We start from the raw sequence: 57,671 nt of genomic DNA, 5'->3' as shown, positions 1-57,671 counted from the left end.
GTCCGCGGCCTTGCGCAGCCGGGCCGCCATCCGGTCCAGGCCGCCGACGGTCAGCTCCGGGTCGATGGTGTCCTGGCCGTACCGGTACTCCGGATCGTCGTTGACGCCCACCCGCTCCGCCATCACCGCGAGCACGTCCTGCTCGTCGGTCCAGCGGTCGCCCAGCTCCAGACCGAGCCAGTAGTGGCGGTTGCCGTTCGCCAGCTGGCGGTAGTGGGAGAGGTTGTTCTCACGCGGGGTGGCCACCTCGCCCGCGATACGGGTCCTCACGAGGTGGTCGACGAGCTCGGCGCGGCTGGGTGTCCCGGGTATCGGCATGCCCCCCATTCTGATGCACGCCTTCACGAGATCACCGCGCATCCCGCACGCTGGGACGCGGGTCACGTGATCATGGTCGCCGCAGCGCGAACCACAGCTCCATGCGCACGTCGGGGTCGTCCAGGTCCGCCTCCAGCAGCGCCGCGCACTTCGCGATCCGCTGCCGCACGGTGTTGCGGTGCACGTCGAGCGCGACCGCCGTACGGTCCCAGCTGCCGTGCAGGGACAGCCAGGTGCGGAGGGTCTCGGGGAGCGGGGCGGCCAGCGGTGCCAGCAGGGACCTGGCATGCGCCTCGGCGTCCTCCTCCGCCACCAGGTCGGCGAGTGCCGGCCGGGCCCCGTACCGGACCAGCGCGGCGCGGGTGGCCCGAGCGCGGGCCAGGGCACGCCCCGCCTGGGCGTCGGCGACGGCCCATTGAGCCGGTCCGGCGCCGGCGCTGACCCCGAGCGTCCACCCCGGCTGCGGGCCCGGCTCCCGCTCGGCGGGCAGCAGCACCCGTACGACGTCCCGTGCCACGTCGACCAGCGGCGACCCGAGCGCGGCACCGAGCGCGGAGGCTGCGACGGGGTCGGGAGCGGTGGGCGGGTCGGGCCGGGCATGGACGACGATCCACTCCCCGGCGCCCAGGAGGGGGGCCACGTCCTCGGTGGACGCCCCCAGCAGCAGCCGTACGAGAGCGGACGCCCGTGCCGCCCCCGACCCGCTCTGATGCTCACCGGTGAGCAACGACAGCAGCACGGCGGCGACGGAGGCGATGGTGTGGTCCCCGGCCTCCCGCCCCGGTACGGCGACCCCGAGCACGAACCCGTGCCCGGCACCGAGGGAGTAGGCGGCGAGGTGGGTGCCGGCGGTGACATGGGTGGCTGCGGTCGGCGTACCGGGACCCGAGGGGCGTACGACCTGCGCCAGCTCGACCAGCGCCTCCCGGGCGACCGGTTGTGCCGGGCGCCCCGCGGACGCCAGCTCCGCCCCGTCCGGGCCGAACAGCACCGCCCGTCCCCCCAGCCGCTGCGCCAGCTGACGCAGCACGGACGGCACCGGGTTCGGGCGGGACGCGGCGGCGGCCAGGCTCTGCTGGGCCTCGGTGACACGGCGGAGCTCCGCGTGGCGGGCCTGGGCCATCAGCTGCCAGACCGCGCGGGCCACCCCGGAGAAGGTGGTCCGGGGCGGGACCTCCAGGAGGGGCAGCTCGTACGTGTCGCAGGCGGCGACCAGGGCGCGGGGGACCGTGTCGTGGACCGGGGCCAGGCCGAAGCCGAGGGCCGCGCCGCCCGCCGCCACGATCCGGGAGACGTAGTCGTCGAAGTAGGTGCCCGAGCCCGCCGCCTCCGGGATGTGCACCCCCGCCGTCAGCAGCAGCTCGCCGCCCAGCAGATACGGGTACGGGTCCGCCATCTCCGAGGTGTGCGCCCAGTGGATCACCGCGGAGGGGTCCGAGGGCCCCGCGATCTGCCGCAGCCCGAGATCCTCGCGGGCCAGCAGTGCGGCCAGCGGGACCGGTGGGGTGGGTGGGACAGCCGGGTCCGGCATGGTGGATGTTCCCTCCATCCAGTACCGCGTGAATGGATGAAACGTACACTTCGCAGTCGCTTTCCGGCCACCTAGTGTCGACGCAGACCGGCAGGGCCCGGACCCGCAGGGCGCGAACCGGCAAGGTGCAGACCGGCAGAAGGAGGGCTCCGGCATGGCCGTCGACTACACGGTGATCGTCGTCTATCTGGTCGGCATGCTCGCCATGGGCTGGTGGGGCATGCGCCGCGCCAGGTCCAAGAGCGAGTTCCTGGTCGCCGGGCGGCGACTCGGCCCCGCGATGTACTCCGGCACCATGGCCGCGATCGTCCTCGGCGGCGCCTCCACCATCGGCGGTGTCGGCCTCGGCTACCGGTACGGCCTCTCCGGTGCCTGGATGGTCTTCACCATCGGCCTCGGCCTGCTCGCCCTGTCCGTCTTCTTCTCCGCCCGCATCGCCCGCCTCAAGGTCTACACCGTCTCCGAGATGCTGGACCTGCGCTACGGCGGCCGGGCCGGGGTCATCTCCGGTGTGGTCATGTGGGCGTACACCCTGATGCTCGCGGTCACCTCGACGATCGCCTACGCCACGATCTTCGACGTCCTCTTCGACATGAACCGGACCCTCGCGATCGTCCTCGGCGGCTCGATCGTCGTCGCCTACTCGACCCTCGGCGGCATGTGGTCCATCACCCTGACCGACATGGTCCAGTTCGTGGTGAAGACCATCGGCGTGCTGCTCCTGCTCCTGCCCATCGCCGTCGTCAAGGCGGGCGGCTTCGGCGAGATGCGGGCCCAGCTGCCGACCACGTACTTCGACCCGCTGGGCATCGGCGGCGAGACGATCTTCACCTACGTCCTGATCTACACGTTCGGCATGCTCATCGGTCAGGACATCTGGCAGCGCGTCTTCACCGCCCGCAGCGACAGGACGGCCAGGTGGGGCGGGACCGTCGCCGGCACCTACTGCCTCGCCTACGCCCTCGCCGGCGCCGTCATCGGCACCGCCGCCAAGGTCCTCTACCCCAACCTCGCCAACGCGGACGACGCCTTCGCGACCATCGTGAAGGACGAACTCCCCATCGGCGTACGGGGCCTGGTGCTGGCCGCCGCGCTCGCCGCCGTGATGTCCACCTCCTCCGGCGCGCTGATCGCCTGCGCGACCGTCGCCAACAACGACATCTGGTCGCGGCTGCGGGGGAGGGCGCCCGCCGGGGACCACGACGAAGTACGGGGCAACCGGGCCTTCATCCTCGTCATGGGCCTCGGCGTCATCGGCACGGCCATCGCCCTCAACAACGTCGTCGAGGCCCTCACCGTCGCCTACAACCTCCTCGTCGGCGGTCTCCTTGTCCCCATCCTCGGCGGACTGCTGTGGAAGCGCGGCACCGCCCAGGGCGCCCTGGCCTCCGTGATCGTCGGCGGTCTCGCCGTCATCGGCCTGATGGCCGGCTACGGCATCCTCGCCAACGAGCCCGTGTACTACGGCCTGTCGGCATCCCTGGTCGTCTACGTCGCCGTATCCCTGGCGACCCCGGCGACCGACACCGCCGTACTCCAAGCGTGGCGCGAGCGCCTCGCCGGGCGCGGCGAGGTTCTCGAACCGGTCCCGGCACCCCGGTAGACCGGACGGCAGCGAACAGAAGACAGAAGAAAGGCACACGACCATGAGCTCCCCCGAGACGCCCCGCGGCCCCGTCGACTCCTCCCGCATCCCGCGCTACGCCGGACCCGCGACCTTCGCCCGGCTGCCGCGCCTGGACGAGGTCGGCCGGGCCGACGTCGCCGTGGTCGGGGTGCCCTTCGACTCGGGTGTCTCCTACCGGCCGGGCGCCCGCTTCGGCGGCAACGCCATCCGCGAGGCGTCCCGGCTGCTGCGCCCGTACAACCCGGCGCAGGACGCGTCCCCCTTCGCCCTCGCCCAGGTCGCGGACGGCGGGGACATCGCGGTCAACCCCTTCAACATCAACGAGGCCGTCGAGACGATCGAGGCGGCCGCGGACGACCTCCTCGGCACCGGCGCCCGCCTGATGACCCTGGGCGGCGACCACACCATCGCGCTTCCCCTGCTGCGCTCGGTCGCCAAGAAGCACGGCCCGGTCGCCCTGCTGCACTTCGACGCCCACCTCGACACCTGGGACACCTACTTCGGCGCCGAGTACACGCACGGCACACCGTTCCGGCGGGCGGTGGAGGAGGGCATCCTCGACACCTCCGCCCTCTCCCACGTCGGCACCCGCGGGCCGCTGTACGGCAAGCAGGACCTGGACGACGACGAGAAGCTGGGCTTCGGCATCGTCACCTCGGCGGACGTCATGCGGCGCGGGGTCGACGAGGTCGCCGACCAGCTCCGGCAGCGCATCGGGGACCGTCCGCTCTACATCTCCATCGACATCGACTGCCTGGACCCGGCCCACGCGCCCGGCACCGGCACCCCCGAGGCGGGCGGCATGACCTCCCGCGAGCTGCTGGAGATCCTGCGGGGTCTGGCATCGTGCAACCTGGTGTCGGCGGACGTCGTCGAGGTGGCCCCCGCGTACGACCACGCGGAGATCACGTCGGTGGCGGCCTCCCACACCGCCTACGAACTGACCACGATCATGTCCCGCCAGATTGCAGAGGCCCGCGCGCAGTGACTCACGACCACGACCTGGTGCTCCGTCCGACGGAGGCGCAGATTTCCGCTGCTCTCAACCCTCCTCCCGGCCGCAACGGCGGAGACCTGGTCGTGGAGACGCTGGCCGCGCTCGGCGCGACCACCGTGTTCGGCCTGCCCGGTCAGCACGCGCTCGGCATGTTCGACGCGCTGCGCCGCTCCGACCTGCGCTACATCGGCCTGCGGGTGGAGAACAACGCGGGCTTCGCGGCGGACGCGTACGGCAGGATCACGGGGGAGGCGGCGCCGCTGCTGCTGTCGACGGGGCCGGGGGCGCTGACCTCGCTGGCCGCGCTCCAGGAGGCCGCCGCGGCCTCCGCTCCCGTCCTCGCGATCAGCAGCCAGATCCCCACCGCCGGCCTGGGCGGCGGCCGCCACGGCTATCTGCACGAACTCCCGGACCAGTCGGCCTCGTTCCGGGGCGTGGTGAAGTCGGTCCACACCGTGCGTACCCAGTCCCAGATCCCCTCCGCGATCGAGGCGGCCTGGAAGTCGGCCCTGACCGCCCCGCACGGCCCGGTGTGGGTGGAGATCCCGCAGGACGTGCTGCTCTCGCCGACCCTGATCCCGGTGGTGACGGGCGGCGACGCGTTCCCGGAGGAGCTGCCGCCGCGTCCCGAACTCACGGCGGTGGCGGCGGACCTGCTGTCGCGGGCGGCTCGCCCGGCGATCATCGCGGGTGGGGGAGTCGTACGGGCCGACGCCTCGGGCAAGCTGCGACAGCTGGCCGAGACGCTTCGGGCCCCCGTCGTCACGACCCCCGGCGGCAAGGGAGCCTTCCCCTGGACGCACCCGCTCTCGCTCCAGTCCTGGATCGAGGACCGGCACACCACAGACTTCCTGGAGGACGCGGACGTACTGCTGGTGGTGGGCTCGGGGTTGGGTGAACTCTCCTCGAACTACCACACGTTCAAGCCGCGCGGCCGGGTGATCCAGATCGAGGCGGACCTCGGCAAGCTGGAGTCCAACCACCCGGCGCTGGGCATCCACGCGGACGCCCGACTGGCGTTGCAGGCGCTGCTGGAGACGGTGACGCCGAGGGAGGACGAGAAGGCGCCGCAGCGGGTGCGCGAGGTGCTGACCCGTGTCGCGGACCGCATCGCCTCCCAGGAACTCACCCTGGAACAGGAGCTGTTGGCGTCGATCCGCCGCGCCCTGCCCGCTGCTTCACCGTCCTTCTGGGACATGACGATCCTGGCGTACTGGGCCTGGTCGGCGTTCGACGCCAAGGGCCCCAACCTCCTGCACTCGGCGCAGGGCGCGGGTGGCCTCGGCTACGGCTTCCCCGCGGCCCTCGGCGCGGCGGTCGCGGACCCCACCCGCCCGGTCCTGGCGGTCTCGGGCGACGGCGGGGCCCTGTACTCCATCGCCGAGTTGGCGACGGCCCGCCAGTACGACCTGAACGTCACCTGGCTGATCGTCGACGACGGCGGCTACGGCATCCTCCGCGAGTACATGACGGACGCCTTCGGCCAGGCCACGGCGACGGAACTGTCCCGCCCCGACTACGTGGCCCTGGCCGAGTCCTTCGGCGTCCCCGGGATCCGAACGACCCCGGGGACCCTGTCGGACGACCTCGCGAAGGCCCTCGGCACTCCGGGGCCCTCGGTGGTGGTGCTTCCGGCGGTGCTGCGGATGTTCGCACCCACGCACCTGTAGCCGGGCTCTACCAGATCGCTTCGACCCACTCCGGGTGGTCGACGAACGGGTTGCGGTTGTGCTGGTAGGTGTCGTAGATGACCTGGTTGCGGCGCTCCTCGAAGGCGTTGGGCGGGTCCGCCTCGTTCCAGGCCTTCAGGACGGAGAGCTTGCCCATGTAGGGGTTGGAGCCGTTGCCGACCTTCTCGTTGGGCTCCAGGTCGGCGAAGCCGTCGCCGCCGTCGTAGCGCACGGCCATGTAGAGGATCATGCGGGCCACGTCGCCCCGGTCCGCGGCGCGCGGCGCGAAGGAGTCGGAGTCGACGGTGGAGCCGCCGCCGTTGGTGACCGCGCTGCCGCCGTTGTCGAAGTCCAGGTTGCCGCGGGTGCTGTTGACCTGGACGTCGCAGGCGCGCAGGTGGTGCAGGTCGGTGCCGGGGCCGGTGACCTCGCCGAAGTCGCCGTGCGACTTGGCCCAGGTGTGCTCGCGGTTCCAGTCGCCGACGTCACCGCCGTTGAGGGACTTGCTGCGGGAGACGCCGCTGTACAGCAGGAGCACGTTGCTGGTGTTGTTCGGGTCCTGGTCGGTGACCTTGAGCGCGTCCCAGACCGCGGAGTACGAGATCTTCGAGACGTTGGCGCTGATGATCGTGTGCAGGGACGACTTGAGGCTCGTGCCCGTCTTGCCGATCGCGTTCTTGTAGTACGTCGAGTCGTACGCGGTCGTCGTGGCGGCGGCCGGGGTCGTGGTCACGACCGGCGCGGCGAGCCCGACCAGCACGGCGGCGGTGGTGAGCGCCACCGACTTCCAGCTGCGGATACGTGTCGCCAGCATAAAGGGGGTCCCATCTACGCGGGTTGAATGGAGGCGGCAGATGGGAGCGTGACATGGACATGCGGCCGTGTAAATGGATGGCACGTGTCCATTGAGTGACCTGAAACGGCAAATCGGGGCTTGTCTACGCGAGTTGACACACCGAACGGCCCCCGACGGGTGATCGGGGGCCGTTCGGTGGGACTTGGTCAGTCGATGTACTTGGTCAGCCGACGTCCGACGGGTCCAGGCGGTACACGGTCGACGTGCTGCCCGTCTGTGAGCCGGTGCCCGAGGTCGAGCTGTTGCTCTTGCTCGTGCTGTAGTCGCTCTCCTTCACCGCCGTGCCGTTCTTCTGGACCCAGCTGGTGATCTCCTGGTTCAGGCCGCTGTTGCCGCCCATGCCACCGCCGCCGAGCTGGATGTAGTGCAACTCGCCCTTCTTCACCAGTTCCTTGAGCCTGGCGAGGGTCATCGCCCGGTCGGTGCCGGTGAAGCCCCACATGGAGATGACAGGCTTGTGGGTGCTGAGGATCAGCTGGCCGGCGCTCTGTGAATTGGACACCGCGAGCAGCCACTTGGCGCCGTCCTGGTGCTTCTCCAGGTAGGAGACCAGGGCGCTGTCGACGTTGCCGCCCATGCCGCCACCGCCCATGCCGCCACCGCCGGGGCCGCCACCCGCACTGCCGGTGCCCGTGCCGCCGCGAGCCGTGCCGCCGCCCGGGAGCTCCCCGGTCGTGCCGCCCGGCGCCCCGCCCTGCGCCCCGCCCTGCGGAAGCTCACCGTTGCCGCCACCGGGCTGCATCTGGCCGCTGCCGCCACCGCCGTTGCCGCCGGGGAGTTCCCCGCCCGCCTGACCGCCGCCCTGCTGGGTGCCGCCCGGCAGCTGACCACCGGGGCCGCCGCTGCCACCGCTGCCGCCGAAGCCGCCTCGGCCGCCACCGCCGCCGGGACCGCCCATGCCGCCCCCGGTCGACGGACCCGCCGTCGGGTTGGTGCCGCCCATGCCGCCGGTGGTGGCGGAGAAGGCCGGTGAGGCCGCGTACGCCGTCGGACCCGCGAGGGCCGCCACGATCGCCGCGGCGACCGACACCCCGAGCAGCCGGAGCCGCGTCCCCGAGCCCGCCGTACGGAAGACGAACAGGCCCGCGATCGCGAGGACCATGACCACGCCGACCACCGGCCACAGCCAGGTGTTCCAGCCGGTCGCCCGGCGCAGCAGCACGATCGCCCAGAGGCCGGTGACGGCCAGACCGGCGGGCAGTGCCCACGACCATCGCCCGTCACCGCCGCGGAAGGCGCGCCACAGCAGGACGCCGCCCCCGCCGGTCAGCGCCGCGATGCCCGGGGCGAGCGCGGTCGTGTAGTACGGGTGCATGGTGCCCTCGGCCATGGCGAAGGTCAGGTAGTGCAGCACCAGCCACCCGCCCCACATCACGAGCGCGGCGCGGGTGGCGTCGGTGCGCGGGGCGCGGCCGCACAGCACCAGTCCTGCGACGAACGCGAGGAAGGCGAACGGGATCAGCCAGGAGATCTGGCCGCCGAGGACGTCGTTGAACATGCGGCCGATGCCCGCGGTGCCGGCGAAGGTGCCGCCTCCGCCGCCCCCGCCGCCCCCGCCGCCTCCGCCGCCTCCGCCGTTGCCCTCACCGCCGAGGACCCGGCCCAGGCCGTTGTAGCCCATGATCAGGTTCCAGGCGGAGCCGTCGGTCGAACCCCCGATGTAGGGCCGGTCGTCGGCCGGGACGAGGGACACCGCCGTCGCCCACCAGAGGCTGGACACCGCCAACGCCACCGCCGCGAGGGCCAGGTTGACGGCCTTCTTCTTCCAGCCGAGCCTCGACGCGTAGACGTACACGGCGAAGACGGCCGGCAGGGCGATGTAGCCCTGGAGCATCTTGGTGTTGAAGGCGAGCCCGAACAGGACCGCGGAGCCGATCAGCGGCAGCAGCCTGTCCGTGCGCACCGCGCGCAGCCCCAGGGCCGCGCCGCCGACCATCAGCAGCACCAGGATCGTGTCGGGGTTGTTGTCGCGGTTGATCGCGACGGTGATCGGGGTCAGTGCGAGGACGAGCGCGGCGATCGCGGCCGCCGCGTGCCCGAACACCCGCTTCACGGAGGTGTGCAGGATCCAGATCGTGCCGAGGGCGGCACCGATCTCGGGCAGCATCATCTGCCATGTGCCGAAGCCGAGGATCCGGCAGGACAGCCCCATGACCATCAGCGCGAACGGTGGCTTGTCGACGGTGAGGAAGTTCCCCGCGTCGAGCGAACCGAAGAACCAGGCCTTCCAGCTCTGCGTACCGCTGTAGACCGCGGCGCTGTAGAAGCTGTTGAGGCTGTTTCCGCTCAGGTTCCAGCCGTACAGGACGCCGGCCAGGACCAGGATCGCGAGCAGCGCGGGCAGCGACCAGCGCGGGGCCTTGTCCGGCGGCGCCGCGGGTGGGGCCGCGGGTGGGGCCGTCGGTGGCCGGTCGGCGGACAGGGTCTCGGAGCGGGGGTGGGGATCGGTGGCAGATGTCACCCGGGCATCGTGCAGAGGCGATGTGGGTGGGGACTGTGACGCACCTGGCGTCCTGCTGTGAAAACACCAAGCGCCGGGTAACAAGTCGTACAACCATTCCCCATGCGTACAACCATCCGCCCCCGCGCGAGAGTCAACAGGGCATGACACGGGGGATATTCAGACACACGAAATGGATCGCGGCCGGTGCGCTGGCCGCCTGCGTCGCCGCCGCCACTCCGGCCGCCGCGGCAACCACACCGACCGTCAGCTGCACGTCCGCCAAGGCGGGCCTGGCCGACAAGCTCAAGCGGGACATCACGTCGGCCGTCTCCAACCGCTCGGGCACGATCGCGGTGGGCCTCTACGACCGTACGACCAAGACCACCTGCACCCTGCGCTCCTCCACCGCCTACGACTCCGCGAGCGTGGTCAAGGTGACCGTCCTCGCCACGCTGTTGTGGGACGCGAAGAAGCACAACCGGTATCTGACCACCACCGAGAGCAACCTCGCCAAGGCCATGATCACCAAGTCGGACAACGACGCCACCAGCAAGCTGTGGCGCCAGCTGGGCCTGACGAAGATCAAGGGTTTCCTGAGCGCGGCCGGCATGACCCAGACCAAGCCGGGCGCGAACGGCTACTGGGGCCTGACCCAGATCACCGTCACCGACGAGCAGAAACTGCTCAAGCTGGTCACCGCGAAGAACACCGTCCTGAGCGACAACTCCCGGGCCTACATCCTGAAGTTGATGGGCCAGGTCGTCTCGTCGCAGCGCTGGGGCACACCGTACGGCGCCGGATCGGGCATCTCCTGGCACGTCAAGAACGGCTGGCTCCAGCGCTCCACCCACGGCTGGCGGGTGCACAGCGTCGGCACCTTCACCGGCGGCGGCCACGACTACATGATCACGGTGCTCACGCACGGCAACAGCACCATGAACTACGGCATCACCACGATCCAGGGCGTCGCCAAGGTCATCCACAAGGACCTCGCGGCGAGCTGACACCTGCCGGACTCCCGCCCGTCACCGGCCAGGACGGCCCTTCACGACACGGCCTCCCGTGCGTCACGAACCCGCCCTACGGTGACGGGCATGCAGCTGAGAACCGTATTCGCGACCATCACCGCGGCCCTGGCGGCGGCGGCCTGCCTGACCGGGGCAGGACCCGCCGCCGCCTCGGCCCCGGTGCGCCACGCCTGTTCCCCGTCCGTCTCCCTCGACCGCTTCTCCGACGCGCTCGACAAGACGACGTACGACGGCACCTTCGTCGGCAACCTCTCCGCGCTCGCCGTGGACCGGGACGGCTCGCTCGCCGCCCTCTCCGACCGCTCCGCCCTCTTCGGCCTGGACGCGAGGACCCTCGCGCCGAGGAAGGTCGTCCCGCTCGCCGACGAGAACGGTGCCGCGCTGGACTCCGAGGGCCTGGTGATCGACCGGGACGGCACCCGGCTGGTCACCTCCGAGACCGAGCCGTCGATCCGCCGCTACAGCGCCGACGGCAGGATCCTCGACCGGCTCCCCGTACCGGCCTCCCTCCAGGTGGCCCCGGCGGGCCGCGCCACCTCCAACCAGACCTTCGAGGGTCTGACCCTCATGAACGGCGGCCGCACCCTGCTCGCCTCCATGGAGTACGCCCTCTCCGGCGACACGACCGGAACCGTCCGCTTCCAGACCTGGCAGCGGCACGGGAAGAGCTGGCAGCCCGCGGCCCAGTACGCCTACCGCACCGACGCCGCCTTCCTCGGCGTCCCCGAGGTCCAGGCCCTGCCCGACGGCCGCCTCCTGGTCCTGGAGCGCGGCTTCACCTCCGGCGTCGGCAACACGGTCCGCCTCTACCTGGCCGATCCCCGCCGCGCCACGGACACGAGCGGCATCGAGAACCTCACGGGCCAGTCCGGCGTGCGCCTGATCAGGAAGACCCTGCTCACGGACATCGCGAGCTGCCCGAGCCTGGGTGCCACGGCGAAGCAGCCCCAGCCGAACCCCCTCCTGGACAACATCGAGGGCATGGTGGTCACGGGCCACGAGAAGGGCCGCCTCAAGGTCCTCCTGGTCAGCGACGACAACCAGAACGCGGTGCAGACGACCCGTTTCTACTTCCTGAGGGTCCGGGTCTGACCCCCGGATCTGTTGCGGAGGGATGAAATCCGCTGTGATCCGCGTTGGTGTCTTCCGGCAGATCAGGACTTCTGAACGACGGAGGACACCCGCGTGGATCCGCAACGGGGATGGGCACGACGGCTGGCCGGGTACGCCTGGCGCTATCCCAAGGACGTCGTACTCGCCCTGGTCTCCTCCCTCGGCGGCATGGCCGTCATGGCGGTCGTCCCCCTGATCACCAAGGTGATCATCGACGACGTCATCGGCGGCCACACCCGGGACATGGCCCCCTGGGCCGGCGCCCTGATCGTCGCCGCGGTCCTCGTCTACGTCCTCACCTACATCCGCCGCTACTACGGCGGCCGCCTCGCGCTCGACGTCCAGCACGACCTGCGCACGGAGATGTTCGGCACGATCACCCGCCTCGACGGCCGCCGCCAGGACGAGCTGTCCACGGGCCAGGTCGTCGGCCGGGCCACCAGCGACCTCCAGCTGATTCAGGGCCTGCTCTTCATGCTGCCGATGACGATCGGCAACTTCGCCCTCTTCCTGATCTCCCTGGTCGTGATGGCCTGGCTGTCGATCCCGCTCACCCTGGTCGCCCTGGCGGTCGCCCCGGCCCTGTGGTGGATCGCCAGGCGCTCCCGCTCCAAGCTGCACCCCGCCACCTGGTACGCCCAGGCCCAGGCCGCCGCCGTCGCCGGCGTGGTCGACGGAGCCGTCAGCGGCGTACGCGTGGTGAAGGGCTTCGGGCAGGAGGACCAGGAGACCGGGAAGCTCAGGGAGGTCGGCCGCCGCCTCTACGCGGGCCGCCTGCGCACGATCCGCTTCAACTCCAAGTACACCCCGGCCCTCCAGGCCGTCCCCGCCCTCGGCCAGGTCGCGATGCTGGCCGTCGGCGGCTGGCTCGCGGTCCGCGGCCACATCACGCTGGGCACCTTCGTCGCCTTCTCCACCTACCTCGCCCAGCTCGTCGGCCCGGTCCGCATGCTCGCCATGGTCCTCACGGTCGGCCAGCAGGCCCGCGCGGGCACCGAGCGCGTCCTGGAGCTGATCGACACCGAGCCGTACCTGAAGGACGGCACCAAGGAGCTCCCCGCCGACGCTCCGGCCACCGTCGAGTTCGACGACGTCTCCTTCGGCTACGACCACGAGCGCCCCGTCCTCGACGGGCTCAGCTTCGAGATCCGCCCCGGCGAGACCCTCGCGGTCGTCGGCTCCTCCGGCTCGGGCAAGTCCACGGTCTCCCTGCTCCTGCCGCGCTTCTACGACGTCACCCACGGCGCCGTCCTCATCGGCGGCCACGACGTCCGCGAGCTCACCCTGGACTCCCTGCGGGCCGCGATCGGCCTGGTCCCCGAGGACTCCTTCCTGTTCTCGGACACGGTCCGGAACAACATCGCCTACGGCCGTCCCGAGGCGACCCGGGAGGAGGTCGAGAAGGCCGCCCGCGCCGCCCAGGCGGACCGTTTCATCACCGAGCTCCCCGAGGGCTACGACACCAAGGTCGGCGAGCACGGCCTGACCCTCTCCGGCGGCCAGCGCCAGCGCGTCGCGCTCGCCCGGGCGATCCTCACCGACCCGCGCCTGCTCGTCCTCGACGACGCCACCTCCGCCGTGGACGCCCAGGTCGAGCACGAGATCCACGAGGCGCTCAAGCAGGTCATGGAGGGCCGCACCACCCTCCTCATCGCCCACCGCCGCTCCACCCTGAACCTCGCCGACCGCATCGCCGTCCTGGACGGCGGCCGCCTCGCCGACGTCGGCACCCACGAGGAGCTGCAGAAGCGCTCCGCCCTCTACCGGCGCCTCCTCACCGACCCCGACGGCCTCGGCGGCGTCTCCCCGGGCCACGCCCGGCCGGTCGCCGTCCAGGAGGACACCTCCGTACGCGAGGAACTGGACGCCGAGTTCGACGCCGAGCGCGGAGTCACCCCCCGTCTGTGGACCGGTGACCGCGAGCCCAAGGACACGGCTCTCGCCGGCACCCCGGCCACCCCCGAACTCCTCGCCGAGGTCGAGGCGCTGCCCCCGGCGACGGATGTCCCGGACATCGACGAGGCCCGCGCGGTCACGCCCGAGGAGTCGTACGGGCTGCGGCGGCTGCTGCGCGGCTTCGGAGCCCCGCTGCTGATCAGCCTGGGTCTGGTCGCGGTGGACGCCGGAATGGGCCTCCTCCTCCCGGTGATGATCCGGCACGGCATCGACGACGGCGTGACCCGGATGGCGATGGCCGCGATCTGGACGGCGACCCTGCTCGCCCTGCTCTCGGTGCTCGTCCAGTGGGCGGCGCAGATCGGCGAGACACGCATGACCGGACGCACCGGGGAACGGGTCCTGTACTCCCTGCGCCTGAAGATCTTCGCCCAGCTCCAGCGGCTCGGACTCGACTACTACGAGCGGGAGCTGACGGGCCGGATCATGACGAGGATGACGACGGACGTCGACGCCCTCTCGACCTTCCTGCAGACCGGCCTGGTCACCGCGTTCGTCTCGGTCGTCACCTTCTTCGGCATCATGGTCGCCCTTCTGGTGATCGACGTACAGCTGGCGCTGGTCGTCTTCGCCACGCTGCCGCCGCTGATCGTCGCCACGTACTTCTTCCGCAAGGCGAGCGTGAAGGCGTACGAACTCGCCCGGGAACGCGTCTCGGTGGTCAACGCCGACCTCCAGGAGTCGGTGTCCGGGCTGCGGATCGTGCAGGCGTTCCGGCGCGAGGGCGACGGTGGGCGCCGGTTCGCCGAGCGCAGCGACAGCTACCGCGCGGCCCGCATCCGGGGGCAGTGGCTGATCTCGATCTACTTCCCCTTCGTGCAGCTGCTGTCCTCCGTCGCCGCGGCGGCCGTGCTGATCGCGGGCGCGGGCCGGGTGGACGCGGCGACCCTGACGACCGGCGCGCTGGTCGCCTACCTCCTCTACATCGACCTGTTCTTCGCCCCGGTCCAGCAGCTCTCCCAGGTCTTCGACGGCTACCAGCAGGCGACCGTCTCCCTGGGCCGCATCCAGGAGCTGCTCCAGGAGCCGACGTCCACGAAGGCGGCCGAGGAACCGCTGGAGGTGCTCTCCCTGCGGGGCGAAGTCGCCTTCGAGGACGTCCACTTCGCGTACGGGGACGACGAGGAGGCCCTCGGCGGGGTCGACCTGAGGATCCCGGCCGGCCAGACGGTGGCGTTCGTCGGGGAGACGGGCGCCGGCAAGTCCACCCTGGTCAAGCTGGTCGCCCGGTTCTACGACCCGACGGGCGGCCGGGTCACCGTCGACGGCACGGACCTGCGCACGCTGGACCTGACGTCCTACCGTCACCGCCTCGGCGTGGTCCCCCAGGAGGCCTACCTCTTCCAGGGCACGATCCGCGACGCCATCGCCTACGGCCGCCCGGAGGCCACCGACGCCGAGGTCGAGGCGGCGGCCCGCGCGGTCGGCGCCCACGAGATGATCGCCACACTGGAGGGCGGCTACCTCCACGAGGTCGCCGAACGCGGCCGCAACCTCTCGGCGGGCCAGCGCCAGCTGATCGCCCTGGCCCGCGCCGAGCTGGTCGACCCCGACATCCTCCTTCTGGACGAGGCCACGGCAGCCCTGGACCTCGCCACCGAGGCCCAGGTCAACCAGGCCACCGACCGGCTCGCGGGCCGCCGCACGACCCTCGTCGTGGCCCACCGCCTCACCACCGCGGCCCGCGCGGACCGGGTGGTCGTCATGGACCACGGCCGCGTCGTCGAGGACGGCACCCACGACGAACTGCTGGCGCTGGACGGGCGGTACGCCGGATTGTGGCGGACGTTCGTGGGGGAGCCGGTGGAGGTGGGGCGCTGACGGTTGTGCAACCGTCGGACATACGTTGTGCGTCCGTACACCTGTACGCCCGGACAGCTGCGGGAGGGACGGCAGTGAAGAGTGGAGCGATACGGCGGTTGGCGCAGGGGCTGGCGGTGACGGCTGCGGCCGGGATGCTGGCGGTCGCCGTACCGGGGCACGCGCATGCCGCGGCGACGTCGTGCGAGGGGCGCAAGGTCAGGTCGTTCCCGTTCGCCACCGGCACCGTGGAGGTGTACAAGCGGCGCGGTTACGTGTGCGCGATCACGCTTCCCAAGCGTCCCGGGGTCCGCCAGTACATGATGGTGAGCCTGCGGGCGTACGGGCTGCGGCCGGTCGAGGACGCCGACAAGTACAAGTACCGCGCCGGACCCGTCACCGTGCACGCCGGGCAGCGGAAGGTGTGGGTGAAGGGCCAGGTCGGCCGGGGCAAGTACGACTCCGAGGGCTGGATCCGGCTCTGACGCACAGATTTCTCACAGGGTTTTCCCCATCGAGGCGCCATCTCCCCTGGTGCGGACCGCACTTGCGCCGCTAGCGTCCGGCGCACATCTGTACTCACAGGGGAGGGTGCATGCGCAAGGCGCTCAGATGGCTTCTCACGCTGGTCGTGCTCATAGGCACGGTCGGCACGGCAGGGGCGGCCACCGCCGCCGAGCCGGAGGCCCATGGCACCGGTGCCACCGCCGACATCAAGGATCAGCTCCTCGCCATCCCGGGGATGAGCCTGATCGAGGAGAAGCCGTACACCGGTTACCGCTTCTTCGTCCTGAACTACACCCAGCCGGTCGACCACCGGCACCCGTCCAAGGGCACGTTCCAGCAGCGCATCACCGTGCTGCACAAGGACGTGAGCCGGCCGACGGTCTTCTTCACCGGCGGCTACAACGTCTCCACCACGCCTCGCCGCAGTGAGCCGACCCAGATCGTGGACGGCAACCAGGTCTCCATGGAGTACCGCTTCTTCACGCCCTCCAGGCCCAACCCGGCCGACTGGAGCAAGCTGGACATCTGGCAGGCCGCCAGCGACCAGCACCGCATCTTCAAGGCGCTGAAGAAGATCTACTCGAAGAACTGGATCTCCACGGGCGGCTCCAAGGGCGGCATGACCGCCACCTACTACGAGCGCTTCTACCCGCGGGACATGGACGGCGTCGTCGCCTACGTGGCCCCCAACGACGTGGTGAACAACGAGGACTCGGCCTACGACCGCTTCTTCGCGAAGGTCGGCACCAAGGAGTGCCGCGACCGGCTGAACGCGGTGCAGCGCGAGGCCCTGGTCCGACGCGAGCCGCTGGAGAAGAAGTACGCCGACTACGCGGCGGCGGAGGGCCTCACCTTCACCACCGTCGGCAGCCTCGACAAGGCGTACGAGGCCGTCGTGCTCGACTACGTCTGGGGCTTCTGGCAGTACAACCTGCTGGCCAACTGCGGTGACGACGAACTGATCCCGGCGGACGCCAAGACCGCGACCGACGACCAGATCTGGAACTCCATCGACACGATCTCCGGCTTCTCCGCCTACGCCGACCAGGGCCTGGAGACGTACACGCCGTACTACTACCAGGCGGCCACGCAGCTCGGCGCTCCGACGATCAAGTTCCCGCACATCGAGAAGAAGTACATCCGCTACGGCTACCAGCCGCCGCGCAACTTCGTCCCGCGCAGCATCCCGACGAAGTTCCAGCCGTACGCGATGCGGGACGTCGACACCTGGGTGCGCGGCAACGCCCGTCACATGCTCTACGTGTACGGCCAGAACGACCCGTGGGGCGCGGAGCGGTTCCGCGTCGACAAGGGGGCGAAGGACTCGTACGTGTTCACCGCGCCCGGCATGAACCACGGGGCCAACGTCGCCGGTCTGGTCGCCGACCAGAAGGCGTTCGCCACATCCAGGATCCTCACCTGGGCGGGCGTGTCCGCCACGGCCGTGACCGAGGCCAAGCCGCTCGCGAAGTTCGACAGGAAGCTGGACGTACGGGACGTGGAGCGGGAGCCCACCCTGCGTCCGTAGTCCGCTCGCCGCGCCCGGCCGGGTCTCACAACGGCCGGGCGCAGCCCACCGGCTGGGGGCCGCCGAGCTGCACGTACAGGGCCGTCGACAGGGGGCACCGGGCGCGCTCGGCGACCGCCTTCACCACCTTGTACTGCGGTTTCCGAGGGCCCTTGCCGTCGCACGCGGTCTCCCGGACCTGTCCGCTGCCCGAGCTGTACACGCAGTCGCCGACGATGGTCCGCGGCCCGCCCCCGCCGCCCGGGTCGCCGGGGTGCGGTGGCTGCAGGTTGCGCATGCAGGCGTAGCCCTGGGGCACCGCCCCGTCGCCGTCCTCGTCGGAGATCCGGCTCTGCTCACTGATGTGCAGCACGAAGTCGGTGGTCGCCGGGCACGGCGGACCGGCGGCCGGGGTGCCGTCGTGCCGGGCCACGACCCGTGCCGCCGCCCGCTCACTGGTGCACGGCACCTCGGTGAAGCTGGCCTTGCCGAAGGAACTGCACTCGTCCACCGCGAGGAAGACCGCGCCGAACCCGGAGGCCCGGGTCGCGGACGGCGGGACCGACGCCGGGGCACGGGACCCCTCGTCCGTCTGCCCACCTGCCGCCGACTGTGTGCACCCCGTCAGCAGGGCGGCGAGCAGCGTCAGCAGAACGCACACCACCCCCGTGGAAAACCTGTCGCGCATCGCAATCCCCCCGGATACCCCCGCGTCCAGCGTGACCGTCGCGGCGGGGCCACGCCAGACGTGTGGGGTCCTTTGCGCCTTTCGGGGGGGATGTGCGAGTTGCGAGTCGTACGGGAACTACGTCCCCCGCGCTATCGGCCGTACGACAGCCCGTACCCGACCGGGTACAGCGTCCGCGCCGGGTCCTCCGCCCGCTGCACCGGCACCGGCAGCCTCCCGCGCGGTGCCGCCTTCCCGGCGACGACCCGTGCCGCCGCCCGCAGTTCGACGTCGGTCCAGGAGTAGGACGCCAGGAAGGCCGGGACGGTGGGCAGCTGGGCCACGTCGTAGGGGTTGCGGATCGCGATCGCCACCACCGGCCTCCCGGTCGCCACGAGCTGCTCGACGAGCGTCTTCTGGGCGGCCGTGAGGTTGTACGTCCCCACGATCACCGCGTCCGCCTGCTGGGCCGCGGCGACCGCCTGGGCGACGGTGGCCGCCGAAGGGGCCGTACCGGTCGACAGGGCGGTGGCCGTGAAGCCCAGTTCGGTGAGGGCGGCGGCGAGGACCCCGGTGGGCGGGCCCGTCGTGCCGGACGGCGAGGCGGGGTCGGCGCCCACCACGAGCAGCTTGCGGTGGGTGCGCCGGGACAGGGGCAGCAGCCGCTTCTCGTTGACCAGCAGGGTCGTCGTGCGCTCGGCTACGCGGTCGGCGGCGGCGAGGTGGGCCGGGGTGCCGACGGTCCGCGTGACACCGCCCTGGCTGACGTACGGCTTCTCGAAGAGACCCAGTTTCGCCTTGAGCCGCAGGATGCGCAGGATCGACTCGTCGAGCCGTGCCTCGGTGAGCTCTCCGTCCCGCACGGCCCTCAGCACCGCGTTCCACGCCACGTCCAGGGAGGGCGGGTTGAGGAGCTGATCGACACCGGCCTTGAGGGCGAGGACGGGGACGCGGTCGTCGCCGTACTTGGTGCGGACGCCCTCCATGCCGAGGGAGTCGGTGACCACGACCCCGTCGTAGCCGAGTTCGCCGCGCAGGATGCCGGTGAGGATCGGGTGGGAGAGGGTCGCCGGGTCGCCGGAGTCGTCGAGGGCGGGGAACTGGATGTGCGCGGTCATGATCGAGTCGATGCCGGCGCGGATCGCGGCCCGGAAGGGCACGGCGTCCAGCTTCTCCCACAGTTCCCGGCTGTGGGTGATGACCGGGAAGCCGTAGTGGCTGTCGACGGCGGTGTCCCCGTGCCCCGGGAAGTGCTTGGCGGTCGCCGCGACTCCGGCGCCCTGGTACCCGGCGACCTCGGCGGCCACGAGCCCGGCGACGGCCGCGGGGTCGGCGCCGAACGAGCGGACGCCGATGACCGGGTTGGCCGGGTTGACGTTGACGTCGGCGACGGGCGAGTAGTTCTGCCGGATGCCGATGGCCCTGAGCTCCTGCCCGGCGACACGACCGAGGGTACGGGCGTCCGTGCGTGACCCGCCGGCGCCGATCGCCATGGCGCCCGGGAAGAGGGTGGCGGGCTCGCCGACCCGGCAGACGATCCCGTGCTCCTGGTCGGTGGAGATGACGACGGGCAGCCCGCGCGGCTGCTGGAGCGACGCCTTCTGGATGCCGTTGGAGAGGTCGGCGATCTGGTGCGGATCACGGGTGTTGTGCGCCCAGGTGAAGTAGATGATCCCGCCCACCCGGTACCTGGCGATCAGCTCGGCGGCCGTACGGACACCGATCTCCTTGAGGTTGGCGTCGATGTCGGCCTGATCGGGGGCGGTGGCGGAGTGGCCGTAGACCCGCATCACGAAGAGCTGGCCGACCTTCTCCTCGAGGGTCATGCGGGAGATGAGGGAGCGGAGCTTGTTGTCGTTCGCGTGGACGGGCCCGCTGACGGCGAGTGAGGCGGCGACGCCTGCCGTCGCGGCGAGGACGGTACGTCTGGAGGGCACGTGCGCTCCTTCCGGAGGTGATCCGCTGAAGGAAACTTCCGAGAAGTCACCAATAACCGGGAAGTTTCTGCCAGTCAAGGGAGTGCACAGTAACCGGAAGGGGCCGCCATCGGCGCTGTTGGAGGGGGGCGCGCCGATGACGGCGTGCTGCCGGCCGCAGTACGGAGGAGAGGGTTGGTCAGCGTTCGCAGCCAGCAGCGAGGCCGACGCCGCACCGCGGTGACTCTCCGGCAGCGTGCGGATTGGACGAGCGGGGCCGGGGCGGGGTTCCCGGCTCCGGCCCGATTTCTCCAAGTTGGGGAGGCCGGGGCCAACGGGACGGATGATGCCGCGACTTGTGCGGCGTAGGGTCGCCGCATGGGCTCGCTGCTGCCGCTCGTGATCGTCGTCGGTGCACTCGTCGTGGTGCTCGGTCTGTTCGCCGCCCTGGCCGGCCACGTCCGGCGACGGGGCACGGCCGATGGCGCCCTGCGCGGGGCGCTGGCCGCGCACGACGCGGCGTTCCACGGGACCGCGGCCGACTCGTACCACGAGATCCAGGTGCAGACCGACCGCAGGACGCCGCTGCCCGACGACCGGTGGAAGCGGGGGCCGCGCTCCGGGCGACGCGCCTGACCGGGGTCCATCCCGTGGACGGTCCGGCGTCGGGGGTGGCCTGCGGGCGATCATGCGGGGTATGCCCGTCGACACGCCTGCCCCGCAGACCCTCCTCCTGCCCGGCTCGAAGTCCGTCACCGCCCGCGCGCTCTTCCTGGCCGCCGCGGCCGACGGAGTGACCACCCTCGTACGCCCCCTGCGCTCGGACGACACGGAGGGCTTCGCCGAGGGCCTGGTACGGCTCGGCTACCGGGTCGGACGTACGCCGGACACCTGGCAGGTGGACGGCCGCCCGCAGGGACCGGCGGTGGCCGAGGCGGACGTGTACTGCCGTGACGGCGCGACGACCGCGCGCTTCCTGCCCACCCTGGCCGCGGCCGGCCACGGCACGTACCGCTTCGACGCCTCGCCCCAGATGCGCAGGCGCCCGCTGCTGCCGCTGTCGCGAGCACTGCGGGACCTCGGCGTGGACCTGCGCCACGAGGAGGCGGAGGGGCATCATCCGCTGACCGTGCGGGCGGCGGGCGTCGAGGGCGGGGAGGTCGTGCTGGACGCGGGCCAGTCCTCCCAGTACCTCACCGCGCTCCTGCTCCTCGGCCCCCTGACCCGCCGGGGCCTGCGCATCCGCGTCACGGACCTGGTGTCGGCGCCGTACGTCGAGATCACCCTCGCGATGATGCGGGCCTTCGGGGTGGAGGTGGCGAAGGAGGGCGACGTCTTCGTGGTCCCGCCGGGCGGTTACCGCGCCACGACCTACGCGATCGAGCCGGACGCGTCCACGGCGAGCTACTTCTTCGCCGCGGCGGCCGTGACCCCCGGCGCCGAGGTGACGGTGCCGGGTCTGGGCGCGGGCGCGCTCCAGGGCGACCTCGGTTTCGTGGACGTGCTGCGGCGGATGGGCGCGGACGTGTCCGTCGGCGCCGACTCCACCACGGTCCGCGGCACCGGCGAACTGCGCGGTCTGACGGTCAACATGCGGGACATCTCCGACACGATGCCGACGCTGGCGGCGATCGCCCCCTTCGCCTCCTCCCCGGTCCGCATCGAGGACGTGGCGAACACCCGGGTCAAGGAGTGCGACCGGCTGGAGGCCTGCGCGGAGAACCTGCGGCGGCTGGGCGTGCGGGTGTCGACGGGCCCGGACCGGATCGAGATCCACCCGGGGACCGCCGCTCCGGCCGGCACGGAGATCAGGACGTACGGCGACCACCGCATCGTCATGTCCTTCGCGGTCACCGGCCTGCGGGTCCCCGGAATCTCGTTCGACGACCCCGGATGCGTACGGAAGACTTTCCCCGGTTTCCATGAGGCCTTCGCCGAGCTGCGAAGGGGCATCGGGGGTTGAACGGGCGTTGAGTTTCCAGCTGGAAGGACCGGTCCTGGCAGGCGAGTTGGTGCGCCTGGAACCGCTGGACCACGCGCACACGGCGGACCTGGCCGTGGCGGCGGAGGAGAACCGCGGCACCTACGCGTTCACCTGGGTGCCGAGAGCCGACGAGGTCGGCGACTACGTCGACGCCCAGCTCGCGCGGGCGGCGGCGGGACGGCTGGCGCCGTACGCGCAGGTCTCGGTGGCCACCGGGCGGGCGGTGGGGGCCACGTCGTTCTGGGAGCCGCGCTGCTGGCGCTCGGACGACCGGCTCGACGCGATCGAGGTCGGGTTCACCTGGCTGGGAGCCTCGGCCCAGGGCACGGGCATCAACGCCGAGGCCAAGCTGCTGCTCTTCCGGCATGCCTTCGAGGTGTGGGGCGTCTCGCGGGTCGACCTGAAGACGGACGCCCGCAACGACCGCTCGCGGGCGGCGATCCAGAGCGTCGGCGCCCGCTTCGAGGGCGTCCTGCGCAACTGGTCCCGCTCCTGGGCCCCCGGCGAGGACGGACGGCTGCGGGACTCGGCGATCTTCTCCGTCACGGTGGAGGAATGGCCGGAGTGCCGGACCCGGCTGGAGCGGCGCGTGGCCGGATTTACGGCGTACGGCTCCGCCGACCGTTGAATATGGCGATTATTGCACCCTTGACCGGATCATGACCGCTGTATAGCCTCGCCGTGCCATAGATCTACTACGCCAGTTGTATGTCAGGGGGTGCATCGCTATGCGTAAGCTGATTCTTACGGGCGCACTGTTCGCTCGACTCACTCGCAAGGACCGACTCACGGCTCCGTACATGTACTACTGAGGGCCTGAGCGGTACCTGAAACAAGCCGGGGTGCGGAGATGTCCGCACCCCGGTGTTTCCTTGAGGGCGGCGACTGCGAATTCCGGACAGATGGGGGCGCAATGGCACTGCGTACGCTGGCCGAAATGCCGGGACCCGACGGCGGACGGGTTCTCGGAAACCTGACGGATTTCTCGGCGGACCCGCTGGGCTTCCTCACCCGGTGCGCCAGGGAGTACGGCGACGCGGTCAGGCTCAGTCCCGAGAACGTCCTGCTGGCGTCCCCCGAGGACGCCGTCCGCATGCTCGTCGACAGAGGGTCCGACTTCGTCAAGCAGGGCCCGGGGACCCGGCGCGCGGGCCGCCGGCAGTCGCTGCCGCTGTCCACCATGAGCAGCGACGGCGAGGACTGGAAGGCCCGCAGGGGCCGCATCCACGGCGCCTTCGGCCGTGAACTGTCGGCCGGCGCCGCCGCGGCCATGCCGGAACAGGCGGAGCGGATGCTCGCGTCCTGGCGTCCCGGTCAGGTGCGTGACCTGCAGCAGGACGTCTCCGTCGTCACCTTGCGCCTGGTCACCCGGCTGATGTTCGGCACGGAGTACACGGACGAGGAGATCGCGGACGTCGCCGGACTCGTCGCCCCCATCATGGAGCTGTCCACCTCGCCGGTGGTGCTGCCGGAGTGGGTGCCGACGCGGCCCAAGCTGAGGATCCGCCGTCACCTCAAGCGGGTCGTCCGGACTCTGGAGCAGGTCGCCTCCGCCCCGGCGGCCGGCGACCCCCGGGCGGCGCCCGTCCTGCACGCGTTGCTGCACGGCACCCCGGCACCGAGTCGGGACGAGATCCGTGACGAACTGGCCACCCTGCTGATGGCCGGATTCGAAACCACGAATGACGCCGTGGTGTGGGCGAGCGTATTGCTGGCCCGGCACCCCGAGGCCGCGGAACGCGTGCACCAGGAGGCCGGAAAGGCACTCGCGGAGGACCTGGGCGGAATGGCGCTGCTGAACGCGATGCCGTTCACCGACGCGGTGCTGAGGGAATCCCTCCGGTTGTATTCGCCCGTCTGGATAACCAGCCGTGACGCCCGGGTCGACGTGGAACTCGGTGACCATCTCATTCCGGCCGGTACCACGGTCACGGTGAGCCAGTGGGTGAATCACCGCGACCCGCGGTATTGGCGGGAGCCGGACGTATTCCTTCCGGAACGCTGGCTCGGGAAAGAGACGTCCGCCATTCCGCGCGGCTCCTATTTCCCCTTCGGCCTGGGCCCGCGCACCTGTGTGGGTGCCGCCCTGTCGACCGTCGAGAGCGTGCTCCTGCTGGGCGCCGTCTGGTCCGCCCACCGGCTACGCCTGAAGGATCCCGACGCCGTCCACCCGCGACCGGCACTCGCGCTGCAGCCCATGAACGCGGAGTTCGTCGTCGAGCGCTGGTGACGTTCACACCTCGTCCGCGGCCGGAACCCCCCGCAACTCCGGTGTGCTCGCCCCGACACAGCCCACCGCCGCCACACACATGAGGCCGCCCGCGATCAGTGCGGTCACCCCCGAGCTCCAGCCCGCGACCAGGCCGCCGCGCAGATTGCCGAGGTGCGGGCCCGCCTGGCCGACGATCGTCTCGGCGGCCGTGACCCGGCCGAGCAGGGCGTCGGGGGTGAGGGTCTGGACGATGGTCGTACGGGAGAGGACCGCGAGGGCGTCCGCCGCGCCGGCCAGCGCCAGGATGCCGAGGCCCGCCCACGCGCTGGTGGTCAGACCGAACACCGCGAGAGCCCCGCCCCAGGCCGCCGACGCGCACAGCATCACCGGGCCGGGACGGGCCAGGCGGGTGACCGGACCGGAGAAGACCGTCGCGGCGACACCGCCCACGGCCAGCGCGGACAGGAACAGCCCGAGCGTGCGCGGGTCGCCGCCGAAGCGCTCCTCGTTGACCAGCGGGAAGAGGCTCACCGGCATCGACAGCACGGTGGCGGCCAGATCGGTCAGCAGCGCGCCGCGCACCACCCGGTGGCCGGTCAGGAAACGCAGCCCGTCCAGGACGCCGTGCACCCCGGGGCGGGACTTCTCGCCCTCGGGCGGCAGCGCCGGCAGACCGTAGGCGCCGTAGAAGGACATCGTGAAGCTGAGGGTGTCCAGGAGGTAGCAGACGCCGATGCCCCACCAGCCGAGCACGACACCGGCGACGGCCGGGCCGACCAGCATCATCGCCTGGCCGGTGACCTGCTGGAGCGCGAGACCGGCGGCCACCTGCTCCCTGGGCAGCAGCCGCGGTACGAACACACCGGCGGCGGGCGCGCCGAGCGCGGCGAAGGAGGTCTGCGCCGCGACCAGCAGCAGGACGACGGCCACCGGCGCGTGCCCGGCGAAACCCTGCACGGCCAGCAGCAGGGAGCAGACCGCCGAGCCGACCGTGCCCGTGAGGTACACCCGGCGCCGGTCGGCCCGGTCGACCCACGCGCCCGCGAACAGGCTGACCCCCACCATCGGCACCGCCTGCGCGATGCCGACCGCGCCGCTCCAGACCGTGCTGTGGGTCATGTCCCAGACCTGGTACATGACGGTGACCATGGTCATGAAGGTGCCGAGCGTGGACACCGTGCGCCCGAACAGCAGCCGCCGGAAGACGGGTGAGGTGCGCAGCGGCCGTACATCGAGGAACGTACGGCTGAGGCTCATGACACGGGGAGCGGGAACGGGGCGGGCTGATGCACCCCGGGACGGTATCCGCCCGTCCCCGCCGGGGCCACCGGATTGATTACGGGTGGACGGATGATCGCGGTCGGACGGAACCGTCTCGCGCTCAGGCGGAGTCGTTCAGGAGCCGGGCCAGATGCTCGCGGCCCGCTCCCAGCAGCTCCTCCAGCGGCGCGGCAGCCTCGTACCAGCGCTTCTCGTACTCCCAGCACAGCCAGCCGTCCCAGCCGTGCCGGGAGAGGACCTCCACGCACTCGGCGAGTGGCAGGACACCGGTGCCGAGGCCGACCGGGGTGGTGTCCTCGGCCGAGGCGATGTCCTTGACCTGGACGTATCCGAGGTGCGGGGAGAGGGCCGCGTAGGTCTCGGAGGGCTGTTCGCCGCCGAGCCAGGTGTGCATGACGTCCCAGAGCGCGCCGACCTGGCGGTGCCCGACCGGACCGAGGATCTGGATCGCGTCGGCGCCGGTCCGGTGCGAGTCATGGGTCTCGAGGAGGATGCGCACGTCGAGGTCGCCGGCGTACTCCGCGGCCGTGCCGAGCCGCCGGGCGGCTGTGGCGTCGGCGTCCTCGCGGGACTGGTCGGAGGCGGCGCCGGGGAAGACGCGGACGTAGCCGGCGCCGAGATCGCGGGCGAGGTCGAGGAGGCGGTGGATCTCCTCCACGACGGGTTCGTCGTCGCCGGGCGCGGCCACCCGCGCGTACCCGGCGAGACCGAGGACCTCCACGCCCGCCGCCTTGAACTCGGCGACCGCGTCGGCCCGTTCGGCGAGCCCGATGCCGGGATGCACCGGCTCCTCCGGATGCGCGCGCAGTTCTACGCCGTGATAGCCGTACGTGGTCGCGAGCCGCAGCACGTCGGTGAGGGGCAGGCCGGGGACACCGAGGGTGGAGAACGCCAGTTTCATGCGCCCTACTCTCACCCGGGCGAGAGGGTGAGGTCCAGTCCGGCCGCCCCGCTCACCTGCCCGTGCCGGTCAGGTCGAGACGCCAGTCCTGGCCGTTCAGGTCCTTGCCGAAGGAGCGGTGGGGCTTCTCGGCGGCCAGCACGAAACCGTGGCGCTGGTAGACGCGGCGGGCGGCGGCGAGGACGTCGTTGGTCCACAGGACCAGGTCGCGGTAGCCGACACCGCGCGCGAAGTCGACGACGGCCGCCACCAGGCGGTCCCCGATGCCGAGCCCGCGCGCCTCCGGCTCGACGAGGAGCAGCCGCAGCCGGGCGGTCGCGGGGGCGTCGTCCCTGACGCACATCACGCACCCCACCGGACGCCCGTCCAGCTCGGCGATCCACACCCGCTCCAGATGCGGATCGTGATCCTCCGCGAAGTCGGCGACGATCCTCGCGACCAGGCCCTCGTAGTCGGCGTTGAAGCCGTACTCGGCGGCGTAGAGGGCCGCGTTGCGGGCCACGATCCAGCCGAGGTCACCCGGTCCCGGCTCGCGCAGCAGGACGTCCTCGCGGCGCGGCGGGCGTCCGTCGGACAGGAGGGTCCGAACGGTCCGCATCGCCTCGGAGAGCCGGGGCCGGTCGGCGGAGGGGACGGTAGCCAGGAGCGCCCCCACCGATTCGTCGGCCCGCTCGGCGAGCAGCGCGGCGATCTCCCGGCCGCGCGCGGTGAGCGTGACCCGGCGCCGGCGAGGATCACGGGCCGAGGCGGTGCGCTCGATCAGCCCGTCCTGCTCGAACTTGTTCAGGATCCGGCTCAAGTACCCCGCGTCCAGGGAGAGTTCCGTGCGCAGGTCGGCGGCGTCGGTGCGCGGGGAGTGCGCGAGCTCGTACAGGACACGGGACTCGGTGAGGGTGTACGGGGCGTACAGCCGGCGGCTGTAGTCGAGGGCGCCGATGACGTTCGTGTAGAAGCGGTTGAAGGCGCGGATGTCCTGGACGGTCATGGCGGTCGACCCCCGGATGCTTGACTCAGTCAGAGATATCGATGGACTGAGCGTAGGACGCCCGCGCCCCGCGCGGCTACCCCTGCGACTGATCGGCCTCGGGCGCGGGCCGGTAGACGCACACCTGCACGCCGGTCTTCCCGGTGACCGTGGACACCAGCTCGAACGGCCGCTTCGCCCCGTCCTCCGGGAAGATCGACTTGCCGCCGCCGAGCAGCACCGGCATCACGATGAGCTGGAGCTCGTCGACGAGTCCCTCGGCGATCAGCGTGCGGACGAGAGTGGGGCTGCCCATCATCGCCAGCTCGCCGCCCTCGGTCCCGCGCAGCGCACGGATCCGCTCCACGGCCTCGGAACCCGGGATCCGCTCGGTGTTGTTCCAGGTCAGCTCGGAGTCGTCGAGGGTGTCCGTCACGACGTACTTCTTCAGGGAGTTGAGCCGGTCCGCGAACGGATCCCCGGCCCGCTCGGGCCAGGCCCCCGCCATCGTCAGATAGGTCCGCCGCCCGTACAGCAGCGCCTCGGCCCGCTCCATGCCCTCGCTGAACGCCGGGCCGAGCACCTCCGGGTCGAAGTAGGGGTGCGACCAGCCACCGTGCGCGAAGCCTCCGTCGGTGTCCTCCTGGGGGCCGCCGGGTGCCTGTACGACGCCGTCCAGACTGATGAACTCACTGACCACGATGCGCATGGGACTCACTCCAGTTCCTTGGTCGGTTACGGCATTGCAGACCGGGGCGGGGGGCGAAACTCATCGGCGCGGGGGTGACCGGTCCCGGGTTCATCGGACCGGGTCCACGGGGCCTGGGCCAACCGCCACACGAACCCACCGGCACATGGCCCACCGGCACATGGCCCACCGGACCGGGACGCACCGGTGGGCCGAGCCTACGGTGACGACGCGGCCCCGGGAACTGCCGTGAAGGTCAGTCCCACCAGAACCGCCACTCCGTGCGCCCCACGAGGTCGCGCGCGTACTCCGGGAACGGCGTCGGCGGGTCGTCCACGATGTTGTCGGCGGTGGACAGCACATGCTCCAGCGCGAGCCGCTCCGCGTCCGCCGGGACAAGGGGCGGCCGGGCGACGGAGACATGCAGTTCGCCGCCGTACGCGGCCACGACCCGGGCCCCGAACCGGTCCTCCCAGCTCCGCAGCAGGGCGCCCAGCAGCGGCAGGGGACCGCCGTGGGACCAGCCCAGCACCGCCGGCACGTCGGCGGAGCGGCGGGCCGGGACCAGGGCGAGCGCCAAGGACGCCGCGAACGGCTCGCCGCGCAGCAGTTCGGCGACCGTACGGGCCGCGGCCGCCTCGGGGCCCGAGTCGCCTCCGCCCGAACCGCCGCCGTCCCCCGGACCACCGCTTCCCGGACCTGCGGGCGCGAGCCCCGGCCAGCTCTCGAACGGCGGCCCGGGGTCGTGCGGCCAGGCCTCCACGTCCTCCGGGGTGTCGTCGTCCACCGGTTCCGCGGAGCCGGGGTCCGACCAGTACGGCAGTCGCCGACGCCGGTACTCCGCGAAGTCGGCCGCGAGGACCTCCTCGAGCCGTACGGCGTCCGCGGCGGCCGGATCCGCGGGCCGTGCGGGGTCTGCTGGCCGGCACAGGTGCGGATGCAGCCCGGTGACGGCGGCCCGCCTCAGCAGATCCGGCCACAACTCCTCGATGTCGTCCGGCAGTTCGTCGGAGAACCAGACCTCCGTCGGACCCCGTTGCTCGAACCGCCCCGCGGGCAGCCCGTCGGGCAGCGAAAAGACCATGCCCGGACGATAGGGGCGGCCACTGACAACGGACGGTCCGAGGATCCGGCCGCCCCCGAGCCGGGGCAGGCGTCGGTGGGCCCCGGGCGGTCTCGGTCGGTGACCGTCGCTCCCCTCGAAGGGGTGAAACAGCCGTCGCGCGGCATGGGGACGGAGCCGGAACCGTCCCAGGTCATGGGCGGTAGGGCGCGTCAACCGCGCGGCCGGTCTGCCCATTCGGACCAATGCCCTGTATTCACCTGTTCTTCGCAACTTGCTTGAATCCTCCTTGATCGTCGAAGAGGTGGGGAGCAAGGTGGAAAAACGGTCCTCCGAGGGTGGGGCGACAGTACTGATCGTCGGTGCGGGACCCGCCGGGCTGGTGCTCGGCAACCTGTTGCTGGCGGCCGGCGTCGACTGCCTGATCGTGGAGCGGAGCAGCCGCGCACACGTCGAACGGCGGGCGCGCGCGGGCTTCCTGGCGGCCGACACGGTCCGCGTGCTCGTCGACAACGGCCTCGGCGCCGGTCTGCTGGCGCGCGGCCGGGCCCACGACACCTGCGTCTTCCGCACCGAACGCGGGGAGTTCGCCCTCCGGTACGGCGGTCTCGGCCGCCGCGAGGCCCACACCGTCTACCCGCAGCAGGACCTGGTGACCGACCTGGTGGCCGAGTTCCTGCGCCGCGGCGGTGACCTGCGGTTCGGGACGCCGGTGAGCGAGGTGGGCGGGCTGGACGGCGAGCGACCGTGGCTCGTGGCCCACGGCTCGCAGGGGCCGTACCGTCTGACGGGCCGGTACCTCGCGGGCTGCGACGGACGACACGGGGCGTGCCGACGGCAGGTCCCGGCGGCCGAGGTGCGCTCGCACCGGCGGCGGCACGGCGTGTCCTGGCTCGCGCTGCTCGTCGAGACACCCCCGTCGCTGCCCGCGGTCACCTACGCGGTGCACGAGCGCGGTTTCGCCGGGCACATGGCCCGCACCCCCTCCGTCACCCGCTACTACCTCCAGTGCGAGCCGGGCACGGACCCCGGTTCCTGGAGCGAGGCGGCCATCTGGGAGGAACTCGACCTGCGGATGCGGGCGGAACGATTCGGCCCGTTGCGCAGGGGACCCGTCCTGGAGCGTGCCGTCGTCGACCTGGAGTCCGACGTGCTGGACCCGATGCAGTACGGGCGGCTGTTCCTCGCGGGTGACGCGGCCGGCCTCATCAGCCCGTCGGCCGCCAAGGGCGCCAACCTCGCCGTCATGGCGGCCGAGACCCTGGCACGGGCGTTCACCGCAGCCGTCCGGGAGGGGGACGAAGGGCCGCTGGCCCGGTACTCGGCCACCTGTCTGCCGAGGATCTGGCGGGCCCAGGAGTTCTCGCACTGGATGATCGGCCTGCTGCACGCGCCCGGCGGGGACGACGAGGAGTCGCGCTTCCTCCGCGCCCTGCGCGACTCCCGCCTGGAGAGCCTGCGGACCTCACCCGTCCAGCAGCACTCCTTCGCCGACAACTACGTGGGCGTGTAGGGCACTTCAGGGCCCGCCCGCACCCGGACCCACCCCTCGCTCCTACCCTCTCGCTCCCACCCTCTCGCCCCCACCTCTCATTTCCGTCCCTCACCACTACCAGAGGACACCCATGCCCCTCGCGTCGGCACCGGAGCGCTCCCTCCCCCCGGCGGACCTCGACCGCATCGAGCAGGCGGCGGAGTTCGTCCGCAGGAACGACACGGCAAGCGCCCTCGACGCCCTGCTGCCGGCCCTGACCGCGCAGGAGCGGCAGGCGCTCGGCGGTCTGCTGCGGCTGGCCCACACCGCCCTGCTCGTCTTCCCCCGCACTCTCGCGGGCCTGCGCGAGGAACTCGCCGAACGGGGCCTGCGCGCGGGCGAGGCGACCCCGAGCGTGGTCGTCCGCGGCCGGCTCGCCCGGCGTCACGGCCGACCGGCCGGCACCCTGCCGGTCGGCATCCTCAGGACGGCGGTCCCGGACACCCCCGACGGACGCGGCGAGATCGAGATCTTCGCCCTGGAGGTGCCGGACGGTTCGGACCTCCAGGCCCTGGCGGCGGCCGAACGCGCGACCGGTCACGAGGCCCACATCGCGTTCGAGGTCGTGGCGCCCACGCCGGTGGTCCTGCACGGCCTGACGGCCCTGCTGCTCGACCGGGCCGGCGCCCTCGCCGACAGCGGTGGCCACAACCCGCACGAGAACTCCACCGTGCTCTACTTCCGCGCGGGCGAGCACCGCATCGAGCTCTACGTCCCCGGCCGGCACCCCGAACTCCTCGCCACCCACCTGCGCCGCTCGGCGGACCGGGGGACACCGGACCGTGCCGGGTCCGCCCCTGCCCCCGACGGCCCCCCGCGGGACCGTCTGCTGCATCTGATGACGGGGGCCTGGACCACGCAGGCGATCGCCGTGGCCGCCCGGCTCCGGCTCGCCGACCATCTGGACACCCGTCCCGGCGCCGACCTCGCCCTCCTCGCCGAACTGACCGGCAGCCACGCCGACAGCCTCGGCCGACTGCTGCGCTACCTCGCCGGGCTCGGCCTGGTGGCGGCCGACCCCGACGGCTCGTACCACCTGACGGAGCTGGGCGGACCGCTGCGCACCGGCGCCGAGGACTCCTTCCAGCCGCTCGCGCTCCTCTACGGCGGCCCGTTCTACCGCTCCTTCGGACGGCTCGCGCACTCCGTGCGGACCGGGGAGGAGGCGTTCGCGCGGGTCTTCGGCGAGCATCACTTCCCCTATTTCGCCCGTCACCCCGAACTCGCCGACCTCTTCGACCGGGCGATGGCGGCGAGCGCGCCGATGTTCGCCCCCGTGGCCGGGCTGGTGGACCTGTCCGCCCACCGGGTCGTGGTGGACGTCGCCGGCGGCAACGGCGAACTCCTCGGCCGGCTGCTGCGCGCGGCCCCGCACCTCAGCGGTGTCCTGCTGGAGCGGCCGCACGCCGTCGAGGCCGCGGAGAAGGCGTTCGCGGAGGCCGGCCTGGCCGACCGCTGCCGGTTCGTGGCCGGGGACTTCACGTCCGCGGTCCCCGGCGGCGGCGACCTGTACGTGCTGTCCCGGGTCCTCCACGACTGGGACGACAGCCGGTGCCTGGCGATCCTGCGCCGCTGCGCCGAGGCCATGACGTCCGGCGCCGAACTCCTGCTGGTGGAGCGGCTCCTGCCGGCGGACGCCCGCCTCTCCCTCGCCGTCGCCTGGGACCTGCACATGCTGTGCAACGTGGGCGGCCGCGAACGCACCGAGGAGCACTACCGCCAACTGCTGGACGAGGCAGGCTTCGACTTCGCCGCCTGCCACGAACTCCCTCTGCAGGCGGCGCTGATGAGATTCCGTCGGCGGTGACACCCGGGTGGTGAGCGCCTGTCGACACGAGCGGATGTGTGTGGGGGGCCGGGGGCAGCCCCCCGGCCTGCTCGGCCCACGCCCGCGCTCGGCCCACGCCCGCGCTCGGCCCACGCCTACGCTCTGCCAGCGCCTACGCCCGTACTCGGTCCTCGCCCACGCTGACGCCCGAGCTCAGCCCACAGCCGCGCTGACTGCCCCGTATTCGGCGCGCGCTGACGCCCGTACTCGGCCGTCGCCCACACTGACGCCCGTACTCGGCCCGCGGCCGCCCTGACCCCCGCGCTCAGCCCACAGCCGCGCTGACTGCCCCGCGCTCAGCCCACCCCCACGCCGACCCCCACGCCGACCCCCGAGCTCAGCCCACGGCCAACCCCTCAGCCCCGCGGTGCCCCCGAGGACCCCCGAACCATCAACTCGCCCCGCACCGTGGCGATCCCTCCCGGCGGCGGCTCCTCGCGTCCCATCGCGATGCGGCCCGCGCGGGCCCCCGCCTCGGCCAGCGGCAACCGCACGGTCGTCAGCGCGGGCACCGCGTCGATGCTGAACGGGAGGTCGTCGAACCCGGCGACGGACACGTCCTCCGGGATCCGCAGCCCGGAGTCCCGCAGGGCCGCGCACGCCCCCAGCGCGACGGAGTCGTTGGCCGCCACCACGGCCGTCAGCGACGGGTCCCGCCGCAGCAGCTCCAGCGTGGCCTCGTACCCGGACCGCCGGTCGTACCGCCCGTGGACCGTCCACCGGGGATCCTCCTCGATCCCGTGCGCCTCCAGCGCCGCCCGGTGTCCCTCCAGCCGGTGCCGGGTGGTCGTCCGCTCCTCGGGACCCGCGATGTACCCGAGGCGGCGGTGCCCGAGCCCGATGAGGTGTTCCGTCAGCTCGCGACCCCCGCCCCGGTTGTCGAAGGTCAGCGCGAACGCCCCTGTCTCCGGCGCCGGCGGCCGCCCGCACAGCACGATCCGCGTCCCCGCGTCCGCCAGCTTCCGCAGCTTCGCCGACATCGCCGCCTTGTGCGGCGCGTCCTCCACCGCCCCGCCCGTCAGGACCACCGCCGCCGCCCGCTGCCGCTGGAGCAGGGTCAGATACGTCAGCTCCCGCTCCGGAGAGCCCCCGGTGTTGCAGACGACCCCGAGCCGCTCGCCGCCCGCCCGCCCGCCCGGCCCGCCGATCTCGGACTGGATCGCACCGGCCATGATCCCGAAGAAGGGGTCGGCGATGTCGTTCACCAGAATCCCGACGAGATCCGACGTGGCGGCGGCCAGCGAGCTCGCCGGCCCGTTCAGCACGTAGTCCAGCTCGTCCACGGCCCGCAGTACCCGCTCACGGGTGGACGCGGCCACGGGGTAGTTCCCGTTCAGCACGCGCGACACCGTCGCGGGGGAGACCTGGGCGCGGGCCGCCACGTCCGCCAGGGTCACCGTCATCTCGTCGTCCTCCGGTCGCGCGCCGCAGCGCATCTCAGTCGTACTCCGTCGTACACGCGGGCATCCAGGGCCCGGTTCCGAGCCGACCTTAAGGCCATTACCCCCAGTTGTTCGCCCCCTCGAACAACTCACCCCGTTCGCGGTCTTGTCCAGACCGCTGCTGAGAGGCTAGCTTCTTCTTGAATAGAAAGCGCTTGCTGTAACGCTCATCAGTAGGGCGTGCGCGGCGCGCACAACCGCGTACGACTCCTGTGAAGGGAATGACGTGACACGCAAGACGGTGCGTATCGCCATGAACGGTGTGACGGGGCGCATGGGCTACCGCCAGCACCTCGTCCGCTCCATCCTCGCCATCCGCGAGCAGAGCGGCCTCGACCTCGGTGACGGCAACGTGCTGTGGCCCGAGCCGATCCTCGTGGGCCGCCGTGAGCACGCGCTGAAGGCCCTCGCCGAGCAGCACGGCCTGGACCCGGCGAACGTCTCCACCGACGTGGACGCGGTCCTCGCCGACCCGACCGTCGAGATCTACTTCGACGCCCAGGTGACCTCCGCGCGCGAGGAGGCCATCAAGAAGGCGATCGCCGCCGGCAAGCACATCTACACCGAGAAGCCCACCGCCACCGGTCTCGACGGCGCCCTGGAGCTGGCCCGCCTCGCCGAGGCGAAGGGCATCAAGCACGGCGTCGTCCAGGACAAGCTCTTCCTGCCGGGTCTGCTCAAGCTGAAGCGCCTCATCGACGGCGGCTTCTTCGGCCGGATCCTCTCGATCCGCGGCGAGTTCGGCTACTGGGTCTTCGAGGGCGACTGGCAGCAGGCCCAGCGTCCGAGCTGGAACTACCGGGCCGAGGACGGCGGTGGCATCGTTGTCGACATGTTCCCGCACTGGGAGTACGTGCTCCACGAGCTGTTCGGCCGTGTGAAGACCGTCCAGGCCCTCACCGCCACCCACATCCCGCAGCGCTGGGACGAGAACGACAAGCCCTACGACGCCACCGCCGACGACGCCGCCTACGGCATCTTCGAGCTCGACGGCGGCGCGATCGCCCAGATCAACTCCTCCTGGGCCGTCCGCGTCAACCGCGACGAGCTCGTCGAGTTCCAGGTCGACGGCACCGAGGGCTCCGCCGTCGCCGGTCTGCGCAACTGCCGCGTCCAGCACCGCTCCGCCACCCCGAAGCCGGTCTGGAACCCGGACATCCCCGCCACCGAGGTCTTCCGCGACCAGTGGCAGGAGGTCCCGGACAACGCCGAGTTCGACAACGGCTTCAAGGCCCAGTGGGAGCTCTTCCTCAAGCACGTCTACGCCGACGCCCCCTACCAGTGGGACCTCCTCGCCGGCGCCCGCGGTGTCCAGCTCGCCGAACTGGGCCTGAAGTCCTCGGCGGAGGGCCGCCGTCTCGACGTACCGGAGATCCAGCTGTGACGATCCGACTCCCCGACTTCCAGGGGGGCTTCAGGGCCTACGAGCCCCGCAAGGAACCCCTCGCCGCCACCCCCGGCACCCCCTTCACCTCCCGTACGGTCTTCTCGGCGGCGCATGTCGTCGCCGACCCGTTCGCCGACTCCACGCCGGACTCCCCGGCCGCCGTCGACTGGGACGCCACCCTCGCCTTCCGCCGACACCTGTGGTCGCACGGCCTCGGGGTCGCCGAGGCGATGGACACCGCCCAGCGCGGGATGGGCCTGGACTGGGCGGGCGCGGCCGAGCTGATCCGGCGCAGCGCCGCCGAGGCCAAGTCGGTCGGCGGCCTCATCGCCTGCGGAGTGGGCACCGACCAGCTCACCGGACCCGCGACCCTGGACGAGGTCCGGGCCGCCTACGAGGAGCAGCTCGCCCTCGTCGAGCAGTCCGGTGCCCGGGCCATCCTGATGGCCTCCCGCGCCCTCGCGGCGGCCGCCAAGGGCCCCGAGGACTACCTGGAGGTCTACGGCCACCTCCTGCGCCAGGCCGCCGAGCCGGTCGTCCTGCACTGGCTGGGCCCGATGTTCGACCCGGCCCTGGAGGGCTACTGGGGCTCGTCCGACCTGGACGCGGCGACCGACACCTTCCTGGAGGTCATCGCCGCCCACCCGGACAAGGTCGACGGCATCAAGGTCTCGCTCCTGGAGGCGCAGCGCGAGATCGACATCCGCCGCAGGCTCCCGCAGGGCGTGCGCTGCTACACCGGCGACGACTTCAACTACCCCGAGCTGATCGCGGGCGACGAGCAGGGCTTCTCCCACGCCCTGCTCGGCATCTTCGACCCGCTGGGCCCGCTCGCCGCCGAGGCGGTCCGGGTGCTGGACACCGGGGACGCCAAGGGCTTCCGCGAACTCCTCGACCCCACGGTCGAGTTGTCCCGGCACCTCTTCCAGGCGCCGACCCGCTTCTACAAGACGGGCGTGGTCTTCCTCGCCTGGCTGTCCGGCCACCAGTCGCACTTCACGATGGTCGGCGGGCTCCAGTCGGCCCGCTCCCTCCCGCACTTCGCGCGCGCCTACGAACTCGCCGACGGCCTGGGCCTGTTCCCGGACCCGAAGCTGGCCGAGGAGCGCATGAAGAACCTGCTGTCCCTGTACGGGGTGAACCAGTGACCGGCGACCTCTCCCGCTTCTCCATCAACCAGATGACGGTCAAGCAGCTGTCCCTGCCGGAACTGGTCGACGCCTGCCGCGATCTGGGCATCGGCAACGTCGGTCTGTGGCGCGAGCCCGTCCAGTCGTACGGCGTCGAGGAGACGGCCAAGCTGGTCCGCGACGCGGGCCTGACGGTCACCACCCTGTGCCGTGGCGGGTTCTTCACGGCGATCGACCCGGACGAGCGGGCCGCCGCCCTGGACGACAACCGGCGCGCGGTCGACGAGGCCGCCGCCCTCGGCACCGACACCCTGGTGCTGGTCTCCGGCGGCCTCCCGGCGGGCTCCAAGGACCTGCACGGCGCCCGCGAACGCATCGCGGACGCCCTGGCGGTCCTGAGCCCGTACGCAGAGGAGCACGGGGTGAGGCTCGCCATCGAGCCGCTGCACCCCATGTTCGCCTCCGACCGCTGCGTGGTCTCCACGCTCGCCCAGGCCCTCGACCTCGCGGAGCGCTTCCCCGCTCAGCAGGTCGGCGTCACGGTGGACACGTACCACATCTGGTGGGACGACAACGCGCCCGCGCAGATCGCCCGCGCGGGCGCCGGCGGCCGTATCCACACCTTCCAGCTCGCGGACTGGACGACCCCGCTGCCGGAGGGCGTCCTCACCGGTCGCGGCCAGATCGGCGACGGCTCGATCGACATGCGGGAGTGGCAGGGCCACGTCGAGGCGGCCGGTTACACGGGCGCCATCGAGGTCGAGCTGTTCAACGACGCGCTGTGGGCCCGCGACGGCCGCGAGGTCCTCGCGGAGACGGCGGAACGGTTCGTGGCACACACCGGGTGAAGCGGGCCGGACATTTCGAAGGGGCCCGGTCGATGACCGGGCCCCCTCGGGTTTCCCCTCCCCATCAGAACCCCCGCGATCCCCCCAGATCCCCCTCCAAGAGTCCTGATGCCAAGTACGACCCGCGAGGTCGGGGGAGGGTTGTACGGGCTCACCGAATTTTTTCCGCACCGACTTCGCGGAGCCGGCGGTGACAGGCAGCGACAGGTCGTGACACAGGGAAGCGACCGAATCCATACGTTGCCCGTGTGACGCCCGAGGCCCCAGGCTGCTCCCTGCCGAGCACGACTTCCGACGATCCTGGGGGACCGTTCCGTGCTGCGCATCCACTTCACCCCCGATGACCTGACCCGCATCCGGGTGGCGAGCACTCCCGACCCGCTGTGGGAGATCACCTTCAGTCTCCAGCGGCTCCAGACCTCGCAGGGCCGCTGGGCCTTCGCCGACTGGCACCGCAGCACCCGCGCCACGCTCTCCGGCACCCGGCTGGGCACCGCCGTGAGCCGACTGCTCATCCCGGTGCTGCCCAGGGCCCGTTATCTGCCCGACTTCCTCACCCCGGAGGAGTCCGCCGACGGACTGGAGCGCGGGCTGGCGGCGATCCTCGACACCCCGCCCGACCGCGTCGCCCACGAGATGGACCTGCTGGAGCGGATCAGCGGCGCCCCCGACTGGGCACCCAGACTCGCGGAACGCACCTGCCGGGACGAACTGGTGCGCCTGCTGCGGGCGTACCACGACGCCGTCGTCGCCCCCCATCACGACCGCATGTGCGAGGCGCTTGCCGGTGAGCGTGTCATCCTCGCCCGCTCCACCCTGGACGTGGGCGTCGGCGGACTGCTCGCCAGGCTCTCACCCGCCATGAGCTGGCGGCCGCCCGTGCTGCACGTCGACTACGTCGAGGACCGTGACCTGTATCTCGAAGGACGCGGACTGCGCTTCATCCCCTCCTACTTCTGCTGGCAGCTGCCGATGGCCCTGGCCGACGACACCCTCCGCCCGGTGCTGGTCTATCCCGTGCACGGCGCCCGACCACCCGCCCCCGCCATGCCCGAGGCCGCTCTCTCCGCACTGCTGGGCAGAACCAGGGCCGCCGCGCTGCGGGCGGTGGCCCTCGGCATGACCACCTCGGAACTGGCCCGCTTCCTGGGGGTGTCCCCGGCCACGGCCGCCCATCACACCACAGTGCTGCGCGACGCCGGCCTGAGCACGAGCCGGCGCCTCCAGAACACCGTTCTGCACACCCTCACCCCGCTCGGTGCGGCGATGCTGCGCCGCCCCTCCCCGGCCGAGCGCGCCGGGGCGGCGGTGCCGAGCGACTTTTAGTCAACGGTGCCCGGCACCACAGGCATCGTCCGGCTCATCGACCCCGGCAGTCGCACCCACCGCGACGGAGCGACGAACTCCGCTGCTCCGCCTGCGACTTTCGAGACTGTTCGAAGGTCGTGGTTCGAACGGGGCCCGCGCTGCGACTGTTTCCGGCGGCACCACCACCCACCGGAACAGGGGATCCAGACATGCCGAACAGAGAACGCAGCCACCGGGCCGTCGTCGCGGGAGCACTCGTGTTCGTCTCCGCCGCGACCGGCCTGGTGCTCGCCCCCGCCGCGTCCGCGGCCCCGCAGGCCTGCACGGCCTCGTCGCTGACCACCGGCGAGTACGAGAGCCAGGGCACCGTCCGCAACAAGTCCGCCACCAGCACCTGCGGCGACCTCAACCTGACCTACTCGTTCAACAGCACGTCCCGCACCTACGACTACTACGCGGGCCGTCTGCGCCGCTCCGACGGCACCTGGTTCACCTGCGCCAAGCGCTACGTGCAGGCCTACGACGGCAGCCACAGCATCAACGACTCCACGTACTGGCTGTGCACCGACGTCAACGACAACACGCCGTTCAGCGTGGCCAGCCTCCTCGAGGGCGGCGACAGCGTCACCATCACCCACTGACCCCGACTCCCGGTCCCGGGGTGCCGCGTCCTCGCGGCACCCCGGCCGGCGGAAGGACGGACGTGAACCGGACCAGCCTCGCCCGCACCGCGGCCGTCGCGGCCACCGTCTTGATCACCGCCGCGTGCGGCACGGCGGCCGGCTCGTCCGGGCACGGGCCGAGCGCGCCGTCCGCGCCGACGACGGCCGCGGCCCCCGCGCGGGTCACCCACGCCCTGCCGAAGGACCCGGTGCGCATGGTGCTCCCGGTGACCGGTGCCGAGAGCCGCTGGACCCAGGGCCTGGACGTCCTCGGACAGCAGGTGGCGCGCACCGCCGCCGCCGACTGCGCACGGACCGAGGGCATCCGGCTGCCCGAGGAGGCCCCCCTCGCGTTCATCTCGTACGCCGAACTTCCCGACCTCGACTTCCTCGGCCGCCACGGGTTCGGACACGGCACCGAAGTGCCCCCGCCCGCACCCGCGCCCACGTCGGCCACCGGCACCGCTCCGGCCCGGTCGGGCAGCGCCGCGCAGACCCGCCGCTGCCGTGCCGAGGGGGAGGCCGCCGCGCAGGCGGTGCGGAAGGTCTACCTGCCCTTGCAGCGGGCGTGGTTCGGTGAACTCTCCGCCGCGCGCCGCGCCCCGAAGGCGACTCGCGCCCTGGACGACCTGCCCGGCTGTCTCGCGGAGCGGGGCTACCGGGTCCGCGACGAGAACGCCTTCTTCGCCCTCGTCGACTCCCGCCTGATGAACGCTCCCGCGGCCGACTACGCGCGCGTGGACAGCGCGCTCGGCAGCGCCTACGCCACCTGCATGGGCCCGGTCGAGGCCGCACGCGAACCGGTCCGGCGGGAAGCGCGTGAGCGGTTCCTCAGGGAACACGCCGAGGAGATCCGGTCATTGCGCGCCGCCCTGGTACCGGCACTGCGGCGCGCCGAGCAGGCGTACGGCCTGCGACTCGCCTTCCCGACACCTTGAGGCTCCGACCTCAGACACCTTGAGGCTCCGACCTCAGAAGAACACCCCGCACCTGAGCAGCACATTCGCGTACGGCCGTGCCTCGCCCGTGCGCACGATCAGCCGGGCGCCCGCCGACAGCTCCTTGAGCTTGTCGTGGGAGACGAGGTGCAGTTCGGGCAGCCGGGCGTCCAGCAGCTCCGCGGTCGCGGGGTTGGCGTCGCGGACCTCCTCCGCCGCCGTGCCCCCCTCCACGACCAGCTCGGCGAGCAGCCCGTCGAGGACCTCCGCGAAGGACGGCACCCCGGCCCGGAAGGCCAGGTCGACCACGCGCGGCCCGTCCGGGATCGGCATCCCGGCGTCGCACACCAGCACCCCGTCCCCGTGGCCCAGCTCGGCGAGCGCGCCGGAGAGATGGCGGTTCAGTATTCCGGCCTTCTTCACAGGGCCTCGACCTCCTCCGACGTCGGGAAGGAGTCCTGCGCACCCTTGCGGGTCACCGCGACCGCCCCGACCCGGGACGCGTACGCGGCCGCCTCCGCCAGTTGGGCACCGGCCCCCAGCCGGAACGCCAGCGCCGCCGTGAAGGCGTCACCGGCACCCGTCGTGTCCACGGCGTCCACCTTCACCGAGGCCACCCGGGTCACCCCCGCCGAGGACGCCACCAGCGACCCCTCGGCGCCCAGCGTCACCACCACCGACCGCGGCCCCTTCGCGAGCAGCAGCCGCGCCCAGTCCTCCGGCACGTCGCTCACGCACGCGTCCCCGAGGATCACCTTCGCCTCGTGCTCGTTGACGATCAGTGGATCGCAGGCCGCGAGGATCTCGGTGGGCAACGGCTGCGGCGGCGACGGGTTCAGCACGAACCGGCTGTCCGGCGACAGATTGCGTACGACCTCCAGGACCGTCTCCAGCGGGATCTCCAGCTGGGTCGACACCACCCGGGAGGCGTGGAAGAGGCTGACCGCGGCCCGCACGTCCCCCGGCGTCAGGCGCCCGTTGGCACCCGGCGAGACCACGATGCTGTTGTCCCCCGACGGGTCGACGGTGATCAGCGCGACCCCCGTCGGCGCCCCGCCCACCAGCACTCCCACCGTGTCGACGCCGGCCGCCCGCTGCGAGTCCAGCAGCAGCCGGCCGTGCCCGTCGTCGCCGACCCGGGCCAGCAACGCCGTACGGGCGCCCAACCGGGCCGCCGCCACCGCCTGGTTGGCGCCCTTGCCGCCGGGGTGCACGGCCAGGTCCGAGCCGAGCACCGTCTCGCCGGCCCCCGGCCGCCGCTCCACGCCGATCACCAGGTCGGCGTTGGCCGACCCTACGACCAGAAGGTCGTAGTCGTACATGAATGACTCCCCTAGTCAGTGACGCGGGGCGGGCGGTCGCAGTGACCGCCCGCCCGGTGCGCCGTCGTCAGCCCGTGAACCCGGCCACGTTCTCCTTCGTGACCACCTTCACCGGCACCTTGATCGTCTCCTCGACGTTCTTGCCCTCAAGCGCCTTCAGAGCGTTGTCCACCGCGATTTTGCCCAGCTGCGACGGCTGTTGTGCGACAGACGCGTACAACGTGCCGTCCTTCACCGCGTTCAGGCCGTCCGGCGTGCCGTCGAAGCCGACGACCGAGACCGACTTGCCGGCCTTGGAACCCAGCGCCTTGATCGCGCCGAGCGCCATCTCGTCGTTGGCGGCGATGACGCCCTGGACGTCCGGGTGGGCCTGGAGCAGGTTCGACATCACGTCGAGGCCCTTGGTGCGGTCGAAGTCGGCGGGCTGCTGCGCGACGACCTGGATGCCCGGGTAGTCCTTGAGACCCTGGGCGAAACCCTGCGCGCGCTCACGCGCCGCCGAGGTACCGGCCTGGCCCTGCAGGATCACGATCTTGCCCTTGCCGCCCAGCTTCTCGCCGATGGTCTTGGCGGCGAGCTCACCGCCGGCGATGTTGTCGGAGGCCACCAGGGCGTCCGTCTTCGCGTTGTTGACACCGCGGTCGACCGCGATGACCGGGATCTTCGCCTTGTCGGCGGCCTTCACCGAGTTGCTCGCCGCGTCCGAGTCCACCGGGTTGACGATGATCGCGCCGAGGTTCGAACTGGTGAAGTTCTGCAGCTGGTTGGCCTGCTGGGAGGCGTCGTTCTGGGCGTCCGTGACGGTCAGGTCCACGCCCAGCCTCTTCGCCTCGGCCTGGGCGCCCGACCGGATCTGCACGAAGAAGGGGTTGTTGAGGGTCGACAGCGACAGACCCACCTTCGGATTCGCCGTCGAGGACGAGTCGTTGTGCAGGAACGAGGTCGCGCCGACGATCGCCACGGTGACCACGGCCGCCAGACCGTACGTCGCCGCCTGGCGCCCCTTGCCGCCCGGCCCGCCGGCGCCCGCGGCCACCGGGGTCGCCCCCGCCTTGCGGCGCAGGGTGTCGAGGAGCACGGCCAGCGCGATGACGACACCGATGACGACCTGCTGCCAGAACGCGGACACGTTCAGCAGGTTGAGGCCGTTGCGCAGCACCGCCAGGATCAGCGCGCCGATCAGCGTCCCCGACGCCTTGCCGGTGCCGCCCGCGAGCGAGGCGCCGCCGATGACGACCGCGGCGATCGCGTCCAGCTCGTAGCCGTCGGCGGCCTGCGGCTGCGCCGAGGACAGCCGGGCGGCCAGCACGACACCCGCGACGGCCGCGAAGACACCGGAGAAGGCGTAGATGGCGAGCTTCTGCTTCTTCACCCGCAGTCCGGAGAGGCGGGCCGCCTCCTCGTTGCCGCCGATCGCGTACATGGAGCGGCCGATGTAGGTCCGTCCCAGCACGAAGGCCGCGAGCAGCCCCATGACGATCATGACGAGGACGGGCACCGGCAGCCAGCCGCCGAGCGTGTCACCGAGGTGCGAGACCGAGTCGGGGAAGGCGATCGGGGAGCCCTCGGAGATCACCAGCGACAGACCGCGCGCGACGGAGAGCATGGCCAGCGTCGCGATGAACGGCGGGAGCTTGCCGTACGCGATCAGGAAGCCGTTGACGAGACCGGCCGCGATGCCGGTGATGACGGCGAGCACCACCGCTATGAAGACCGGTACTCCGTGCTGCGTCGCGCTCCAGGCGAGCACGGTGGCCGACAGGGCCGCCACCGAGCCGACCGACAGGTCGATGCCCGCCGAGACGATCACGAAGGTCACACCGAAGGCGAGGATGGCGGTCACGGCCGCCTGGACGCCGACGTTGAGCAGGTTGTCGGTGGTCAGGAAGTCGCCGGACAGCGCCGACATGGCGATGACGAGGACTATCAGCGCGGTCAGCGCGCCGTTGTCGAGCAGGAGACGGCGCAGGCCACCCGCGCTCGCTCCGCTCCTGAGCGTGTCAGTGGCCACGAGGGGCCTCCTTGTCGGTCTTGACGGTGTTCGTGCTGACGGCGAGTGCCATCACGGAGTCCTGCGTGGCCTCGTCGGCGTCGAGTTCGCCCGCGATCCGGCCCTGCGCCATCACCAGCACCCGGTCGCTCATGCCGAGCACCTCGGGCAGATCGCTGGAGATCATGAGGACGGCGGCACCGGCCGCGGTGAGTTCGTTGATGAGCTGGTAGATCTCGACCTTGGCGCCGACGTCGATGCCGCGCGTGGGCTCGTCGAGGATCAGCACCCTGGTGTCGGCGAGCAGCCACTTGCCGATGACGACCTTCTGCTGGTTGCCGCCGGAGAGCGTCCGCACATGCTGGTGCAGGCCCGCCATCCGGACCCCGAGCTGCTCGGCGATCCGCGCGGCGGCCTCCCGCTGCCCCTTGAGGTCGACGAGCCCCGCGCGCGTGGCGGTTCGCATGGTCACCAGCCCGAGGTTCTCCTCGACGCTCTGGTCGAGCACCAGGCCCTGGCCCTTGCGGTCCTCGGGGACGAGGCCGATCCCGGCCGCCATGGCGGCGCCCACGTCATGGCCCCTGAGGGCGGTCCCGGCGACCTTCACGGTTCCCCTGTCGTACGGGTCCGCGCCGAACACGGCCCGCACGACCTCGGTACGACCCGCTCCGACCAGGCCCGCGATGCCGACCACCTCACCGGCGTGCACCTCGAAGCCGATGTCGTGGAAGACGCCGTCCCGGGTGAGCCCCTCGACCTTCAGCAGGGCCGCCCCGGTGTCGCCGCGTTCCCGCGGGTACTGCTGCTCGATCGAACGGCCCACCATGAGGCGTACGAGCTCGTCCTCGGGCGTGGTGGCGGGCACCTGTCCGACGGACTTCCCGTCCCGGATGACCGTGACCCGGTCGCCCAGGGCGGCGATCTCCTCCAGGTGGTGGGTGATGAAGACGATCCCGACCCCGTCCTCGCGCAGCGTGCGCACGATCGCGAAGAGCTTGTCGACCTCCTCGGAGGTGAGCACGGCGGTCGGCTCGTCCATGATCAGCACGCGCGCGTTCAGGCTCAGCGCCTTGGCGATCTCGACCATCTGGAGCCGGGCGATACCGAGTTCACGCACCCGCGCGCGGGGCGACACCTTGACCCCGACGCGCTTCAGCAGCACCTCGGCGTCGGCCTCCATCGTCTTCCGGTCGATCATCCCGAGGCGGCGCGGCTGCCGGCCCAGGAAGATGTTCTCGGCGACCGTCAGGTCGGGGACGAGGTTGAACTCCTGGTAGATGGTGGCGATGCCCAGCCGCTCGGCGTCCTGCGCCCCGCGGATGTGCACCTCCTCGCCGTCCACCAGAACGCGGCCCTCGTCGGGGTGGTAGGCGCCCGACAGCATCTTGATCAGCGTGCTCTTGCCGGCGCCGTTCTCGCCGAGCAGCACGTGCACCTCGCCCCGGCGCAGGTCGAAGTCGACGCCGTCGAGCGCGACCACCCCGGGGAAGGACTTGCGTATGCCCTCGATGCGCAGCAACTCGTCCTCGTTGCTCACGACTCGCTCCTGTTCGTTACGGGGTTCTCGTGCGGGTTCTCGCCGCAGGAGCGGCGCACGACGAGACGGGCGGGGAGGGTGACCGACTCGGGGGGCCGCCCCTCGATGCGGTCCACCAGCGCGCGCACGGCGGCCCGCCCCAGTTCGCCGGTGGGCTGGGCGATCGCGGTGATCGGCGGATCGGTGTGCACGAACCACGGGATGTCGTCGAACGCGGCCAGGGCGAGGTCCTCGGGTACGCGCAGCCCACGCGCGCGTACGGCGTCCAGCGCACCGAGCGCCATCAGGTTGTCGGCCGCGAAGACGACCTCGGGCGGCTCCGGCAGGTCGAGGAAGCCCTCGGTGACCCGCCGTCCGCTCTCGGCCTGGAAGTCGCCCTGCCCTATGTAGGCGTCGGGCAGTTCGAGGCCGTACGCCTGGAGGGCCTCCCGGAAGGCCACGACACGTTCCTGGCCGGTGGTCGTCGCCGCCGGGCCCGCGATGATGGCGAGCCTGCGGTGCCCCAGCCCGTGCAGATGGGCGACGAGGTCGCGCACGGCGGCCCGCCCGTCGGCCCTGACGACCGGTACGGCCACGCCGGGGATCCACCGGTCCACGAACACCATCGGCGTCCCCGCCCGTACGGCGTCCAGCATCAGCGGGGAGCCGCCGTCGGTGGGGGAGACGAGGAGTCCGTCGATCCGCCGGTCCAGCAGGTTCCGTACGTGGTGGTCCTGCAGTTCCGGGCGCTCGTCGGCGTTCCCGATGATCACGCTGTAGCCCAGCGCACGGGCCTCCTCCTCCACGGAGCGGGCCAGCTCGGTGAAGTAGGGGTTCATGACGTCGCTGATGACCAGGCCGAGGGTGTGGGTCTGGTCGGTGCGCAGGGAGCGGGCGACGGCGTTCGGGCGGTAGCCCAGGGCCTCGACGGCGGCCAGCACGCGCGTGCGTGCGTCCGCGCTGACCGACGGATGGTCGTTCAGGACCCGCGACACCGTGGCGACGGAGACCCCCGCCTCGGCAGCGACGTCCTTGATGCTCGCCATCGCCGCTCCACCTCCTCGTGGAACTTGTGGAATCGATTACACGACTCCGTGTACGGAGGATTGGAATCGATTACACGGCGGTAATCAAGACCCCGAGACCGGATCGTGATGTCGTGTCGCGCACCCGGACTCGTGTGTAGGTGCCAGGACGGACCGGCGTGCGGGCGTCCGGCCCCGCCCGTGCAGACCGGCGTGCCGGCATCCGCCCCTCGCCCATCCGGGTCGAAGTGCGCCTTCTCCTCGCTCCCGGCCGACCTGATCCGCGGGGCCCCGACCGAAGAGGGCCGCCCGGGTCCGGCGTACCGCCGGGTGCTGTCGGTGCCGGGCGGTACCGTCGGATCATGTCCAATCTGGCGGGGGCCTCCACGGGTGAACGACGACTGGCCGTACTCGAAGGCGTACTTGAGCGCATCACGTACGCCAACGAGGACAATGGCTACACCGTCGCCCGGGTCGACACCGGCCGGGGCGCCGGTGACCTGCTCACCGTCGTCGGCGCGCTGCTCGGTGCCCAGGTGGGGGAGTCCCTGCGGATGGAGGGGCGGTGGGGCTCCCACCCGCAGTACGGCAAGCAGTTCACCGTCGAGAACTACACGACCGTCCTGCCCGCCACCGTCCAGGGCATCCGCCGCTACCTCGGCTCGGGCCTCGTCAAGGGCATCGGCCCCGTCTTCGCCGACCGCATCACCCAGCACTTCGGCATGGACACCCTGAAGATCATCGAGGAGGAGCCGAAGCGCCTCATCGAGGTCCCGGGCCTCGGCCCCAAGCGCACCAAGAAGATCGCCGATGCCTGGGAGGAGCAGAAGGCGATCAAGGAGGTCATGCTCTTCCTCCAGACCGTCGAGGTGTCCACCTCCATCGCCGTGCGCATCTACAAGAAGTACGGCGACGCCTCGATCTCCGTCGTGAAGAACCGGCCCTACCGGCTCGCCGCCGACGTCTGGGGCATCGGCTTCCTCACCGCCGACAAGATCGCCCAGTCCGTCGGCATCCCGCACGACAGCCCGGAGCGCGTCAAGGCGGGCCTCCAGTACGCCCTTTCACAGTCCACCGACCAGGGGCACTGCTTCCTCCCCGAGGAACAGCTGATCGCCGACGCGGTCAAGCTCCTCCAGGTCGACACCGGCCTGGTCATCGAGTGCCTCGCCGAACTCACCGAGCCGGACGAGGAGTCGGGGGAGCCCGGTGTCGTACGCGAGAAGGTCCCCGGCCCCGACGGCCATGAGGTCACCGCCGTCTACCTCGTCCCCTTCCACCGCGCCGAACTCTCCCTCTCGGCCCAGCTGTTGCGTCTGCTGCGCACCGACCAGGACCGCATGCCCGCCTTCCGGGAGGTGGCCTGGGACAAGGCGCTGGCCTGGCTGAAGGGCCGTACGGGCGTGGAGTTGGCGCCTGAGCAGGAGGCCGCCGTCAGGCTCGCGCTGACGCAGAAGGTCGCCGTCCTCACCGGCGGCCCCGGTTGCGGCAAGTCGTTCACCGTCCGTTCGATCGTCGAGCTGGCCCGCGCCAAGAAGGCCAAGGTCGTCCTCGCCGCCCCTACCGGGCGCGCCGCCAAGCGCCTGGCCGAACTCACCGGCGCCGACGCCTCCACCGTCCACCGCCTCCTGGAGCTCAAGCCCGGCGGCGACGCGGCCTACGACAAGGACCGCCCGCTCGACGCCGACCTGGTGGTCGTCGACGAGGCCTCCATGCTGGACCTGCTGCTCGCCAACAAGCTGGTGAAGGCCGTCCCGCCGGGCGCGCACCTGCTGTTCGTCGGGGACGTCGACCAGCTGCCCAGCGTCGGTGCCGGAGAGGTCCTGCGCGACCTTCTCGCCGACGGCGGCCCGGTGCCCGCGGTGCGTCTCACGCGCGTGTTCCGGCAGGCCCAGCAGTCCGGTGTCGTCACCAACGCGCACCGGATCAACGCCGGGCAGCACCCCGTCACCGACGGCATGAAGGACTTCTTCCTCTTCGTCGAGGACGACACCGAGGAGGTCGGCCGTCTCACCGTGGATGTGGCGGCCCGTCGGATTCCGGCCAAATTCGGCCTCGACCCGCGCCGGGACGTCCAGGTGCTCGCGCCCATGCACCGAGGCCCCGCAGGCGCCGGCAGTCTCAACGGCCTGCTGCAGCAGGCCATCACGCCGGGCCGTCCCGACCTCGCCGAGAAGCGGTTCGGCGGCCGGGTCTTCCGGGTCGGCGACAAGGTCACCCAGATTCGCAACAATTACGAGAAGGGCACCAACGGTGTCTTCAACGGCACGGTGGGGGTGGTCACCTCGCTCGATCCGGTCGACCAGCGCCTTACCGTGCTGACGGACGAGGACGAGGAGGTGCCGTACGAGTTCGACGAGCTGGACGAACTGGCCCACGCGTACGCGGTGACCATCCACCGTTCCCAGGGCAGCGAGTATCCCGCCGTGGTGATCCCCGTCACCACCAGCGCCTGGATGATGCTCCAGCGGAACCTGCTGTACACGGCGGTCACCCGGGCGAAGAAGCTGGTCGTCCTCGTCGGTTCGCGCAAGGCGATCGGTCAGGCGGTGCGCACGGTCTCGGCGGGACGGCGTTGCACGGCGCTGGACTTCCGGCTCTCGGGTCCGTGACGAGCGTCAATGGTGAGACAGCGCAAAAAATGATCGATCAAATGAGTCACGTGGGTCACAGAGCCCTTCCGGAAGCGGGTGGGGAGGGGCAGGATGAGCAAGTTGGCGGCACTCAGTGCCGCTGATACGCCCAACGGCCGACCCCGAGTGCACTCTCCTGCGCCAAATGGGGGATGGTAGAGACAGTCAGGGCAACCTCGAAGAAGAGGCACAACGTCGGTGAGGGATGACGTGAGCGACAACTCTGTAGTAGTGCGGTACGGCGATGGCGAGTACACCTACCCGGTGATCGACAGCACCGTCGGCGACAAGGGCTTCGACATCGGGAAGCTCCGCGCCCAGACCGGTCTGGTCACCCTGGACAGCGGCTACGGCAACACCGCCGCCTATAAATCCGCCATCACCTACCTCGACGGCGAGGCCGGCATCCTCCGGTACCGCGGCTACCCGATCGAGCAGCTGGCCGAGCGCTCCACGTTCCTGGAGGTCGCCTACCTCCTGATCAACGGTGAGCTTCCGACCGTCGACGAGCTCTCGGTCTTCAAGAACGACATCACGCAGCACACCCTGCTGCACGAGGACGTCAAGAACTTCTACAAGGGCTTCCCGCGCGACGCCCACCCGATGGCCATGCTGTCGTCGGTCGTCTCCGCGCTGTCCACGTTCTACCAGGACAGCCACAACCCCTTCGACGAGAAGCAGCGCAACCTCTCGACGATCCGCCTGCTCGCCAAGCTTCCGACGATCGCGGCGTACGCGTACAAGAAGTCGATCGGTCACCCGTTCGTCTACCCGCGCAACGACCTGGGTTACGTCGAGAACTTCCTGCGCATGACCTTCTCGGTCCCCGCCCAGGAGTACGACCTGGACCCGGTCGTGGTCGCCGCCCTGGACAAGCTGCTCATCCTGCACGCCGACCACGAGCAGAACTGTTCGACCTCGACGGTCCGCCTCGTCGGCTCGTCCCAGGCGAACATGTTCGCGTCGATCTCCGCCGGTATCAACGCGCTGTGGGGCCCGCTGCACGGCGGCGCCAACCAGTCCGTCCTGGAGATGCTGGAGGGCATCCAGACCTCCGGCGGTGACGTCGACTCCTTCATCCGCAAGGTGAAGAACAAGGAGGACGGCGTCCGGCTGATGGGCTTCGGCCACCGGGTCTACAAGAACTTCGACCCGCGCGCGAAGATCATCAAGGCCGCCGCGCACGACGTCCTCTCGGCCCTCGGCAAGTCCGACGAGCTGCTGGACATCGCGCTCAAGCTGGAGGAGCACGCGCTCTCCGACGACTACTTCGTCTCGCGCAGCCTCTACCCGAACGTCGACTTCTACACGGGCCTGATCTACCGCGCCATGGGCTTCCCGACCGAGATGTTCACGGTCCTGTTCGCCCTCGGCCGCCTCCCGGGCTGGATTGCCCAGTGGCACGAGATGATCAAGGAGCCCGGTTCCCGCATCGGCCGCCCGCGCCAGATCTACACGGGCGTCGTCGAGCGCGACTTCGTGCCGGTGGAGCAGCGCTGACGGACGCCGGTGCCGGGGCTGACCTGCTTCTTCAGGGGCGCGGGGAACTGCGCGACCAGCCCCCACCGGCGGGTGGCCGGGCGACGACCTGAAGTTTCACGAACAGCCCGGCTCGATCCGCGGAGCGAAAAGCGGAAGGCGCCCTGGCGACGGTCCCCCCACGGGCCGGCGTCCAGGGCGCCTTCCCATGTCCCGGTGCGGATTCCCCCCACGGGATCCGGCCGGGCGTCTGAGAGACCAGCGCCTGAATCGCTGTCTTTCCGGTACTGCTGTCACTGCTGTTGAGCAGAACGAGCAAAACTCCTCGTACTACTCATGTGTGCGGTCTGCCGGGACAGCGCACGGTCGGGAGGGCCGCTCAAAGCTTCCCTAAGTGCGTGCCCCGGCAACGCAGCTCCGAGGAAGTCCCCCAAGACATCCTCAGACGCCAGGTCAACGCCCCCCAAGACGCTGCCTGACATCGCCAACTTAGACCTTCGAACCCCTTCGATGGTTACGTTCGCATCACTGTGATCTGCGTCTCTTGCAAATGTCCGTTAGATGCGCAAGAGCCCGGATACAGCGAACGGGACCCAAGCGTAAGGACGATGCGCGAGTCTTGTGAAGAGCTTATGTGAGCGTGGCCGCGGACTCCAGAGGGGGTCCCACAAAGGAATCCTCAACGGAAGGCACGCAGCCGCAGGCTGTTGGTCACCACGAACACCGAGGAGAACGCCATCGCCGCCCCGGCGATCATCGGGTTCAGCAGCCCGGCCGCGGCCAGCGGCAGCGCGGCCACGTTGTAGCCGAAGGCCCACACGAGATTGCCCTTGATCGTGGCGAGGGTGCGCCGCGAGAGCCGGATTGCGTCCGCGGCCACCCGCAGGTCCCCGCGCACCAGGGTCAGGTCCCCCGCCTCGATCGCCGCGTCGCTCCCGGTCCCCATGGCGAGTCCCAGGTCGGCGGTGGCGAGCGCGGCCGCGTCGTTGACTCCGTCACCCACCATCGCGACGACCCGCCCCTCGCCCTGCAGCCGCCGTACCGCGTCCACCTTGTCCTCGGGCAGCACCTCGGCGATCACCTCGTCGATCCCGACGGCCCGGGCCACCGCCTCGGCCACCACCCGGTTGTCCCCGGTCAGCAGCACCGGCGTGAGCCCCAGCGCCCGCAGGGACCGCACCGCCTCCGCGCTGGTCTCCTTGACCGCGTCCGCGACGGCCAGGACGCCCTGTGCCGCGCCGTCCCACCCGACGACGACAGCCGTACGACCGCCCCGCTCCGCCTCCTCCTTCGCGCGGGCGAGCTCGGCGGGCAGCACGTCGAATAGCCGCCCCACGGCCACCTCGCGGCCCTCCACGTGCCCGCGTACGCCCTTCCCCGGGACGTTCTCGAACCGTTCGACGGCCGGCAGCGGCCCGACCCGCTCCTCGGCGCCCAGGGCGACCGCCCGGGCGACGGGATGCTCGGAGGCGTGCTCCAGGGCGCCCGCGAGCCGCAGCACCTGCTTCTCGTCGGCGCCGTCGGCGACATGGACCTCCTGGAGGGTCATCCGGCCCGTGGTGACGGTGCCTGTCTTGTCCAGGACGACGGTGTCGACGCGCCGCGTGGACTCCAGGACCTCGGGCCCCTTGATGAGGATGCCGAGCTGCGCGCCGCGCCCGGTGCCGACCATGAGCGCGGTCGGCGTGGCCAGCCCCAGTGCGCACGGACAGGCGATGATCAGCACCGCGACGGCCGCGGTGAACGCGGCGACGGTGTCCCCGGTGACGCCGAGCCACCCCCCGAAGGTGGCCACGGCGATGAGCAGGACGGCCGGCACGAAGACCGCGGAGACCCGGTCGGCCAGCCGCTGCACCTCCGCCTTGCCGTTCTGCGCGTCCTCCACCAGCCGCGCCATCCGCGCGAGCCGCGTGTCGGCGCCCACCCGGGTCGCCGCCACGACGATCCGCCCGCCGGCGTTGACGGTCGCGCCGGTGACGGCGTCCCCGACGCCCACGTCCACCGGCACCGACTCGCCGGTCAGCATGGAGGCGTCCACGGCCGAGACGCCCTCGACGACGGTGCCGTCGGTCGCGATCCTCTCCCCGGGCCGTACGACGAACCGGTCCCCGACACCCAGCCGCTCCGCCGGAATCCGCACCTCCCGCCCGTCCCGCAGCACGGAGACGTCCTTGGCCCCCAGCTCCAGCAACGCCCGGAGGGCCGCCCCCGCGCGGCGCTTGGCACGGGCCTCCAGGTAGCGGCCGAGCAGGATGAAGGCGGTGACTCCGGCGGCCACCTCGAGATAGATCGTCGAGGCGCCATCCATGCCGCCGACGGTGAGCTCGAACCGCTCCCGCATGCCGGGCATCCCCGCGTCACCGAGGAACAGGGCCCACAGCGACCAGCCGAAGGCCGCGAGGGTCCCGACGGAGACCAGGGTGTCCATGGTGGCCGCCGCGTGCCGCGCGTTCGTCCAGGCGGCCCTGTGGAAGGGCCACGCCCCCCACACGACGACGGGCGAGGCGAGGGTGAGCGCGAGCCACTGCCAGTTGTCGAACTGGAGCGCGGGCGTCATCGAGAGCAGGATCACGGGGACGGCGAGCAGCACGGAGACGACGAGACGCTGCCGGAGGGGGGCGAGCTCGGGATCCCCTTCCTCCGGATCCTGCGGCCGCCGTGCCGGGGGCGCCGGCTCCTGCGCCGTGTACCCCGTCTTCACGACGGTCGCGACGAGGTCGGCGACCTCGGTCCCCGCGGGGTAGCTGACCCGGGCCTTCTCGGTCGCGTAGTTGACGGTGGCGCTGACGCCGTCCATCCGGTTGAGCTTCTTCTCCACCCGGGCGGCGCAGGAGGCGCAGGTCATCCCGCCGATGAGCAGCTCGACCTCGGAGGTCGGCGCTATGGCTGGGGTTTCGGTGTCGCCGGACATGTACTGCAACTCCTCAAGGGGCGCGGCGAACCGCGCGACCGGCCACAGCAGACCGTCGGTCGCCCGACACCCTGCTGTGGCGCTTCACGGGGCGCTTCTCAAGCCTTGCCCACGAGCTCGAAGCCGGCCTCGTCCACAGCGGCGCGTACCGCTTCCTCGTCCAGCGGTGCGGCGGAGACCACCGTCACCTCGCCGCTGGACGCGACCGCCTTCACCGAGCTGACTCCGTCGATCTCGGAGATCTCCCCGGAGACGGCCCCCTCGCAGTGTCCGCAGCTCATCCCGCTCACCTTGTAGACGGCGGTGACGGAGCCGGCGGTGTCGGTCCGAGTGGTCATGTCGTTCTCCTGATGACTCATGAGAGGTGTGCACGGTCTATGGTGCCCACACTATACCCCTAGGGGGTATTTCTCAAAGAGGGGTCCGCCGGGCCCGGGGTCGTGAGCCTGCCTCCCGGGCGGTGCCGCTGCGGTCCCGAGCGGGTCCGGGGCTAGGGGGTCCTGGTGAGGCCGGTCCGGCCGAGCCGGTCGCCGACCAGGGGGTCCAGGTAGCGGACCAGTGCGTTCTTCACTTCCCGGACGTACGCCTCGCGCTCGGCGCCCTCGTGGGCGAGAACCAGCTCCAGGCCCGCCTTGTACAGGCCCAGGACCATGTGGGCGGTGCGGGTGACCTCGGCCGGGGCCGCCTCGGGCAGGAGCGAGGTCATCAGCGTCTCGAGCCGGTTGATGAGACCCGCGTGCAGCGCGTCGTGGTCCTCCGCCATCCGGCCGGGGACGTCGGGGCCGTGCATCAGCACGAAGAACACCGGGTGGTCGCAGTTGAAGGCCATGAACCGGTCCACGGCCGCGCCGACCACCTCCTCCAGGGGGGTCGCGGGGTCGACCGGGGCGAGGGCCTCGCCGTACGCCGTCTGCATCTCGTGCATCAGCCGGCCGCCCAGCTCGATCGCGATCGCTTCCTTGTTCGGGAAGAACTGGTAGAGCGTGCCGGGTGAGACACCCGCCTCGCGGGCGATGGCGTTGGTGCTGGCCGCGGTGTAGCCCGTGGTCGCGAAGACGCTGGCCGCCGCCTCCAGGAGCTGGGTGATCCGGCGCTCGCCGCGCGCCTGACGGCGGCGCGGCTGTTCCTTCTCCTCGTTCTCGGGCACGCGTTATCCCCAGCTCTCCGCACACGGTTGACAAACACGAGCGGCCGCTCGCATTCTGGAAACGCGAGCGATCTCTCGTGTTTTCCATTTTACGGTTTCCACGGTGAAGGGGACACCGCACCATGACCGAAGTCAACAGCCCGCCTCAGGTGGGCCGCTGGACCCGCCTCGTCACCGCCCGCCCCAGGTTGTCGCTGCTCGCGGCCCTGGTGCTCGCCGTCCTCGCCGTGCTGGCCGGCAGCGGGGTCGCCGACCGCCTGGGCGCGGGCGGCTGGGAGGACCCGGCCGCGGAGTCGACGTACGCCACCAAGGCGCTGGAGCGCGAGTTCCCGGACTCCCAGCCCAACCTCCTGCTGCTCGTCGACGCCGGCGGCGCCTCGGTGGACGACCCGGCGGTGGCCGCGCAGGCGAAGCGCCTCACCGCCCGTCTGGCCGCCGAGCGGGGCGTCACGGGGGTCGGCTCCTACTGGTCCGCCAAGTCACCGGCCCTGCGCGCCGAGGACGGCCATGAGGCTTTGATCGCTGCCCGGATCACGGGCGACGAGAAGCAGATGGGCGAGACCCTCGACCGCGTCGCCCCCGCCCTCCGGGGGACACACGGACCGGTGAAGGTCGAGATCGGCGGCATCGTCGCGGTGCGGCACGAGATGCAGACGATCATCCAGGAGGACCTCACCCGGGCCGAGATGATCGCCCTGCCGATCACCCTTCTGCTGCTGGTGATGGTCTTCGGCAGCGCCATCGCCGCCCTGCTGCCGCTCGGCATCGGCATCGTCGCGATCCTCGGGACCAACGCCGTGCTGCGCGGCCTGACCGAGTTCACCGACGTCTCCGTCTTCGCGATGAACCTCACCACGGCCCTCGGACTGGGCCTGGCCATCGACTACGCCCTGTTCATCGTTCGCCGCTTCCGCGAGGAACTGTCCAGCGGCGCCGACCCGTTGCAGGCGGTCGCCACCACCTTGCGCACCGCGGGCCGCACCGTCCTGTTCTCCGCGCTCACCGTCGCGGTCTCCCTGGCGGCGATGCTGGTCTTCCCGCAGTACTTCCTGCGGTCCTTCGCCTACGCCGGCATGGCCGTCGTCCTCCTGGCCGCTGCCGCCGCCCTGATCCTCCTCCCGGCCGCCCTGCTCCTGCTGGGCCACCGGGTCAACTCCCTGGACCTGCGCCGACTGTTCCGGCGCGGGCGGTCGCCCTCGAAGAGCCCGGACACCGGCTGGACCCGCACGGCGAACCTCGTGATGCGCCGCGCCCCGTTCTTCGCCCTGGGCACCACCGCCGTCCTGGTCCTGCTCGGACTCCCTTTCCTGGGCGTGAAGTTCGGCACCGCGGACGACCGCCAGCTGCCCGCGTCCGCCGAGTCCCACGTCGTCCAGCAACATCTCCGCGACAACTTCCCCGGCAGCCCCGGCGGTGGCCTCGAAGTCCTCGCCGAGGGGAAGGCGACGCCGGCGCAGTACGCCGCCTACAAGGAGCGGATCACGGCCCTGCCCGGAGTGCTGCGCGTCGACGGCCCGCTGGTGAAGGCCGACTCGGCGTACTTCACCGTGCAGCCCGAGGGCGAGGCGGTGGACCCGCAGGCCCAACACCTGGTGGGCGAACTGCGCGCCACGAAAGCGCCCTTCACCACGAAGGTGACGGGCACCGCGGCCGTCCTGGTCGACTCCAAGCACGCGATAGGCGACCGGCTCCCCTGGGCGGCGGCCTTCATCGCGATCGTCACCCTGCTCCTGGTCTTCCTGCTGACCGGCAGCGTCCTGATCCCGATCCAGGCGGTCCTCCTCAACGCCCTCAGCCTCACCGCGATGTTCGGCGCCGTGGTCTGGGTCTTCCAGGACGGCCACCTCTCCGGCCTCCTCGGCTTCACCAGCCCCGGCTCCATAGAGACCACCCTCCCGGTGCTGATGTTCTGCGTCGCCTTCGGCCTCTCCATGGACTACGGCGTCTTCCTCCTCTCCCGCATCAAGGAGGAGTACGACAGGACGGGCGACCACGAGGAGTCGGTCCGCCAGGGCCTCAAGCGCACCGGCGGCCTGATCACCGCGGCGGCGATCATCCTGGCGGTGGTGATGGTGGCGATCGGCACGTCCAGGGTCACCAACACCAAGATGCTGGGCCTCGGCATCGCCCTGGCGGTCCTGATGGACGCGATGATCGTCCGCAGCCTGCTGGTCCCGGCCGTGATGAAACTGACGGGACGGGCGACGTGGTGGGCGCCGAGGATGTTGCGCAAGGCGCATGACCGGTTCGGATTGAGCGAAGGGGAAGCGACACTCCCTGTGGGCGCGGGGCTGTACCGACATGGGGCTCCGCCGCGGGGCGCGACCGGCCAGGACGAACCCGCGGACGAAAACGGCGATGGGACGGCAGATGCGAGCGGCTCTCTTCGAACACTACGGCGAACCTCTGGAGGTGCATGAGCTCCCGGACCCCGAACCGGCCCCGCACGGAGTGGTCGTCCGCGTCGAGGCCACCGGCCTCTGCAGAAGCGACTGGCACGGCTGGCAGGGCCACGACCCCGACATCACCCTCCCGCACGTACCGGGCCACGAACTCGCGGGCACGGTCGAGGCGGTCGGCCCCGGTGTGAGCAACTGGCACCCCGGCGACCGTGTGACCGTCCCCTTCGTCTGCGCCTGCGGCACCTGCCCGTCCTGCAAGGCCGGCGACCACCAGATCTGCGAGCGCCAGACCCAGCCCGGCTTCACCCACTGGGGCTCGTTCGCCCAGTACGTCGCGCTGGACCACGCGGACGTGAATCTGGTCGCCGTACCGCAGGACATGTCCTTCACCACGGCCGCGTCCCTGGGCTGCCGTTTCGCCACGGCGTTCCGGGCGGTCGTCCAGCAGGGCAGGGTCGCCGCGGGGGAGTGGGTCGCGGTGCACGGCTGCGGTGGAGTGGGCCTGTCCGCCGTGATGATCGCGGCGGCGTCGGGAGCCCGGGTGGTGGCCGTGGACGTGTCGCCGCAGGCCCTCGCCCTGGCGAGGAAGTTCGGTGCCGCGGAGTGCGTGGACGCGGGCGGTGCGCGGGACACCGCGGCGGCGATCCGCGACCTGACCGGCGGCGGCGCCCACCTCTCGCTCGACGCCCTCGGCTCCCCGGCCACCTGCGCGGCCTCCGTCAACTCCCTGCGCCGCCGCGGCCGGCACCTACAGGTCGGCCTGCTGCCCTCGCCGGACGGCACGACCCCGGTCCCGATGGCCCGCGCGATCGCCCTGGAGCTCGAACTCCTCGGCAGCCACGGCATGGCCGCCCACACCTATCCGCCGATGCTGGAACTGGTCCGGGCGGGTGTGCTGCGACCGGACCTGCTGGTCACGTCCACGATCCCGCTGGACGCGACCCCGGCCGCCCTCGCGGCCATGGGCACCGCGCCCGGAGCGGGGGTGACGGTCATCGAGCCGTGGAGCTGAGGGCCGCCCACTCGTGGTCGAGGACGGCCATGAGCACCTCGTCGACCCACTCGCCGTGCCTGAACTCGACCTCCCGCCGGATCCCTTCCACCGTGAAGCCGACCTTCTCGTACACCCGCAGCGCACGG

At 71.5% G+C, this 57,671-nt stretch carries 45 protein-coding genes (2 of these 45 running past the window's edge); 24 read left to right on the top strand and 21 right to left on the bottom strand.

The features are described from left to right. Both IOD14_RS38305 and IOD14_RS38300 read right to left on the bottom strand, forming a co-directional pair. On the bottom strand, positions 1–318 hold the 5' portion of the coding sequence (locus IOD14_RS38305; RefSeq protein WP_123989394.1) for a phosphatase. It extends 471 nt beyond the left edge of the window; the window shows 318 of its 789 coding nt (coding positions 1–318); it begins with the start codon at positions 316–318; its stop codon lies beyond the left edge, outside the window. A 70-nt stretch (positions 319–388) separates the two neighbouring features. Beyond that, on the bottom strand, positions 389–1,849 hold the full coding sequence (locus IOD14_RS38300) for a PucR family transcriptional regulator (RefSeq protein WP_212672716.1): 1,461 nt from the start codon (positions 1,847–1,849) through the stop codon (positions 389–391). Positions 1,850–2,003: 154 nt separating this feature from the next. Here IOD14_RS38300 and IOD14_RS38295 point away from each other — a divergent pair, with 154 nt between their 5' ends. The 3 genes from IOD14_RS38295 to IOD14_RS38285 are packed head-to-tail and all read left to right on the top strand — an operon-like array spanning position 2,004 to position 6,143. Further along, positions 2,004–3,452, top strand: coding sequence for a sodium:solute symporter (locus tag IOD14_RS38295; protein WP_123989392.1), 1,449 nt, complete (start codon positions 2,004–2,006; stop codon positions 3,450–3,452). A 43-nt stretch (positions 3,453–3,495) separates the two neighbouring features. Next, positions 3,496–4,464, top strand: a complete 969-nt coding sequence (gene speB, locus IOD14_RS38290) for an agmatinase (RefSeq protein ID WP_007382209.1) — start codon at positions 3,496–3,498, stop codon at positions 4,462–4,464. Beyond that, a complete protein-coding gene (locus IOD14_RS38285) occupies positions 4,461–6,143 on the top strand; it encodes a thiamine pyrophosphate-binding protein (RefSeq protein WP_212672715.1) in 1,683 nt (560 codons plus the stop codon). Before speB ends, IOD14_RS38285 begins: the two co-directional genes overlap by 4 nt. A 7-nt stretch (positions 6,144–6,150) precedes the next feature. Here the strand turns inward: IOD14_RS38285 and IOD14_RS38280 are convergent, their stop codons facing one another. Together IOD14_RS38280 and IOD14_RS38275 are read right to left on the bottom strand one after the other, a co-directional pair. Further along, complete coding sequence (locus IOD14_RS38280) at positions 6,151–6,957, bottom strand: endonuclease (RefSeq protein ID WP_212672714.1); 807 nt, start codon at positions 6,955–6,957, stop codon at positions 6,151–6,153. Between the two features lie 205 nt (positions 6,958–7,162). Further along, positions 7,163–9,460 carry a glycosyltransferase family 39 protein gene (locus IOD14_RS38275; RefSeq protein ID WP_212672713.1) on the bottom strand — a complete coding sequence of 766 codons (2,298 nt, stop codon included), beginning with the start codon at positions 9,458–9,460 and terminating at the stop codon, positions 7,163–7,165. Positions 9,461–9,603: 143 nt separating this feature from the next. Between IOD14_RS38275 and IOD14_RS38270 the strand changes: the two genes are divergently transcribed. The 5 genes from IOD14_RS38270 (at position 9,604) to IOD14_RS38250 (ending at position 17,374) form a co-directional block, all read left to right on the top strand. Next, positions 9,604–10,446, top strand: coding sequence for a serine hydrolase (locus IOD14_RS38270; protein ID WP_123989388.1), 843 nt, complete (start codon positions 9,604–9,606; stop codon positions 10,444–10,446). A gap of 90 nt (positions 10,447–10,536) precedes the next feature. Next, positions 10,537–11,562, top strand: a complete 1,026-nt coding sequence (locus IOD14_RS38265; RefSeq protein WP_212672712.1) for an esterase-like activity of phytase family protein — start codon at positions 10,537–10,539, stop codon at positions 11,560–11,562. A 93-nt stretch (positions 11,563–11,655) separates the two neighbouring features. Then, entirely contained in the window at positions 11,656–15,360 is a 3,705-nt protein-coding gene (locus IOD14_RS38260; RefSeq protein WP_212672711.1) for an ABC transporter ATP-binding protein, read from the top strand. 74 nt (positions 15,361–15,434) lie between these two features. After that, the gene (locus tag IOD14_RS38255) at positions 15,435–15,824 is read left to right on the top strand and encodes a hypothetical protein (RefSeq protein ID WP_212672710.1); all 390 of its coding nucleotides are present in this window, start codon (positions 15,435–15,437) and stop codon (positions 15,822–15,824) included. A gap of 110 nt (positions 15,825–15,934) precedes the next feature. Continuing rightward, positions 15,935–17,374, top strand: coding sequence for a S28 family serine protease (locus IOD14_RS38250; protein ID WP_212672709.1), 1,440 nt, complete (start codon positions 15,935–15,937; stop codon positions 17,372–17,374). A gap of 25 nt (positions 17,375–17,399) precedes the next feature. Here IOD14_RS38250 and IOD14_RS38245 read toward each other — a convergent pair whose 3' ends face one another. Together IOD14_RS38245 and IOD14_RS38240 are read right to left on the bottom strand one after the other, a co-directional pair. Further along, positions 17,400–18,041: a hypothetical protein gene (locus IOD14_RS38245; RefSeq protein ID WP_123989383.1), complete on the bottom strand. Its 642-nt coding sequence runs from the start codon at positions 18,039–18,041 to the stop codon at positions 17,400–17,402. Positions 18,042–18,172: 131 nt separating this feature from the next. Next, positions 18,173–19,957 (bottom strand): glycoside hydrolase family 3 protein, encoded by a 1,785-nt coding sequence (locus tag IOD14_RS38240; RefSeq protein ID WP_212672708.1) that lies wholly within the window; start codon positions 19,955–19,957, stop codon positions 18,173–18,175. A gap of 357 nt (positions 19,958–20,314) precedes the next feature. Here IOD14_RS38240 and IOD14_RS38235 point away from each other — a divergent pair, with 357 nt between their 5' ends. From IOD14_RS38235 to IOD14_RS38220, 4 genes are all read left to right on the top strand, one after another. Next, positions 20,315–20,572 (top strand): hypothetical protein, encoded by a 258-nt coding sequence (locus IOD14_RS38235; RefSeq protein WP_212672707.1) that lies wholly within the window; start codon positions 20,315–20,317, stop codon positions 20,570–20,572. Positions 20,573–20,633: 61 nt separating this feature from the next. Continuing rightward, positions 20,634–21,899: a 3-phosphoshikimate 1-carboxyvinyltransferase gene (aroA, locus tag IOD14_RS38230; RefSeq protein ID WP_212672706.1), complete on the top strand. Its 1,266-nt coding sequence runs from the start codon at positions 20,634–20,636 to the stop codon at positions 21,897–21,899. 7 nt (positions 21,900–21,906) lie between these two features. Further along, entirely contained in the window at positions 21,907–22,548 is a 642-nt protein-coding gene (locus tag IOD14_RS38225; protein ID WP_212672705.1) for a GNAT family protein, read from the top strand. Between the two features lie 309 nt (positions 22,549–22,857). Continuing rightward, positions 22,858–24,150, top strand: a complete 1,293-nt coding sequence (locus IOD14_RS38220) for a cytochrome P450 (RefSeq protein ID WP_212672704.1) — start codon at positions 22,858–22,860, stop codon at positions 24,148–24,150. Between the two features lie 3 nt (positions 24,151–24,153). On the opposite strand, the gene IOD14_RS38215 is transcribed toward IOD14_RS38220, so the two are convergent. The 5 genes from IOD14_RS38215 to IOD14_RS38195 form a co-directional block, all read right to left on the bottom strand. Beyond that, entirely contained in the window at positions 24,154–25,389 is a 1,236-nt protein-coding gene (locus IOD14_RS38215; RefSeq protein WP_212672703.1) for an MFS transporter, read from the bottom strand. Between the two features lie 124 nt (positions 25,390–25,513). Then, positions 25,514–26,314: a sugar phosphate isomerase/epimerase family protein gene (locus IOD14_RS38210; RefSeq protein ID WP_212672702.1), complete on the bottom strand. Its 801-nt coding sequence runs from the start codon at positions 26,312–26,314 to the stop codon at positions 25,514–25,516. Positions 26,315–26,366: 52 nt separating this feature from the next. After that, complete coding sequence (locus IOD14_RS38205) at positions 26,367–27,299, bottom strand: bifunctional helix-turn-helix transcriptional regulator/GNAT family N-acetyltransferase (protein WP_212672701.1); 933 nt, start codon at positions 27,297–27,299, stop codon at positions 26,367–26,369. Positions 27,300–27,375: 76 nt separating this feature from the next. Continuing rightward, entirely contained in the window at positions 27,376–27,987 is a 612-nt protein-coding gene (locus IOD14_RS38200) for a dihydrofolate reductase family protein (RefSeq protein WP_123992657.1), read from the bottom strand. Between the two features lie 235 nt (positions 27,988–28,222). Further along, positions 28,223–29,050, bottom strand: a complete 828-nt coding sequence (locus IOD14_RS38195) for a DUF4253 domain-containing protein (RefSeq protein ID WP_212672700.1) — start codon at positions 29,048–29,050, stop codon at positions 28,223–28,225. A gap of 283 nt (positions 29,051–29,333) precedes the next feature. Between IOD14_RS38195 and IOD14_RS38190 the strand changes: the two genes are divergently transcribed. After that, the gene (locus IOD14_RS38190; protein ID WP_249126175.1) at positions 29,334–30,542 is read left to right on the top strand and encodes a 4-hydroxybenzoate 3-monooxygenase; all 1,209 of its coding nucleotides are present in this window, start codon (positions 29,334–29,336) and stop codon (positions 30,540–30,542) included. 112 nt (positions 30,543–30,654) lie between these two features. Then, entirely contained in the window at positions 30,655–32,370 is a 1,716-nt protein-coding gene (locus IOD14_RS38185; protein ID WP_212672699.1) for a methyltransferase, read from the top strand. A 377-nt stretch (positions 32,371–32,747) separates the two neighbouring features. Here IOD14_RS38185 and IOD14_RS38180 read toward each other — a convergent pair whose 3' ends face one another. Next, a complete protein-coding gene (locus IOD14_RS38180; RefSeq protein WP_123989372.1) occupies positions 32,748–33,794 on the bottom strand; it encodes a LacI family DNA-binding transcriptional regulator in 1,047 nt (348 codons plus the stop codon). Between the two features lie 265 nt (positions 33,795–34,059). On the opposite strand from IOD14_RS38180, the gene IOD14_RS38175 reads away from it, so the two are divergent. The 6 genes from IOD14_RS38175 (at position 34,060) to IOD14_RS38150 (ending at position 40,106) form a co-directional block, all read left to right on the top strand. Continuing rightward, entirely contained in the window at positions 34,060–35,217 is a 1,158-nt protein-coding gene (locus IOD14_RS38175) for a Gfo/Idh/MocA family oxidoreductase (RefSeq protein WP_212672698.1), read from the top strand. Next, positions 35,214–36,368: a dihydrodipicolinate synthase family protein gene (locus IOD14_RS38170; RefSeq protein ID WP_123989370.1), complete on the top strand. Its 1,155-nt coding sequence runs from the start codon at positions 35,214–35,216 to the stop codon at positions 36,366–36,368. The genes IOD14_RS38175 and IOD14_RS38170 overlap by 4 nt, the downstream gene beginning before the upstream one ends. Positions 36,369–36,400: 32 nt before the next feature. Beyond that, positions 36,401–37,198 carry a sugar phosphate isomerase/epimerase family protein gene (locus IOD14_RS38165; RefSeq protein ID WP_212673492.1) on the top strand — a complete coding sequence of 266 codons (798 nt, stop codon included), beginning with the start codon at positions 36,401–36,403 and terminating at the stop codon, positions 37,196–37,198. Positions 37,199–37,513: 315 nt separating this feature from the next. Further along, entirely contained in the window at positions 37,514–38,524 is a 1,011-nt protein-coding gene (locus IOD14_RS38160) for a DUF5937 family protein (RefSeq protein WP_123989369.1), read from the top strand. 191 nt (positions 38,525–38,715) lie between these two features. Continuing rightward, on the top strand, positions 38,716–39,147 hold the full coding sequence (locus IOD14_RS38155; RefSeq protein WP_123989368.1) for a hypothetical protein: 432 nt from the start codon (positions 38,716–38,718) through the stop codon (positions 39,145–39,147). A 62-nt stretch (positions 39,148–39,209) separates the two neighbouring features. Beyond that, positions 39,210–40,106, top strand: coding sequence for a hypothetical protein (locus IOD14_RS38150; RefSeq protein ID WP_212672697.1), 897 nt, complete (start codon positions 39,210–39,212; stop codon positions 40,104–40,106). 33 nt (positions 40,107–40,139) lie between these two features. Here the strand turns inward: IOD14_RS38150 and rbsD are convergent, their stop codons facing one another. The 5 genes from rbsD to IOD14_RS38125 form a co-directional block, all read right to left on the bottom strand. Beyond that, positions 40,140–40,529, bottom strand: a complete 390-nt coding sequence (gene rbsD, locus IOD14_RS38145) for a D-ribose pyranase (protein WP_123989366.1) — start codon at positions 40,527–40,529, stop codon at positions 40,140–40,142. Continuing rightward, on the bottom strand, positions 40,526–41,428 hold the full coding sequence (locus tag IOD14_RS38140; protein ID WP_212672696.1) for a ribokinase: 903 nt from the start codon (positions 41,426–41,428) through the stop codon (positions 40,526–40,528). Before IOD14_RS38140 ends, rbsD begins: the two co-directional genes overlap by 4 nt. A gap of 67 nt (positions 41,429–41,495) precedes the next feature. Next, complete coding sequence (locus IOD14_RS38135) at positions 41,496–43,439, bottom strand: substrate-binding domain-containing protein (RefSeq protein ID WP_123989364.1); 1,944 nt, start codon at positions 43,437–43,439, stop codon at positions 41,496–41,498. Next, positions 43,429–44,955 carry a sugar ABC transporter ATP-binding protein gene (locus IOD14_RS38130; RefSeq protein ID WP_212672695.1) on the bottom strand — a complete coding sequence of 509 codons (1,527 nt, stop codon included), beginning with the start codon at positions 44,953–44,955 and terminating at the stop codon, positions 43,429–43,431. Before IOD14_RS38130 ends, IOD14_RS38135 begins: the two co-directional genes overlap by 11 nt. Further along, positions 44,952–45,980 carry a LacI family DNA-binding transcriptional regulator gene (locus IOD14_RS38125; protein ID WP_123989362.1) on the bottom strand — a complete coding sequence of 343 codons (1,029 nt, stop codon included), beginning with the start codon at positions 45,978–45,980 and terminating at the stop codon, positions 44,952–44,954. Before IOD14_RS38125 ends, IOD14_RS38130 begins: the two co-directional genes overlap by 4 nt. A gap of 341 nt (positions 45,981–46,321) precedes the next feature. Here IOD14_RS38125 and IOD14_RS38120 point away from each other — a divergent pair, with 341 nt between their 5' ends. Together IOD14_RS38120 and IOD14_RS38115 are read left to right on the top strand one after the other, a co-directional pair. After that, the gene (locus IOD14_RS38120; protein ID WP_123989361.1) at positions 46,322–48,571 is read left to right on the top strand and encodes an ATP-dependent RecD-like DNA helicase; all 2,250 of its coding nucleotides are present in this window, start codon (positions 46,322–46,324) and stop codon (positions 48,569–48,571) included. A gap of 231 nt (positions 48,572–48,802) precedes the next feature. Then, complete coding sequence (locus IOD14_RS38115) at positions 48,803–50,092, top strand: citrate synthase (protein WP_123989360.1); 1,290 nt, start codon at positions 48,803–48,805, stop codon at positions 50,090–50,092. Between the two features lie 658 nt (positions 50,093–50,750). On the opposite strand, the gene IOD14_RS38110 is transcribed toward IOD14_RS38115, so the two are convergent. The 3 genes from IOD14_RS38110 to IOD14_RS38100 all read right to left on the bottom strand — a co-directional run bounded on the left by IOD14_RS38110 (position 50,751) and on the right by IOD14_RS38100 (position 54,129). Further along, positions 50,751–52,982 carry a heavy metal translocating P-type ATPase gene (locus IOD14_RS38110; protein ID WP_212672694.1) on the bottom strand — a complete coding sequence of 744 codons (2,232 nt, stop codon included), beginning with the start codon at positions 52,980–52,982 and terminating at the stop codon, positions 50,751–50,753. Positions 52,983–53,080: 98 nt separating this feature from the next. Beyond that, positions 53,081–53,320: a heavy-metal-associated domain-containing protein gene (locus IOD14_RS38105; protein ID WP_123989358.1), complete on the bottom strand. Its 240-nt coding sequence runs from the start codon at positions 53,318–53,320 to the stop codon at positions 53,081–53,083. Between the two features lie 152 nt (positions 53,321–53,472). Further along, positions 53,473–54,129 carry a TetR/AcrR family transcriptional regulator gene (locus IOD14_RS38100; protein WP_212672693.1) on the bottom strand — a complete coding sequence of 219 codons (657 nt, stop codon included), beginning with the start codon at positions 54,127–54,129 and terminating at the stop codon, positions 53,473–53,475. A 122-nt stretch (positions 54,130–54,251) separates the two neighbouring features. Between IOD14_RS38100 and IOD14_RS38095 the strand changes: the two genes are divergently transcribed. Next, positions 54,252–56,549 (top strand): MMPL family transporter, encoded by a 2,298-nt coding sequence (locus tag IOD14_RS38095; protein WP_212672692.1) that lies wholly within the window; start codon positions 54,252–54,254, stop codon positions 56,547–56,549. Next, positions 56,500–57,543, top strand: coding sequence for a zinc-dependent alcohol dehydrogenase family protein (locus IOD14_RS38090; protein WP_212672691.1), 1,044 nt, complete (start codon positions 56,500–56,502; stop codon positions 57,541–57,543). Before IOD14_RS38095 ends, IOD14_RS38090 begins: the two co-directional genes overlap by 50 nt. Here the strand turns inward: IOD14_RS38090 and IOD14_RS38085 are convergent. Next, on the bottom strand, positions 57,524–57,671 hold the end of the coding sequence (locus tag IOD14_RS38085) for a GNAT family protein (protein WP_212672690.1). The gene runs 419 nt beyond the window's last position; the window shows 148 of its 567 coding nt (coding positions 420–567); the start codon falls outside the window, past its right edge; it ends in the stop codon at positions 57,524–57,526. The genes IOD14_RS38090 and IOD14_RS38085 overlap by 20 nt on opposite strands.

Source organism: Streptomyces sp. A2-16 (genome assembly GCF_018128905.1).
Lineage (GTDB): Bacteria > Actinomycetota > Actinomycetes > Streptomycetales > Streptomycetaceae > Streptomyces.
Note: the sequence above shows the minus strand (reverse complement) of the source record. Positions and strands in the feature narration are given on the sequence as shown.

Bases quoted from the DNA above. Each gene is read 5' to 3' on its own strand.
- IOD14_RS38270 (WP_123989388.1), top strand. From the start codon at position 9,604: ATGACACGGGGGATATTCAGACACACGAAATGGATCGCGGCCGGTGCG.
- IOD14_RS38200 (WP_123992657.1), bottom strand. From the start codon at position 27,987: ATGCGCATCGTGGTCAGTGAGTTCATCAGTCTGGACGGCGTCGTACAG.
- IOD14_RS38185 (WP_212672699.1), top strand. From the start codon at position 30,655: ATGCCCCTCGCGTCGGCACCGGAGCGCTCCCTCCCCCCGGCGGACCTC.
- IOD14_RS38195 (WP_212672700.1), bottom strand. From the start codon at position 29,050: ATGGTCTTTTCGCTGCCCGACGGGCTGCCCGCGGGGCGGTTCGAGCAA.
- IOD14_RS38110 (WP_212672694.1), bottom strand. From the start codon at position 52,982: ATGTCCGGCGACACCGAAACCCCAGCCATAGCGCCGACCTCCGAGGTC.
- IOD14_RS38280 (WP_212672714.1), bottom strand. From the start codon at position 6,957: ATGCTGGCGACACGTATCCGCAGCTGGAAGTCGGTGGCGCTCACCACC.
- IOD14_RS38180 (WP_123989372.1), bottom strand. From the start codon at position 33,794: ATGACGGTGACCCTGGCGGACGTGGCGGCCCGCGCCCAGGTCTCCCCC.
- IOD14_RS38155 (WP_123989368.1), top strand. From the start codon at position 38,716: ATGCCGAACAGAGAACGCAGCCACCGGGCCGTCGTCGCGGGAGCACTC.
- IOD14_RS38165 (WP_212673492.1), top strand. From the start codon at position 36,401: ATGACGGTCAAGCAGCTGTCCCTGCCGGAACTGGTCGACGCCTGCCGC.
- IOD14_RS38125 (WP_123989362.1), bottom strand. From the start codon at position 45,980: ATGGCGAGCATCAAGGACGTCGCTGCCGAGGCGGGGGTCTCCGTCGCC.
- aroA (WP_212672706.1), top strand. From the start codon at position 20,634: ATGCCCGTCGACACGCCTGCCCCGCAGACCCTCCTCCTGCCCGGCTCG.
- IOD14_RS38265 (WP_212672712.1), top strand. From the start codon at position 10,537: ATGCAGCTGAGAACCGTATTCGCGACCATCACCGCGGCCCTGGCGGCG.
- IOD14_RS38220 (WP_212672704.1), top strand. From the start codon at position 22,858: ATGCCGGGACCCGACGGCGGACGGGTTCTCGGAAACCTGACGGATTTC.
- IOD14_RS38090 (WP_212672691.1), top strand. From the start codon at position 56,500: ATGCGAGCGGCTCTCTTCGAACACTACGGCGAACCTCTGGAGGTGCAT.
- IOD14_RS38120 (WP_123989361.1), top strand. From the start codon at position 46,322: ATGTCCAATCTGGCGGGGGCCTCCACGGGTGAACGACGACTGGCCGTA.
- IOD14_RS38295 (WP_123989392.1), top strand. From the start codon at position 2,004: ATGGCCGTCGACTACACGGTGATCGTCGTCTATCTGGTCGGCATGCTC.
- IOD14_RS38215 (WP_212672703.1), bottom strand. From the start codon at position 25,389: ATGAGCCTCAGCCGTACGTTCCTCGATGTACGGCCGCTGCGCACCTCA.
- IOD14_RS38245 (WP_123989383.1), bottom strand. From the start codon at position 18,041: ATGCGCGACAGGTTTTCCACGGGGGTGGTGTGCGTTCTGCTGACGCTG.
- speB (WP_007382209.1), top strand. From the start codon at position 3,496: ATGAGCTCCCCCGAGACGCCCCGCGGCCCCGTCGACTCCTCCCGCATC.
- IOD14_RS38095 (WP_212672692.1), top strand. From the start codon at position 54,252: ATGACCGAAGTCAACAGCCCGCCTCAGGTGGGCCGCTGGACCCGCCTC.
- IOD14_RS38250 (WP_212672709.1), top strand. From the start codon at position 15,935: ATGCGCAAGGCGCTCAGATGGCTTCTCACGCTGGTCGTGCTCATAGGC.
- IOD14_RS38205 (WP_212672701.1), bottom strand. From the start codon at position 27,299: ATGACCGTCCAGGACATCCGCGCCTTCAACCGCTTCTACACGAACGTC.
- IOD14_RS38235 (WP_212672707.1), top strand. From the start codon at position 20,315: ATGGGCTCGCTGCTGCCGCTCGTGATCGTCGTCGGTGCACTCGTCGTG.
- IOD14_RS38140 (WP_212672696.1), bottom strand. From the start codon at position 41,428: ATGTACGACTACGACCTTCTGGTCGTAGGGTCGGCCAACGCCGACCTG.
- IOD14_RS38210 (WP_212672702.1), bottom strand. From the start codon at position 26,314: ATGAAACTGGCGTTCTCCACCCTCGGTGTCCCCGGCCTGCCCCTCACC.
- IOD14_RS38105 (WP_123989358.1), bottom strand. From the start codon at position 53,320: ATGACCACTCGGACCGACACCGCCGGCTCCGTCACCGCCGTCTACAAG.
- IOD14_RS38300 (WP_212672716.1), bottom strand. From the start codon at position 1,849: ATGCCGGACCCGGCTGTCCCACCCACCCCACCGGTCCCGCTGGCCGCA.